General features: G+C 53.9%; 42 protein-coding genes, 13 tRNA genes and 1 rRNA gene (1 of these 56 running past the window's edge). 11 read left to right on the top strand and 45 right to left on the bottom strand.

Annotation, left to right across the window (positions count from 1 at the left end; genetic code table 11):
• Window positions 1-319, top strand: partial view of a helix-turn-helix domain-containing protein gene (locus tag J2Z70_RS33415; protein WP_245368466.1) — the end only. The gene continues 1,619 nt to the left of window position 1, outside the view; 319 of the gene's 1,938 nt are visible here — the last part of the coding sequence; the start codon falls outside the window, past its left edge; the stop codon is at window positions 317-319.
• Between the two features lie 741 nt (window positions 320-1,060).
• Here J2Z70_RS33415 and J2Z70_RS23165 read toward each other — a convergent pair.
• Window positions 1,061-2,335, bottom strand: a complete 1,275-nt coding sequence (locus J2Z70_RS23165; RefSeq protein ID WP_245368465.1) for an SGNH/GDSL hydrolase family protein — start codon at window positions 2,333-2,335, stop codon at window positions 1,061-1,063.
• Between the two features lie 623 nt (window positions 2,336-2,958).
• Window positions 2,959-5,280 carry an alpha-xylosidase gene (yicI, locus tag J2Z70_RS23160; RefSeq protein ID WP_209877110.1) on the bottom strand — a complete coding sequence of 774 codons (2,322 nt, stop codon included), beginning with the start codon at window positions 5,278-5,280 and terminating at the stop codon, window positions 2,959-2,961.
• Between the two features lie 126 nt (window positions 5,281-5,406).
• Between yicI and J2Z70_RS23155 the strand changes: the two genes are divergently transcribed.
• A complete protein-coding gene (locus J2Z70_RS23155) occupies window positions 5,407-6,324 on the top strand; it encodes an AraC family transcriptional regulator (protein WP_209877107.1) in 918 nt (305 codons plus the stop codon).
• 160 nt (window positions 6,325-6,484) lie between these two features.
• On the top strand, window positions 6,485-6,835 hold the full coding sequence (locus tag J2Z70_RS23150; RefSeq protein ID WP_209877105.1) for a nuclear transport factor 2 family protein: 351 nt from the start codon (window positions 6,485-6,487) through the stop codon (window positions 6,833-6,835).
• A 61-nt stretch (window positions 6,836-6,896) separates the two neighbouring features.
• On the opposite strand, the gene J2Z70_RS23145 is transcribed toward J2Z70_RS23150, so the two are convergent.
• From J2Z70_RS23145 to J2Z70_RS23085, 13 genes are all read right to left on the bottom strand, one after another.
• Window positions 6,897-7,829, bottom strand: coding sequence for a sensor histidine kinase (locus tag J2Z70_RS23145; RefSeq protein ID WP_209877103.1), 933 nt, complete (start codon window positions 7,827-7,829; stop codon window positions 6,897-6,899).
• Between the two features lie 26 nt (window positions 7,830-7,855).
• Window positions 7,856-8,593: an ABC transporter permease gene (locus J2Z70_RS23140; RefSeq protein ID WP_209877100.1), complete on the bottom strand. Its 738-nt coding sequence runs from the start codon at window positions 8,591-8,593 to the stop codon at window positions 7,856-7,858.
• Window positions 8,586-9,506 carry an ABC transporter ATP-binding protein gene (locus J2Z70_RS23135; RefSeq protein ID WP_209877099.1) on the bottom strand — a complete coding sequence of 307 codons (921 nt, stop codon included), beginning with the start codon at window positions 9,504-9,506 and terminating at the stop codon, window positions 8,586-8,588. Before J2Z70_RS23135 ends, J2Z70_RS23140 begins: the two co-directional genes overlap by 8 nt.
• A 99-nt stretch (window positions 9,507-9,605) precedes the next feature.
• A complete protein-coding gene (locus tag J2Z70_RS33920) occupies window positions 9,606-10,298 on the bottom strand; it encodes a response regulator transcription factor (protein WP_342593047.1) in 693 nt (230 codons plus the stop codon).
• Window position 10,299: 1 nt separating this feature from the next.
• On the bottom strand, window positions 10,300-12,402 hold the full coding sequence (locus J2Z70_RS23125) for a class I SAM-dependent methyltransferase (RefSeq protein WP_209877097.1): 2,103 nt from the start codon (window positions 12,400-12,402) through the stop codon (window positions 10,300-10,302).
• A 172-nt stretch (window positions 12,403-12,574) separates the two neighbouring features.
• Window positions 12,575-13,513 carry an alpha/beta hydrolase gene (locus tag J2Z70_RS23120; protein ID WP_209877095.1) on the bottom strand — a complete coding sequence of 313 codons (939 nt, stop codon included), beginning with the start codon at window positions 13,511-13,513 and terminating at the stop codon, window positions 12,575-12,577.
• 123 nt (window positions 13,514-13,636) lie between these two features.
• Entirely contained in the window at window positions 13,637-15,004 is a 1,368-nt protein-coding gene (locus J2Z70_RS23115) for a sensor histidine kinase (RefSeq protein ID WP_209877093.1), read from the bottom strand.
• Window positions 15,001-15,675 carry a response regulator transcription factor gene (locus J2Z70_RS23110; RefSeq protein ID WP_036731256.1) on the bottom strand — a complete coding sequence of 225 codons (675 nt, stop codon included), beginning with the start codon at window positions 15,673-15,675 and terminating at the stop codon, window positions 15,001-15,003. The genes J2Z70_RS23115 and J2Z70_RS23110 overlap by 4 nt, the downstream gene beginning before the upstream one ends.
• Before the next feature lie 105 nt (window positions 15,676-15,780).
• Window positions 15,781-16,656: a radical SAM/SPASM domain-containing protein gene (locus J2Z70_RS23105; protein ID WP_209877091.1), complete on the bottom strand. Its 876-nt coding sequence runs from the start codon at window positions 16,654-16,656 to the stop codon at window positions 15,781-15,783.
• Window positions 16,657-16,705: 49 nt separating this feature from the next.
• Window positions 16,706-17,692: a Gfo/Idh/MocA family protein gene (locus tag J2Z70_RS23100; RefSeq protein ID WP_036731252.1), complete on the bottom strand. Its 987-nt coding sequence runs from the start codon at window positions 17,690-17,692 to the stop codon at window positions 16,706-16,708.
• 758 nt (window positions 17,693-18,450) lie between these two features.
• Window positions 18,451-19,839 carry a threonine synthase gene (gene thrC, locus J2Z70_RS23095; protein ID WP_209877089.1) on the bottom strand — a complete coding sequence of 463 codons (1,389 nt, stop codon included), beginning with the start codon at window positions 19,837-19,839 and terminating at the stop codon, window positions 18,451-18,453.
• Window positions 19,840-19,938: 99 nt separating this feature from the next.
• Window positions 19,939-20,433, bottom strand: coding sequence for a CYTH domain-containing protein (locus tag J2Z70_RS23090; protein ID WP_209877087.1), 495 nt, complete (start codon window positions 20,431-20,433; stop codon window positions 19,939-19,941).
• A gap of 121 nt (window positions 20,434-20,554) precedes the next feature.
• On the bottom strand, window positions 20,555-20,899 hold the full coding sequence (locus tag J2Z70_RS23085; protein WP_036731243.1) for a winged helix-turn-helix transcriptional regulator: 345 nt from the start codon (window positions 20,897-20,899) through the stop codon (window positions 20,555-20,557).
• A gap of 120 nt (window positions 20,900-21,019) precedes the next feature.
• On the opposite strand from J2Z70_RS23085, the gene J2Z70_RS23080 reads away from it, so the two are divergent.
• Complete coding sequence (locus J2Z70_RS23080; RefSeq protein ID WP_209877085.1) at window positions 21,020-21,937, top strand: DsbA family protein; 918 nt, start codon at window positions 21,020-21,022, stop codon at window positions 21,935-21,937.
• A gap of 437 nt (window positions 21,938-22,374) precedes the next feature.
• Here the strand turns inward: J2Z70_RS23080 and J2Z70_RS23075 are convergent, their stop codons facing one another.
• Together J2Z70_RS23075 and J2Z70_RS23070 are read right to left on the bottom strand one after the other, a co-directional pair.
• On the bottom strand, window positions 22,375-24,999 hold the full coding sequence (locus tag J2Z70_RS23075; protein WP_209877083.1) for a beta-mannosidase: 2,625 nt from the start codon (window positions 24,997-24,999) through the stop codon (window positions 22,375-22,377).
• Window positions 25,000-25,248: 249 nt separating this feature from the next.
• Window positions 25,249-25,947: a TetR/AcrR family transcriptional regulator gene (locus tag J2Z70_RS23070; protein ID WP_209877081.1), complete on the bottom strand. Its 699-nt coding sequence runs from the start codon at window positions 25,945-25,947 to the stop codon at window positions 25,249-25,251.
• A 133-nt stretch (window positions 25,948-26,080) separates the two neighbouring features.
• Here J2Z70_RS23070 and J2Z70_RS23065 point away from each other — a divergent pair, with 133 nt between their 5' ends.
• From J2Z70_RS23065 to J2Z70_RS23060, 3 genes are read left to right on the top strand one after another with little or no spacing between them, the layout of a single operon-like run.
• On the top strand, window positions 26,081-27,433 hold the full coding sequence (locus J2Z70_RS23065) for an MATE family efflux transporter (protein WP_036731234.1): 1,353 nt from the start codon (window positions 26,081-26,083) through the stop codon (window positions 27,431-27,433).
• A 17-nt stretch (window positions 27,434-27,450) separates the two neighbouring features.
• Window positions 27,451-27,576 (top strand): hypothetical protein, encoded by a 126-nt coding sequence (locus J2Z70_RS33735; RefSeq protein ID WP_281068259.1) that lies wholly within the window; start codon window positions 27,451-27,453, stop codon window positions 27,574-27,576.
• On the top strand, window positions 27,554-28,294 hold the full coding sequence (locus J2Z70_RS23060; RefSeq protein WP_209877079.1) for a spermidine synthase: 741 nt from the start codon (window positions 27,554-27,556) through the stop codon (window positions 28,292-28,294). Before J2Z70_RS33735 ends, J2Z70_RS23060 begins: the two co-directional genes overlap by 23 nt.
• Here J2Z70_RS23060 and J2Z70_RS23055 read toward each other — a convergent pair.
• From J2Z70_RS23055 to J2Z70_RS23030, 6 genes are all read right to left on the bottom strand, one after another.
• The gene (locus J2Z70_RS23055; RefSeq protein ID WP_209877078.1) at window positions 28,257-30,782 is read right to left on the bottom strand and encodes a chemotaxis protein CheW; all 2,526 of its coding nucleotides are present in this window, start codon (window positions 30,780-30,782) and stop codon (window positions 28,257-28,259) included. The genes J2Z70_RS23060 and J2Z70_RS23055 overlap by 38 nt on opposite strands.
• A 34-nt stretch (window positions 30,783-30,816) precedes the next feature.
• Window positions 30,817-31,245, bottom strand: a complete 429-nt coding sequence (locus J2Z70_RS23050; protein WP_209877077.1) for a chemotaxis protein CheW — start codon at window positions 31,243-31,245, stop codon at window positions 30,817-30,819.
• A gap of 14 nt (window positions 31,246-31,259) precedes the next feature.
• Window positions 31,260-32,831 carry a methyl-accepting chemotaxis protein gene (locus tag J2Z70_RS23045; protein WP_209877076.1) on the bottom strand — a complete coding sequence of 524 codons (1,572 nt, stop codon included), beginning with the start codon at window positions 32,829-32,831 and terminating at the stop codon, window positions 31,260-31,262.
• Window positions 32,832-33,118: 287 nt separating this feature from the next.
• On the bottom strand, window positions 33,119-35,230 hold the full coding sequence (locus tag J2Z70_RS23040; RefSeq protein ID WP_209877075.1) for a LuxR C-terminal-related transcriptional regulator: 2,112 nt from the start codon (window positions 35,228-35,230) through the stop codon (window positions 33,119-33,121).
• Window positions 35,231-35,953: 723 nt separating this feature from the next.
• Entirely contained in the window at window positions 35,954-40,939 is a 4,986-nt protein-coding gene (locus tag J2Z70_RS23035) for a DUF4132 domain-containing protein (RefSeq protein WP_209877073.1), read from the bottom strand.
• A gap of 13 nt (window positions 40,940-40,952) precedes the next feature.
• A complete protein-coding gene (locus J2Z70_RS23030; RefSeq protein ID WP_209877071.1) occupies window positions 40,953-41,372 on the bottom strand; it encodes a hypothetical protein in 420 nt (139 codons plus the stop codon).
• Between the two features lie 212 nt (window positions 41,373-41,584).
• On the opposite strand from J2Z70_RS23030, the gene J2Z70_RS23025 reads away from it, so the two are divergent.
• Window positions 41,585-42,337, top strand: coding sequence for a 3'-5' exonuclease (locus J2Z70_RS23025; RefSeq protein ID WP_209877069.1), 753 nt, complete (start codon window positions 41,585-41,587; stop codon window positions 42,335-42,337).
• A gap of 240 nt (window positions 42,338-42,577) precedes the next feature.
• Window positions 42,578-43,342: a MerR family transcriptional regulator gene (locus tag J2Z70_RS23020; RefSeq protein ID WP_209877067.1), complete on the top strand. Its 765-nt coding sequence runs from the start codon at window positions 42,578-42,580 to the stop codon at window positions 43,340-43,342.
• Between the two features lie 61 nt (window positions 43,343-43,403).
• Here the strand turns inward: J2Z70_RS23020 and J2Z70_RS23015 are convergent, their stop codons facing one another.
• From J2Z70_RS23015 to rbsK, 6 genes are all read right to left on the bottom strand, one after another.
• Window positions 43,404-43,961, bottom strand: coding sequence for a PepSY domain-containing protein (locus J2Z70_RS23015; RefSeq protein ID WP_209877066.1), 558 nt, complete (start codon window positions 43,959-43,961; stop codon window positions 43,404-43,406).
• 112 nt (window positions 43,962-44,073) lie between these two features.
• Window positions 44,074-44,676, bottom strand: a complete 603-nt coding sequence (locus tag J2Z70_RS23010; protein WP_209877064.1) for a PepSY domain-containing protein — start codon at window positions 44,674-44,676, stop codon at window positions 44,074-44,076.
• Window positions 44,673-46,040 carry a sensor histidine kinase gene (locus J2Z70_RS23005; protein WP_209877062.1) on the bottom strand — a complete coding sequence of 456 codons (1,368 nt, stop codon included), beginning with the start codon at window positions 46,038-46,040 and terminating at the stop codon, window positions 44,673-44,675. Before J2Z70_RS23005 ends, J2Z70_RS23010 begins: the two co-directional genes overlap by 4 nt.
• Window positions 46,037-46,729: a response regulator transcription factor gene (locus J2Z70_RS23000; RefSeq protein ID WP_036731210.1), complete on the bottom strand. Its 693-nt coding sequence runs from the start codon at window positions 46,727-46,729 to the stop codon at window positions 46,037-46,039. Before J2Z70_RS23000 ends, J2Z70_RS23005 begins: the two co-directional genes overlap by 4 nt.
• Before the next feature lie 176 nt (window positions 46,730-46,905).
• Window positions 46,906-47,670 carry a type I 3-dehydroquinate dehydratase gene (gene aroD / locus J2Z70_RS22995; protein WP_209877060.1) on the bottom strand — a complete coding sequence of 255 codons (765 nt, stop codon included), beginning with the start codon at window positions 47,668-47,670 and terminating at the stop codon, window positions 46,906-46,908.
• 365 nt (window positions 47,671-48,035) lie between these two features.
• A complete protein-coding gene (gene rbsK, locus J2Z70_RS22990; RefSeq protein WP_209877058.1) occupies window positions 48,036-48,974 on the bottom strand; it encodes a ribokinase in 939 nt (312 codons plus the stop codon).
• 292 nt (window positions 48,975-49,266) lie between these two features.
• On the opposite strand from rbsK, the gene glgP reads away from it, so the two are divergent.
• On the top strand, window positions 49,267-50,883 hold the full coding sequence (gene glgP / locus J2Z70_RS22985) for an alpha-glucan family phosphorylase (protein ID WP_209877056.1): 1,617 nt from the start codon (window positions 49,267-49,269) through the stop codon (window positions 50,881-50,883).
• Window positions 50,884-51,231: 348 nt separating this feature from the next.
• On the top strand, window positions 51,232-52,686 hold the full coding sequence (katA, locus tag J2Z70_RS22980) for a catalase KatA (protein ID WP_209877053.1): 1,455 nt from the start codon (window positions 51,232-51,234) through the stop codon (window positions 52,684-52,686).
• Window positions 52,687-52,881: 195 nt separating this feature from the next.
• Here the strand turns inward: katA and J2Z70_RS22975 are convergent, their stop codons facing one another.
• From J2Z70_RS22975 to rrf, 16 genes are all read right to left on the bottom strand, one after another.
• On the bottom strand, window positions 52,882-53,724 hold the full coding sequence (locus tag J2Z70_RS22975) for a DNA-binding protein (RefSeq protein WP_209877052.1): 843 nt from the start codon (window positions 53,722-53,724) through the stop codon (window positions 52,882-52,884).
• Between the two features lie 175 nt (window positions 53,725-53,899).
• A complete protein-coding gene (locus J2Z70_RS22970) occupies window positions 53,900-54,853 on the bottom strand; it encodes a helix-turn-helix transcriptional regulator (RefSeq protein WP_036731198.1) in 954 nt (317 codons plus the stop codon).
• Between the two features lie 866 nt (window positions 54,854-55,719).
• Window positions 55,720-55,790 (bottom strand) — tRNA-Gly (locus J2Z70_RS22965).
• 17 nt (window positions 55,791-55,807) lie between these two features.
• A tRNA-Pro gene (locus J2Z70_RS22960) sits at window positions 55,808-55,881 on the bottom strand.
• A 132-nt stretch (window positions 55,882-56,013) separates the two neighbouring features.
• Window positions 56,014-56,090: transfer RNA gene (locus tag J2Z70_RS22955), tRNA-Arg, on the bottom strand.
• Between the two features lie 10 nt (window positions 56,091-56,100).
• Window positions 56,101-56,175 (bottom strand) — tRNA-Gly (locus tag J2Z70_RS22950).
• A 7-nt stretch (window positions 56,176-56,182) separates the two neighbouring features.
• Window positions 56,183-56,266, bottom strand: a tRNA-Leu gene (locus J2Z70_RS22945).
• A gap of 16 nt (window positions 56,267-56,282) precedes the next feature.
• Window positions 56,283-56,358 (bottom strand) — tRNA-Lys (locus J2Z70_RS22940).
• Between the two features lie 26 nt (window positions 56,359-56,384).
• Window positions 56,385-56,459: transfer RNA gene (locus tag J2Z70_RS22935), tRNA-Gln, on the bottom strand.
• A 206-nt stretch (window positions 56,460-56,665) separates the two neighbouring features.
• Window positions 56,666-56,743: transfer RNA gene (locus J2Z70_RS22930), tRNA-Asp, on the bottom strand.
• 76 nt (window positions 56,744-56,819) lie between these two features.
• Window positions 56,820-56,893: transfer RNA gene (locus J2Z70_RS22925), tRNA-Met, on the bottom strand.
• A 32-nt stretch (window positions 56,894-56,925) separates the two neighbouring features.
• A tRNA-Val gene (locus J2Z70_RS22920) sits at window positions 56,926-57,001 on the bottom strand.
• A gap of 134 nt (window positions 57,002-57,135) precedes the next feature.
• Window positions 57,136-57,210, bottom strand: a tRNA-Glu gene (locus J2Z70_RS22915).
• 137 nt (window positions 57,211-57,347) lie between these two features.
• Window positions 57,348-57,437, bottom strand: a tRNA-Ser gene (locus tag J2Z70_RS22910).
• 3 nt (window positions 57,438-57,440) lie between these two features.
• A tRNA-Asn gene (locus J2Z70_RS22905) sits at window positions 57,441-57,516 on the bottom strand.
• A 51-nt stretch (window positions 57,517-57,567) separates the two neighbouring features.
• Window positions 57,568-57,671, bottom strand: a 5S ribosomal RNA gene (gene rrf / locus J2Z70_RS22900); the annotation flags it as partial.

Here is a 57,671-nt window from a genome sequence, read left to right as displayed (position 1 = left end):
GAACCCGATGACGGAGATCGTAAAATACATTGAGCAGAATTACCCCTCCGACCTCTCCCTTCAGGAGATGGCGGGCAAATTCCAGGTCAGCCGCGAGTATGTCTCACGCCGGTTCAAGCAGGAATACGGCATCAACTTCTCCGACTACATCGTCAGCGTCCGCATCGAGAAGGCCAAGCTGCTGATGCAGAATCCGGGCCTCAAGCTGGCCCAGATCTCGGAAATGGTCGGCTTCCACGACGTCAAATACTTCAGCAAGGTCTTCAAGAAGCACAGCGGCCATTCGCCGAAAGACTACCGGGATCAGGCGGAGCATTAAGCTCCGTCTGGGTGGTATGTGAATGCTGATTACTGGGGGAGAATGTATTCGGTTTTTCGCCTACATTCGGCCGTGTTCCCTCGCGGCGGTGCATTGTGTTCGGTTTTTCGCCTACATTTGGCCGTGTTCCCTCGCGGCGGTGCATTGTGTTCGGTTTTTCGCCTACATTCGGCCGTGTTCCCTCACGACGGCGCATTGTGTTCGGTTTTTCGCCTACATTCGGCCGTGTTCCCTCGCGACGGTGCATTGTGTTCGGTTTTTCGCCTACATTTGCTCCGGTTACTTCACCCTTTTAGTCCTCCATGGCTCTTCACCCATCCACAGATGAAGAGCTGATGCTCTACTAATAGCTCATCAGCTCTAAACGTGTGAAATTCACTTTAACTAATGGCTTGCTGAGTGGTTACTTCACCCCAATTAGGGGGCAAGGGGGAAGGCTTAATTGTAATTCGTACAACTAAATCGTCCGATGTGCCGCCAAATCTCCGTTTAGATGTAGTTCGTGCAATTAAAATGCCCCTACACCTGGATTTTCGTCCATCCGGGCAAATCTAGTTGCACAAAATACAATTAGAAGAGGAAGTCCATCCGTTTCACTGTTTTTAGTTGCACAGAATACACTTATCCCTGTTTTTTCGCTACGAACGCAGCTTCATCCCTTACCTCATTTATGGAATGAACTCACTTGTTTAATTCTGATGCTCTACTAACTTACTGGAGTCCGTTTACTGTTAAATTTCGCTAACCTCTGTACCACGCCAGAAAAGCTTCCGCCACTGCCTTGCCCGCCGCACCGTTCGGATGCGGGTCGAACTCGTCGCTCATATACTCCGGCTTGATCCGGTGATCTGCAGGAGCCGGAACTGAGAGGACGGCGGCCATGTCGAATACGCGGTCCACTCCGGCCGGAGGACTCATGCGGATACATTCATTCACTTTACGCCAATGGGTCTCACGCTCGCCCTCGAAATTGAAAGGTGGCACGGTGCTGAGAATTACTATTGCCTCCGGCTGTGCTTCCTTGATCCGGGAGATAATGTGTGCGAGGTCCCCCAGCAACTTATCTGCCGAGCGCTGGCCGATATCCAGATCATTCACACCGAGCACGATCAGCACCTCATCACCTTGCTGTGCCTTATGCAACCAGGGACCGTCCGTGGCTACATCGTAGGCCCGGCCCCAGCCGGAGCCGATATTCCACACTCCATACTCTGTACCCAGCCCCTCCGCAATTCTTGCCGCCCAGTGTGTGTATTGATCCTTGGCAGTCCGTACCCCTTGCGTGATCGAGTCACCCAGAAAAACCAGCTTCTTCGTTACATCCTTCTTGTAGCCCAGGAAGCTTGGGAGGACCTGCAGCTTGTCCGATTCGCTGAAATCAGCCGCAGACTCCTGAGCTGCCAAAGTACCCGGCGCATCGTAGCCGGAGACCAGCATTCCCTCCACATTGAAGGGGAATGACTTGCCTGCGCCAGCCGTTTTCAAGGTCCAGGTGAAGGCCAACAAGTGGTTCTCCGGCAGCTCCAGAAGCGCTTCGTCGCTCCAGAACTGCTCACCCGGCTCCACTCGCCGCGACAATTCGCCGCCGAAGGTAACCGGCACCTGCGAGCCCGGCACAATGCTGCCGTCCGGCGCCGCTCCGCCATCGGCGAGATATGCCGCCTCGATGCTCCACTCGCCGCCCGGTTCACTGGCTATGGCATCCGTGCCCAGGTCCCAGGTCGAATCCACCGCATTGCTGTGCCAGAACTTCAGCATCAGGCTCCCGTTCTCCCGCAGCCGGATATAGGTGCGGTACGTATGGGTGAACAGCTCCGGCGCGTTCATAATATAGTTGGCGGCTGTAGACAGCGCGGTGGCCGAGGTGAACTCCGGCTGGCTCAGTACTCCGTTTGGCCTGTTCTCCTTGTTCTCCATAGTGCAGCCCGCCTTCCCGATACTCTCTTCCCCACTATCCACCTTCCCCCAGTCCTCCTCTCCAATATTCACTGTCCCTCTACCCTCAATATTGTTCATAGTCATCGACTCCTTTATTCTGGTGCTGTTTCTCTGGCTGATGGGCTGCGGCGGCTGGTACGGCTGACGCTATACCATTAAATTAACAGTAACTTGGCAACCCTTCCAGCATTCCTTCAGCATTCCTTCAGCACTCCATTGGCGGCACTCCTTTAGCACTTCTTCAGCACTCGTTCGAAACCACTAATGTTGCACTATTTGCAACACTGCTGCCTGTGAAACTCGCTATTTTGGTGCAATGTTGCACCAAATGCAGGAATTTCGCCGCTGATTCGCTCAGGGAAGCTGAAATGCTGCATTTTTGACAACAATTCGCCAGAGCCCTGCTCCTGCTGCGGGGATTGTTGCATTTCTGGCAGCAATTAGCCCGTTGTGGCTCATCGTGTGTGCCATTGCACTCCCCCACCGCCGCCAATCCCCAAAAAGCTCCCCGATCAAGGAGACTAATGTCCCCTGTCATCAGAGAGCTTGGTTACTTAAGGGCACAACCATAGGCTAAGCCAGCGTGCAAGTGTGTTAATTCCGTCTATAGTTATGTTAATTCAGTCGTGCGGATGTGTTAATTCGGTCTATAGTTGTGTTAATTCCGTCTTGCGTGTGTGTTAATTCCGTCTATAGTTCACTTATTTCAGCGTAATCGTGAACGTTACGGACTTCTCACCGGCGCCCACGCTCACTGTAGTCTCATCTACCTGCTCCGCACCTTCCACGGAAGCGATAGCGCCGAGATCCTTCACCGCCAGGGTGAATGCTTTGCCGCTGCCTTCGGCAGTTACCATTACAGTGCTGCCGCTGCGTACAGCTTCTACCTTCAGCTCCGGAGCGCCGTGGATATCACGCACAGTCGCTGCAGCAGACTTCCCGTCCTCCAGGGAGTACAGGCCGAACTTCACGCCATCGGCAAAATCATAATCCGGACGGCTGTCCTCGCTGCCCACAGCCAGCAGAGTGTTCGGCCGAACGAACAGCGGCAGGCTGAAGAAGTCATGCTTCTCCTTGCGCCATGATCCGCCCTGTACGGTCTCACCGCTTAACAGGTGTGTCCAGCGTCCGGCCGGCAGGTAGTACTTCACTTCGCCATTCTCCTGGAAGATCGGAGCCACCAGCAGGGAATCGCCCAGCATGTACTGGCGGTCCAGCACCTCACAGGTCGGATCTTCCGGGAACTCCATCACCATGGCCCGCATCGAGGCCCAGCCCTGCTCATGTGCCTGTCCGGCTACATCATACAGGTAAGGCATCAGGCTGCACTTGAGCTTGGTGAAGAAGCGGGTAACGTCCACGGCTTCATCGTCATACGCCCAAGGCACACGGTACGAGGTGCTGCCGTGCAGACGGCTGTGGCTGGAGAGCAGGCCGAAGGCCAGCCAGCGCTTGAAGACATGCGCCGGAGCGGTGTTCTCGAACCCGCCGATGTCATGGCTCCAGAAGCCGAAGCCGGACAGGCCGAGCGACAGGCCGCCGCGCAGGCTCTCTGCCATGGATTCATAGTCGGCATAGCAATCGCCGCCCCAGTGAACCGGGAACTGCTGGCCGCCAGCGGTAGCGGAGCGTGCGAACACGGCAGCTTCATTTTTGCCGAGCTTCTCTTCCAGCACCTCGAATACAACCTTGTTATACAACTGGGTATAATAGTTATGCATCTTGTAAGGGTCGGAGCCGTCAAAGTATACCACATCGGTCGGAATCCGCTCGCCGAAGTCGGTCTTGAAGCTGTCTACGCCCATATCCACCAGGTCACGCAGGTAACCGGCATACCATTCACAAGCCGCAGGGTTCGTGAAGTCGACCAGTCCCATACCCGCTTGCCAGAGGTCCGTCTGATAGACGTCACCGTTGGCTTTTTTGAGCAGATAACCATTCTTCCGGCCTTCTTCAAACAACGGGGAGCGCTGTCCGATATAGGAGTTGATCCACACGCAAATCTTCAGCCCCTTGTCATGCAGACGCTTCAGCATACCCACCGGGTCCGGGAACACACGGGAATCCCATTGGAAATCGGTCCATTGATATTCGCGCATCCAGAAGCAGTCGAAGTGGAACACATGCAGCGGCAGATCGCGCTCCGCCATCCCTTCCACGAAGGAGTTCACCGTAGCTTCATCGTAGTCTGTTGTGAACGAAGTCGTCAGCCACAGGCCGAAGGTCCAGGCCGGAGGCAGCGCAGGCTTGCCTGTCAGGGAGGTGTATTTCGTGATGACCTCTTTAATCGTCGGTCCTTCAATCACGAAGTATTCCAGGCTCTCTCCGGCTACGCTGAACTGGGCCTTCTTCACCTTCTCAGACGCAATCTCATACGATACCAGTTCCGGCTGATTCACGAATACGCCGTACCCCTTGCTCGTCACATAGAACGGAACGTTCTTGTACGCCTGCTCGGAGCTTGTACCGCCGTCTTTGTTCCACAGATCGACCACCTGGCCGTTTTTGACAAAAGCCGTAAAGCGCTCGCCCAGACCATACACGAATTCACCAACGCCCAGATCCAGCTCCTCACGCATGAAGGTGTTGCCGTTCTGATCCGTGATATAGGCCATCGATTTGTAACCGCTGCCGGTAATGCGCTCGTCGCCACGGTAGAAGTCCACAGACCAGTGTGTACCCTTATTGATGACCACGCGGAGTCCGCCGCTGATCAGTACCGTCTGCGCCTCTGTCTCCTCGATTTTCACATGATCGCCGGTTCCCTCAGTCAGCTCGAACGAAGGTCCGCGTGGAATCACGCCGTCGTTATGAATAATTTTGACTCCAACCACGCCCGGAAGCGGGGAATGGAATTTCACAGTCAGCAGTGTGGAGTTGAGTGTCGCCGAACGTCCCGTGATGGGAGTCGTCTGCGTGATGGCGGTCAGGCCTTCCTCGGTTTTTTCTACCACATAGTTCTGCACTGCACCATTGATTGTAATTCCGTCACGAACCAGCCATAAGCCGTCTGTAAATTTCATATGTGCACTTGCCACCCTTCGATTTGGTGTATATAGTTGCATTATACCGATAATAAAAGTTCAAAACTAATAATATATAGCTCATTTATAACACTATTTTGACGCCATCAGACAAGGAGGCCCCTAATGGACCGCACCTCGCAGCGCTTGCTCAAAGAAGACCGCGAACACGGGGATGTCATGTTCCCCCTGGCCGCCTACTGGATCGACCTTCCCGCCGGAGCGCATGTCCTGGACACCCACTGGCATGAGGAAGCCGAGTTCTTCCTGCTGCTGGAAGGCGAGATTCTGTTTCAGGTAGACACAGACTATTTCACGCTTCGCCCGGGTGAGGCCGTGTTCATTGAATCAGGGGATATCCATGCCGCATACGCGCTTACGGAGACCCCTTGCCGCTTCTGCGCCCTTGTCTTCCACCCCGACCTGCTGGCCAGCGCCCAATATGATACTATCCAGCAGAGTGTTATTCTGCCGCTTCAGGAGAAACGCCAGAGCTTTCCGCGCCACCTCACCCCTTCTGTTCCCTGGCAGGCGGAGCTGCTGGTGCATCTGAACCGGATGATGAACGCGTATGATCAACAAATGCCCGGATTCGAAGCTTTGATGAAAGGAACCCTGCTGATTATGCTCTCGCAGATTGCGCAGCCGGGGCGCTTCGTCAACCACAGCCAGTCCGAAGGCGCGGAGCCCACGAAGATTGACCGCCTGAAGCGGATAATTCTCTATATCCAGGACAACTACCAGGAGCCGATCCGCACCCGAGATCTGTCGGGACTGATTCCGATGAGCGAAGGGCAATTCTGCCGTTTTTTCAAAAGTATGACCCGCAAGACGCCCGTCGATTACATCAACTCCTACCGGGTCCGCCAGGCCGCAGCCCTGCTGAAGCAGGGAGACCGCAAAATCTCCGATATTGCCATGGATGTCGGCTTCGACAACGTCAGCTACTTCATCAAAGTGTTCCGCAAAGTCATGAACTGCTCGCCTTCGGAATTCCGCAAGGACGCCGGTCCCTTCGCCGGGCAGAGCCAGCTTTATCCGTAGGCTGAACCCCGTCCTGTACTTTTTCCTGCTTACGGATGCCCGGATACGTTTAAGTTAGGGTATGGATGACCACAGCACCTGCCGCTTCAGCGGTGGCCTAATGGCTCATTCCGGTGGACATGCCGTTCCCCACTAATCTACTTAGAGGAGGCAGATATTCATGAATCAACATGTTACCTTGCCAATTGAGGTACAGGACTTCTACAATGCAGTGAACCAATACCAGCCTGACGCTCTGATCGAATTGTTCGCACCCGGCGCTACCGTGAAGGATAACGGGAAGTCGGCCGAAGGCACAGAGGCTATAGCGGCTTGGGCAGAATCCGAGCTATTCTCTGCTAAGGTCCGCTTTACTATTATGGAAATTGAAGAAATCCAGGGCCGCATTGCGGTGACCGCTGAGATGGAGGGGGAGTTCAATAAGAACCGTGTTCCCGCCCCGCAGCAGTTCACCCATGAATTCAAGGTACAAGGCGGCAAAATCAGAGAGCTGACCATCACGCTTAAATAGACTTTGATGAAATAAAAAAAGAAATCGTTCCTTCGGAAGATTGGGCTGCCGCCCAGCCCTTTCAAAGGAGCGATTTCTTTGGTATGAGACAATCATCCGGGAAGGCAAAAGACAGCCGGAATTGTCCGCCGTCAAGCGCAGCCTCAAGGCTGCCTCCCTGCTTCTCTACCAGTTGCTTGACAATGGCGAGTCCCAGACCGAGCTGGCCGCTTGACCGCGAAGGATCGCTGGTATACGTCCGCTGGAACAACCTGGGCAGATCCTGCTCTTGGATATGCTCCGTTTCATTGGCGAACTTCAGCTTCACCTGCTGCTGTTCCATATACAAAGATATAGTCAAGCTGTTCTTGCCGTACCGGAGCACATTCTGCAGCACATTGGAGAAAATGCGGATCATGGCTTTCTCATCCAGCGGGATGGCCTTGACGTTCTCATCCAGATGAAGCTGCACCTCGATGCCCTTCTGCGTAAGGTCCGGATGAAACGCCAGAATCACTTCGCTCAGCAGGCTGTAGAGATAAACCGGCTGGCTGTCCAAAGGAGTGTCCCCCGAGTCTATACTGGACAATTCGTAGAACGCTTCTACAATATTGTTCATGACTGCCATCTTATGCATGATGATCTCCATATACTGCTGCCGCTCAGCCTCGGAAGCACGGGGATCTTTCAGCAGATAAGCATATCCCTGCAAGGAAGTGAGCGGGGTCCGCAGATCATGGGACAGATTGGCAATCTCTTCTTTCACTGCGTGCTCTCTTGACCGGTGGATCACCCGCTCCCTCTGGCGTTGATCCAGCAGCCGGTTAACAGCCACGACGAGCCGCTCCATCTCCTTCCCGGGCAGAGGCAGCTTGACGTGCAGGTTCTGCCGGGAAGACGCCTCCGCCTCTGCCAATTGCCGCCGCACTTGAATCATGCTCTGCCGCTGCAGCAGATACACAAGGAGTATCCCTGCAGCAGCCAGAGCGGCAATGATGGCTATAGCAAGATACATATGTCTTCCCTCCTTATCTGCACCTGTTAGAACTCTTCCTTCCTGAACAGATACAATCCCAATACATAAAAGAACACCGTATACACCATTCCTGTAATCCACGGCTCCCAGGCAGGATAGGATGCCACATCGTAAGCATTGAACAAGTAATAAGCAGGGCTATGACTGTGGAGCCAGGCCGCCCAGACATATCTGCCTTTCAGAGCGCCCAAAATCATGTAGGGCAGGAAATAGATCAGCAGGAACACGGTAGATATCTGTGCATTTTTGTTCATCACAGCGTTTATACAGAAGTAGGTGGTTACACCGGCAATCATAATAGGCAGCATACCAAGCAGCATCTGGCAGTATTCTGTAAGCGCATATTCATAGCTGCGCAGCAGCAGCTTCGAGCCGAGCAGGACCGAGATCCCGACCAGAACGAGCGCGAACAGCAGGAAGCCGGCCAGTGTAACCAGCAGCTTGGCGGTGTAGATCGAGCGTCTGCTGAAGCCGTAGGCTACGGTATTTTTGAGCACATACTTGTGATCTCCCATCAGGATTCCGGTAAAAATCGTAAGCAATGCGAATACCACCGGCATCATAGCCAGCACATTACGGTAGAAGAAGCGCTCATTCCCATAGGTGAAGCCCGGATCAGAATGATGAAAGACATTGAGCGTCACCGCAGCAGCGGCCATTAACACCGCACAGAGCAGACCGTAAAAATAATAGTTTTTGGTGCGGATAAAACGGTACTGCTCACTTTTCATCAGATTAAGCATGACGCTCACCTCCCAGCAGACCCAGGTAATATTCTTCCAGATCGCCGCCGGTGGCTGCAATGGAGAACACGCTGACGCCCTGGGCATGAAGCACCCGGTTGAGCTGATCGGTCTTATCCATCCCGCCGGAGAGCAGAATCCGGTGTCCCGGCAGGATCCGGTAAGGGATACCCGGGAAATGCTTCTCCAGAACGGTAGACGCTTTGCCGCTGTCATCCACCACGATCTCTACATTTCTTCTGGTCTTCTGCAGCAGTTCTTCTGCCGTTAATTGCTCCACAATCTTCCCCTGGTCCATGAAAATATAACGGGTAGCCACACTCTGCAGCTCAGACAATACGTGACTTGAGATGAGGATTGTGACCTTCTTCTCTTCATTGAGCGTCTGCAGGAGCTGGCGGATCTCCGCCTTCCCCTCCGGGTCAAGGCCATTGGTCGGTTCATCCAGAATCAGCAGCTCGGGGCGGGTCATCAGCGCAAGCGCGAGTCCCAGCCGCTGCTTCATCCCGAGGGAGAAGGCTTTGAATTTCTTGTTCGCGGCATGAAGCAGATTAACATCCTTAAGCGCCTGCTCAATGGAATCCTTACCGGCCAGACCCCTCTGCTGGCGGAAATACTCCAGGTTCTGCCTGGCTGTGAAGTCCGGGAAGAACGCCGGCTCTTCAATCATCGCCCCGACGCTCCGTCGCCCCTTCCGCAGACCGGCGTCATCCTGGCGTCCGTAGAGCGAAATCGTGCCTGCCGACGGAAACACCTGCTCTGTGATACATTTGAACAGCGTGGTTTTGCCTGCGCCATTTTTACCGATCAGTGCGGCAATATCCCCTGACTCAATCTGCAGGTTAATATCCCGGAGCGCATAAGCTTCCTGATAGGTCTTATTGAGCGCCTTAATCTCCAATATACAATGCATCATCATTATGACTCCCTTGCCGTTTGATAATTCCATTGTATAAAGAACACTTTTAATAAGCTTTAAGCAAAGTCTTAAGAAAGGTTAAAGAATTCCCCGTTACACCAGCTTGAACCCGATACCCCAAATCGTTCGGATATACTCCTCTTCCGTGACCCCAGCCATTTTGGCACGCAGATTGCTGATATGTACATTAATGGTGTTATCGTCCCCCAGGTAGGTGCCGCCCCAGATTTGCCGGTACAGCTCGCTTTTGGAGAAAATATGATCCGGCTTGGACATAAGCACCGCCAGAAGCTCAAATTCGTATTTGGTTAAAGCCATGACCTGGCCGTCCAGCATAACCTCCCGCCGCTGCTTGTCCATGACCAGCCCGCGTACCTTGAGCAGCTCTCCATCAGGACCTGCGGCAGGCGCATATTGCAGCCGGCGAAGCTGCGCGTACACTCTGGCCATCACCTCCTCCTGGTCAAAGGGCTTGGTGATGTAGTCATCCGCTCCCAGACGCAGCAGACTCACCTTGTCCTCCAGCGTGCTTTTGGCCGAGATTACAATAATGGGTATGGTAGACTGTTCACGGATCTGCGCAATCAGCGATTCGCCGCTCATGCCTGGCAGCATCAGGTCCAGCAGGATCAACTGGTAGTCTTCAAGCGACATTCTGAGGGAGGCTTCGCTGCCTGAGAATGCAGGCACGGCCGTCAGTCCTTCACCTGTCAGCATACGGCACAGCAGGCGGTTAATGTCGGCATCATCCTCTACCACAAGTACGCTGAGATTCGCATTGTTCACTTTAGCCTGCCTCCTTACCGATTACGATGAAGCAGGTGCTGTCCGGCAAAGGCACCGCCTGCCCGTTATCGTCCATCATAACCACTCTGTTCTCCAGCGCCTCCGTGTAGCCCTCCTGCAGGTAATGACGGAAGACCTCTATCTTGGCCCGGTCCCCCAGCGTCTGCTGAATGAATGCGGTGTACTGCGAAGGTGTGAAGTAGCCGAACTGTTCCTGAACCTCATGAATGTAGGCTTCCTCCCCCCAGGTGTACGTATACAGGAATTCCATCGCATCATTCACCGGCATCAGAACCTCGTGTTCGCCCAGCTGTTCATAACGGATATTCCTTCCGGCAAAATCCTTCGCGTACCGCTCCAGCCACGCCATGCCGTCCGCCTCCAGAAACTGTACCCGCCGCAGCTCATCCTCCGGCTCGCTCATAATCCCGTCGCGGATAATGATCGTCCCGCCGTCAGCCAATACCTCGAAGGCACTGGTCAGGGCTGCCGCCACCGTGCCGTGATTGAACTTCCGGCCGTCCAGCGGCACATAGGAATACAGCTCATGCAGAATGGATGAGAAAATCACCGTGTCCACCGTGCCCGGCTCCACATAATCCTTCAGGTTCAGCGCATCGCCTTGGAGCACCTCCCAGCGGCGGTCCTCCCGCTGCTTGCGCTGCCGCAGCGCTTCGATCACATTGCTTGCGATATCAATCCCCACTGGCACCACCTCCGGCATCCGCTCCTCAATCAGATCGAGCAGCACCCCGCCGCCGGGGCCGATGTCCAGCACCTTCCCTCCGGTAACGTAGTCCAGAATCACTGCCTTATAGTCAGCCGTATCATTCATCTGGCTTAAGTACGTATCCTCATTGTGGAAGCGGTCGAAGGCGTCCCGCCGCAGATCGAACAGGTCGAACAGCAGCAGGACCGCCCGTTCATACAGCGCTGACTTCTCGGCCTCCATACAGAACTCAATCAGCTTCTCCGCTGCCGCTGAGAACTCAAACTGGAAGAACAGCGTATCCGGCAGATGCTCCTTACCCCGCAGCCTGTGCGTAAGATGCGGGTTGCTGCCGGAAGGCTTCACGCCGCTGTAGATCTCCTCCCAGCTCAGCTCCGAAAGATACTTCTCAATAATCCGTTTCTTATAGACGTTGATCTTCTTGCTGCCCTTATAGTCATAATGAATACTGTTCATGACCGCCTCGAAGCTCAGATGGCTCAGATGGCTTAGCTGAAGCGGGCCGCTGCCGGCCACCAGACTCATGACCTTCAGGAACTGCTCCAGCGAGAAGGTCTGGAGCGCCGACTCCACATACCAGAAGGTGGCAGGCTGCAGCGGCTCCAGCGCAGCAGGGAGGAAGCCCTCCTGCACCAGCCCGTCCCACTCCGTCTCGTAATCCTCCCCCTGCGCAATGGACCCGGCGCGCATTCTCCGCAGACGTTCCTTCATCGGGACTTCAGGCTGCAGATTCCCTGAAGCAATTACAGCAATCAGCTCCATGACCTGCAGGCGGACCTCCTGCCACAGCTCCGGGGATGCCGCAGCAATGATGCAGTGATTCAGTGCGAACAAGAGCCGCTCCAGCTCCTCTGCGCCCAGCAGTCCCTGCTCCACCAGTGCGGACAACGGAAGATTGACGGAAGGCGGAACCTCGCCGCGGATTTGCTGTCCAATCAGCCCATGCGTCTCGATCAGCGTATGTATGACCCGTCTCTTCTCCGCAGAGCCTGCCTCGTCCTGCTTCATCCCTTCTGCATACCTCCGGTACAACTCTGCGGAGCCGATATTATGAACGAAAATATTAATACCCTCTTCCTGCCAGCTCCGCCGCTGCCGGAGAGTCCCGCCCTTAGCCGTCTCCGACCAGATCAGCGTCTCCTCAGCCAGCTCCTTGATCCAATACGACAGCGGCAGACTGTCCAGCACCCGCAGACTCCGCTCTACATAATCCAGCACCGGATTCTGCTGCGCAAGCGACTGCAGCGATTCTACCCGCTCCAGGTTCACAATCGTCTGCTCTGCCTGCACGATGTACTCCAGCCACGGATAGCCTTCTCCGGCAGGCCATCCTCCTTCACGATACACCTCTATAGCCCGTAATGATTTCAGCATTTGCATACCTCCCTATGTAATAGCAATCTATATACAATAGCCCATGTGCTTCAGGTTTGAATCAGAGTGTCCCCGGAATGGAACAAACCGCAAGCTTCTATTATAGAAGCCTGCGGCTGCGAAGAGCTCTTGTTCAATTGTATCAGATAGTTGGCCGGGAATCAGATTCCTCTCATTTCACACCTGCCATGAATTCTCTGTAATCCTTGGCAATCTCTTTGGACAGCGTATGATGCAGATAATGTCCGCCATCGAGCGGCACCAGCTTACCGTACACGGAATCCTTCACCTGTTCCTCATGCAGCTGCATCCAGCCCTCAACATCGGTATTATTTGACTGTACGAAGAGCAGCAGCGGAAGCTCTTTGGGGAAGGTCAGCGCCTGGGCTGCTGTGAAATTCTCCTTGAAATGATCGATCTCATTCACGACAGTGTCATTGTTTAAATTCTTGGTGGCGATCATTTTCATCTGCTGCTTGGTGTGTTCGTCGAATGGAAGCCCGGCATACGGGTCGCTGCCTATCTTTTGAAACAATCTCATGATGCCGGATTTGTCCAGGAACTTAAGCGTCCCCACCGGTATTTTATCGTCCAAGCCCCCTTGGTTCGGCACACTGCTGTCAATTCCTACAAAAGCCTGCACTTCATCCTTATACTTGTTCACATAATCCAGTCCGTAGATTCCGGCGATGGAATGCCCCATGAGTGTGTATCGCTTGATTCCAAGCTGCTGCAGCGCTTCATGAATCTCACTGACTATATTGTCCGAGGTCCGTTCCTTGTCGGTCCGGTCACTTAAGCCATAGCCGAACGGCTCCACCACGACTACTTTGTAGTTAGGAGACAGCTCGTCTACCAGCGGTTTGAAATCAAGCGCCGGTGCCCCGGTGCCATACCCCGTCAGCAGCACCACAGTCTCCTCACCCGATCCCTGGATGAGTACATTCATCTTCTTGCCATCGACTGGCACAAGCTGCCCGTACGGATCAATCTTCTTCAGCTCCGCTTTGCTGCTGATGATATTGACCACAAATACTACGGCAAAAAACAATACGATCACAATCAACAATGCCGCTATAGACTTAAGCAGGATTCTGAGTCCTTTTTTCATTATACAATCACCTGTCCTTATAAATCGGATGTACTGCCTTGATGAAGTGCTAAGGATAGTATATATAATGAAAATGTACTCTCCGTGACGTTAATATGAACGGAGGATGAACGGTGTAATAATCTAATCTGCCGGTGTATTCAGCGGCAGCGTTACAATGAAGCTTGTGCCTGCGCCTAGCTCACTCTCGACCCGGATATCTCCTTGATGAAGCAGGACGATCTGCTTCACGATGGCCAGCCCCATCCCGCTGCCGTTATACTTGTTGCTGTGGGAGCGGTCCGCCTTGAAGAAGCGTTCGAAGATCCGCTTCTGGTCCTCGGGAGCAACCCCGATGCCGGTGTCGGATACACGAACGGTTACACTTTTATTATCTTGCTTCGTATGGACACTGATTACTCCCCCATCCCCGGAGAACTTAATGCTGTTGCCCAGCAGGTTCGTCCATACCTGGCTCAACAGGTCATAATCCGCCGTCAGCGTGGCAGCCGTCAGCTGAAGATCGAAGTTGATGCGCCGGGCCGACCATTGCGGCTGAAGAGCAACAATCACGCGCCGGAGCTGTTCATCCAGGCTGAAGGTGGTGAACCGGAGCTGCTGGGACTGCGATTCAAGCAGACTCAGCTTCAGCAGGCTGTCGCTCATCTTGGACATCCGCTCGGCCTCCCCGATGATGATATCGAGATAGCGGTTACGCTCGCTCTCAGGGATATTCATCTGCTTCAGCGCCAGGGCATAGCCGGAGATGGAGGTCAGCGGCGACTGCACCTCATGGGATACATTAGACACGAAGTCACGGCGCATCTGCTCCAGCTGCTGCAGGTCATGCGTCATCTCCTCGAAGCTGCGCGCAAGGGCACCCAGTTCTCCCTTCTGCTTGATATTCAGCTTCACGTTGAAGTCCCCTGCTGCGATTCTGCGCGTCGCGTTGGTCAGCTTCTTGATCGGCCGGACCAGGAACATAGCCGCCACCAGGATCACAAGACTCCCGGAGACCAGCGAATACACCACGAAATTCACCAGCCATTTCAGCACAAAGTCGGCAGACGGTGGACCGACAGGCTCTACGAACAATGCTTTTTTTCCCGCATCCGTAGTTAATTGCACTCCCAGAAGGCTGATGGAGATACCTGTCGGATTAACCTGAACGATCCCACCTGCCAGCACCTGCTGCACCTGCGGTTCAGTCACAGTCTCCAGCTTCAGCCCTTCTGGCCCGCCATAAGACTGAACCCCACCGTTCGCATCATATATCCGCACATGGTAGGTCTCAAGCTGCTTCATGCTGCTTACGAACTTGTCGGCTTCAGCCAGCGGGAAGGTATCATAGATCTGTACGATATCTTGTGCGAAGCGATGCAATTGAACCTGCAGATTCACGTTCAATTCATCTTTGTAGATCCAGACCGCCAGATTGAAGGAGATGACTGTCCCCCCGATCACGGAGACCAGGAAGGTCAGGACCACACGGGTATATAAGGACTTGATCATTCAGTAACCTCAATCCGGTATCCCAGACCGCGGACAGTCTCGATCCGAAAATCCGGCGAAGCCGCAAACCGTTCACGCAGGCGCTTGATATGTACATCTATCGTCCGGTCATCCCCCGAGTAATCAATGCCCCAGATCTGGTCGATCAGCTGCTCGCGGGTATAGACCTGCCCCGGTGTTCCGGCCAGCTTATACAGCAGCTCGAACTCTTTAAGCGGCAGGGACAGCGCTTCTGTCCCGTTCATCACCTTGTAGGTCTGCCGGTCCAGCGTTACCTCTCCGATACGGATCGTATGCGACTTGCCGATTCCCGAGCGCTTCAGCAAGGCTCTGACCCGGACCGTCAGCTCCAGCGGATCAAAGGGCTTGGTCAGATAATCATCGGTTCCCAGCTCGAATCCCTTCACCTTCTCCCAGGTCTCCCCCTTCGCCGTCAGCATTAACAGCGGCAGCTCCGGGTCTGCTCTGCGAAGCTCCTTGCATAGCGCCCAGCCGTCCATCACCGGCATCATAATATCCAGGATGACCAGATCCACATGCGTTCTGGCATAGACCGCCAGCGCCTCTTGCCCGTCTGCCGCTTCAGCGGTATCGAATCCGTCATTGCGCAGAAATAGGCAGACAAGCTCGCGGATATTCGCATCGTCGTCTGCAACAAGTATAGTAGGCATCTATTCCCTCTTTTCGTATGATCCGGCCTTATAAATATTTCTGTCTTCCCATTAGCATCACCCTGCTGCTTTGCCGGCATGCACCGACACCATCCCCCACTCCGGCTAGGTGCCGAACCGCTGCCGGTAGCCGCATTTACGGCACAGCTCCTCAACAGCTTCCCGGCGCGAGAAGCCATAGAACAGATTATTCGCCCGTTCCCCCTCGACAATCTCGGAGAACGGCTGCTCATGAATATTGCCGAGGTTGATCACCCCTTCGCCATCCAGACAGCACGGCACAACGGTGCCGTCTACCAGGACCGCCGCCTGGCTGCGCAGCGCATGGCAGAAGCCCTTACCGTCATCCTCCGGCTCATGCAGCGCCGGCCATCTGAACTCGTGGTCCTGGTTCAGGTACACACGCGGGGCGATCTTCACGCCGCTGCCGGGGACGACCTTCTCCTCGATCCTGTAGCCCAGTCCAAAAGCCTCCTCCAGCAGGGCCAGCGTTTCACGGTTGCGCTCCTTCTCCAGATTCGTCCGGTTGTCCTCCGTCAGATTCCAGAGCCGGAACGAGACAATGACACCCTGGGCAGAGATTTCCCGGACGAACTGGATGATCTCTGTAAGATAACCTTCACGGTTCTCCGAGCCTGCATGGCCGTCGAAGCTGTGCAGCGAGAAGTTCATCTGCCGCAGTGCCGGCTTGCCGAGCAGCTTCGGCCCCGCTTTACGGATCAGCGTGCCGTTGGTCGTAATATTGACCTTGAAGCCCTTGGCATGCGCGGCATCCAGCAGCTCGCCCAGCTTCGGATGCAGCAGCGGCTCGCCTTTGACATGCAGATAGATATGATTGCTATGCGGTTTGATCTCATCAAGAATGGTGTTGAACGTCTCCAGCTTCATGAAATTCTTCTGCCGCTCCGTGGGCGGACAGAAGCTGCAGGCCAGGTTGCAGACGCTTGTGATCTCGATGTATACCTTTTTGAACGTCTTCAAGTTCCGCTCCCCATTTCAATATATAATGCAGCCCAGGCTGCCCGTTGCGTTAGAGATCCGAAGCATACCGCAGGCCAATCTGGGCTCTCGCCTCTTCCATCAGCTCTGCCACCGCCAGGGAATTGGCATGGCTGTTGGTCGCGCTCTCCCGCTGCCCGCTCTTCAGCAGATGAATGAATTCCTCAATCTCATAGTACATCGCCTCATACACCTGCGGTAGCGTAAGCTCCTCGACGGTTCCGTCGCGGTAGTGGATTTTGACCTGATAGGGCTGGTTAATCTTGTCAATCACCATCGTTCCATTCTCGCCCTGAATCTCAGCAGGCAGATAGGAATCGGCAATCTTGGAATGCATGACCACCGCGTCCATGTCCGGGTAACGCATGACCATACTGCCTTCCCCGTCCACCCCTGAAGCGAGCATCAGCCCAACGGCCTTGACCGAATCCGGCTTGCCGAACAACGCCACCATCGGATATAAGCAATAGATCCCCAGATCCATCAGAGAGCCGTTGGAATATTCAGGATTGAACGCATTCAGCACCGTCCCCTGCCGGTAAGCATCATATCTCGAAGAGTATTGACAATAACCTGCGAAGTAGCGCCGGACTTGACCCAGCTTATATAAGTTATCCCGGATCACGCCAAAATTCGGCATGAACGTGGATTTCATCGCTTCCATGAACAGCACATCATTGCTGCGCGCTGCTTCAATCATCGCCTTCAGCTCCCGGCTGTTGGAGGCCGCCGGCTTCTCACAGATCACATGCTTGCCATGGTTCAGACAGATCAATGAATGCTCCGCATGCATCGAGTTGGGGCTGGCGATATAGACCGCGTCCACCTCTGCGCTTGATACCATCGCCTCCAGATCCGTATAGATCGAAGCCCCGGCATACTTGGCGGCAAAAGCCTGTCCCTTCTCCTCTGTGCGGGAATACACGGCCGTGAGCAGAAACTCCTCATTCTCAAGTCCCGCCTGCACAAAGCGGTCTGTAATCCAGTTAGTCCCTACAACCCCGAAACGAATAGTCATGAATGATCCCGTCCTTTTTTAAATATATAAGCTATAACTGCTATTTTCTCATTCCATGATAGGTATGTCCACTTATATACCGTAATTTCCGACAAATTCCGCTAGATTTCGATTGTGAAAAAAAGCACCTGAGAATAGGCACAGGATTCACCTTCATTCGTCCACCCGTTACCTCCTGAGAAGCATGCTTAAACTCCCATAAAGCCATTCCACTCCAACCTAACCTTACACTAACTTCAACAGCCGAGCCTGCAATTGTACTTCGTACAATAGAATCCGGTGTAAAACCCCCGTTTTCCCATTCTGCTGTATTTCGTACAATAGAATTTGGAGTTTAGTCCTATAGCAGACCTTTCCCCATAAATCTGCTGCATCAAATACAATAGAATCAATTTTAGAGGTGTCTTGGGGACTTTCTATTGCACAAAATGCAATCACCCGACTGGGGTGAGAACCCCGTTAAAGCGGGTTTTTAATTGCACCAAAAATACAGCTAAACGGATATTCGGCGGCATATCAGGCGATTTAGTTGTACAGATTACAATTCAGCATCCCAATCGCACCTTCACCAGGGCATCGCAAACCCTCAGAAAACGATTAATTAACGTCCTGCTCACAAATTCACATCTGATGCGCTACAAGCGGACAGCGAGCGTACTATCCAGTGTCCCACAATACAAGCGACAGCAAACAGCCCCCGCTCATCCCGGCGGGGGCTGTCTTCATCCTGCGCGGGCCCCACTGGACACGCACCTATTTTACCCGTAAAAAGCTACAAGCTGGCGCACGATCTCCGCCTTATCATGATCGACCACGACCTGATGCTGCGGCTGCTCGAACAGGGCCGAGATCTGAGCCGGGAACTCCTGCTTGATGCCGGTCAAGGCAATCGCCTCGTCGAACTTGGCCGGATGCGCTGTAGCGTAAGCAATGCTAACTTCATCAGGCGCGCTGAACTTCTCGTAGGCCGCTACGCCGCACGCCGTATGCGGGTCGAGCAGATAGCCGGATTCCTGCTGGTACTTGCTGATGATCTCCAGACACTGTGCATTCTTCACGCCCAGCGCGGAGAAATCCGCCTGTACCCGGGCCAGCAGCTCGCCGTCCACCTTAATCGCGCCCTCGCTCTGCAAGGCTGCCATGTACCCGGACAGCTTATCCGCATCCTCGTCCAGCAGATAATACAGATAGCGTTCGAAGTTGCTCGCCACCTGGATATCCATCGACGGGCTGTAGGTGCCCGTGAAGCTGCCCGGCTTGTATTCACCGGTAACCACGAACCGTTCGAGGATGTTGTTCTCATTGGTCGCGATGATCAGCTTGTGGATCGGCAGACCCATTTTCTGCGCCAGGAACCCTGAGAAAATATTACCGAAGTTACCCGAAGGCACGCTGATATTGACCTTCTTCTGATCGCTTCCCGGAAGCTGCAGATAAGCATGGAAATAATAGACCGTCTGCGCCAGAATGCGCACGAAGTTGATGGAGTTAATCGCCCGCAGGTGGTACCGCCCCTTGAAGTCGAGGTCAGCGAACAGCTCCTTGATAATCTTCTGACAGTCGTCGAAGTTACCCTCTACGGAAAGGTTCAGCACATTGCTGTCATCTACGGTAGTCATCTGTAGCTCCTGCACCTTGCTGACCTTGCCGTGCGGATGAAGGATACAGATCTTGATGCCTTCCTTGCCGCGCACACCCTGAATCGCAGCCGCTCCGGTATCGCCGGAAGTGGCCCCGAGAATATGGATAATCTCGCCCCGCACCTTGGCAATGTAGGAATACAGCTCGCCCATGAACTGCAGCGCCACATCCTTGAAGGCAAACGTCGGCCCATGGAACAGCTCCAGCACGTACAGGGAATCGCTCACTTTGTGCAGCGGCGTTACTTCCGGAGCGCGGAAGCTGCCATAGCTGGTGTAGACCATCGAGCGCAGATCCTCATAAGGAATTTCGTCATTCGTATAGTAGGAGAAAATCTCAAGGAACAGCTCCTGAAAGCTCAGGCTTCTCCATTCTTCCAGCTTCTCGGGGGAGATCACCGGAATCTCGGCCGGCACCATCAACCCGCCGTCATCCGCCAGCCCCATCAGAACCGTATCAATAAAGCCTCTGGCCGCTACCTTGCCTCTTGTGCTTATATACTCCATACCCGTCTCATCCTCCTGAACCCCTCTTTATTTACTGTACATAGTACCACGTTTACGCGTTAAAGTCCGCTGATTCTATAAGATTAAGGCTCACTGGGGCTATTTGCCCTGAAGCTCTTTCCAGACGGTTTTGTTGCTGTACTTCTTCTCTGTGCTGACATCCAGGCCGAACCATTCCGGGGCTGCGAAGCGCTCCGCCTCCTCCAGCGAATCGAACTCAACCTCAAGCACGGTAAGCTCCAGCTGGGTATAGAGATCAATCTCCACCGTTGTACCGTTCCATACGCCTGTAATGCGGGTTTTGACCAGCGGGATCGCCTTCACAGCCTCAATCATCTGATTATACAAGCCTGCAGAAATGAAATATTCAATCTCCTGGCGGCTGATGCCCTTGCCATCCTTGAACGTATGCGTGTACGTAACCTCGCCTGTGTCCAGATCCGTGATCTTCCGCACCCGCAGCTCCTGCCCGTCCTCAATCGCAAGATACGTCTGGTCAATACTGTGACGGGTCAGCACCTTAAGCTGTCCTTCTTCAATCAGCCGCTCCGGGTATTCCGGCAGCAGGAATTTGCGTTCAATCTCCATAGCCATGCTGTTTCTCTCCTCTGTGTGCGAGCTTTATGCGAGCGTTAATGTTACATATTATTTATCATCATAGGGGCGGGTCATACGCAAGTCAACCAGAGGGAACGGATTCACCGGGAAAAAAAACCTATACCTTCTGTCCGCCTAAGGCATGAATGTTATTCGCTCCCCAAGCCACGATCTCTTCAATTAACGGAACCAATTCCTGCCCGGAGGGAGTAAGCGAATACTCGACGCGCGGAGGCACCTCATGATATTGCTCACGGTGGATAATCCCGTAGTCGATAAGATCCTTGAGACAGTTCGTTAGCGTTGTTCCGGTGATGCCGTTCAGCCTTCTTTTTAGTTCGTTATACCGGATCGGCCCCTCTTCGCTCAGTAAAGCGAGGATGGGCAGATTCCACTTCCCGCCGATGACATGAAAGGCAAAGGTGGCAGGGCACATCTGCGTTAAGTCAACCTCATATTTCATAGGTGATTCCTCCATTAGTATATTTTATATACCAGGTATTAAAAACAATAGTACTTGTTAATCTGATGCCAGATATTATAATCATACTACAAGTAGAAACGGAGGAGGTAACCCCTTATTATGAATACAAATCCTATGATCTGTGATCTGAAGACAGGTGTATGCGGGGTAAGCGACGAGGAGCATACACAAATTATAGATTTCAATCCGCAGCAGCAGCCCAAAGTTATTCTCTATTATGCGACTGATCCGATCTGTTCACACTGCTGGGCCATCGAGCCTACCTTGAACCGGTTTATCCAGCAGTATGGCAAGTACTTTGATCTGCAGCCTCTGATGGGCGGATTATTAGCCGGTTGGAATGGCTTCGCTGACAAGGCAAATGGAATACAGCAGCCAGCCGATGTAGCGGGTCACTGGAAGGAAGTCGGAGCGCATTACCGCATGCCCATTGACGGCACCCTATGGCTGAACAATCCGGTCATGTCCTCTTATCCGCCCTCCAGAGTATTCAAGGTGATACAGCAGAGACATCCGGGGAAGGAACTGGCCTACTTGTGGAGCGCCAGAGAAGCCGTCTTCGTCTTCAACCGGAATATCGGAGAAGAAGAGGTCCTCGCGGATATTGTGAATAGTCTGGGATTACCCGGCGATGAGATCGTTCAGGCCGCAGGACAGGAAGCGGCACAGGAGCTGCTGGAGGAGGATTTCCAGAAGGTGGCCCAGCTCGGCGTACGCGGCTTCCCGACCTTTGTCATGGTCAATGAAGAGAACCAAGGCATCAAGCTCGTCGGGTCCCGTACGCTGCAAAACTACGTGGACGCACTACAGCAGCTTATCCCTGAGCCTCTTGCTCCTGCTGATGTCCCGGCTATGCCTGAGCTGCTTGCGGAAGGACATCTTCTCTTCTCCAGAGAAATTGAAGCCATGTACGATATCAAGCCAGAGGATGTGGCGGCCTTCACCGCCGCTGCGCTTCCCGAGCATGCGTACCGCACCGGGCAGATCCTGGGTGAGATGTTCATCGAACCGGCCTGAAGGTGGCCGTATTCAACAAAGAGCGGTCCTCCGATGACGGGGGACCGCTCTTTGTTGAATTATACTGAAGCATGATGCCCATATACCGAATCATGCTGCCAATGCGGACTGAGAATCCGCTATTCCGCATGAATAGCCGCTTTGGCCCTGTCATCCGGACTCAGAGGCCCCTATTCGTGCGATTTCGCCTTGAAACGGCCAGCCCGGAAGACAATAAGGTATTCTGAGTCCGCAAGAACAGAAATCAGGTTAGTTTATGAGCAAATAAGGTCATGTCAGTCCGCAAGCCGGCTGTGGGTGAGGGGAGCTACGACTCCAGAGGTGAATTCACGCTACGGCGGGATCCCCGCTGCGGCAGAATCACAGTTGCGGCGGAATCACAGTTGCAGGCAAGTCCACGGTTACGGAAGTATCCTCATCTGCGTGAGAGTTCGTGATTAGATATAATCCGCCGTCGAGCGGACTACGAGTCCTGTCGGCGCGGCAGGGGTGAAGTCTGACCCTCCGCCGCTGCTCCCGCCCCGAATCGAGAACTCCACCGTCTTCGGCTCACCCGGCAGCAGATCGAAGTAATTATCCGAGAAGATACCCTCTTCTTCCACCGTCAGGTGCACGCCCCGCGCCAGCACATCGCTGCTTAGCGTGAAGCTCTGACCGCCGCTTCCCGGTACCTCTGTCACCGTGATGACCGGCTTGCACAGCGGAATATCCTTCGCCCGGGCGAAGTAATGCTCCTTGCGCTCCAGCACTTTCCGTGTCTCAGACTCCAATACCTGTATTGTCTCCGGCTCCAGTACTTGCCTTGTCCCCGGCCCCTGCTCCACCGCCTGCCCACTCTCCAGGAGCGAAGCCACCAGCAGCACACTGGCCGGTTCACGGCCCTCTAACACTTCGGCCAGCGGCAGTGTGAAGACCACAGCCGATGAATCCGCAGCAAGGGTTACCGGCTGTGACCATTCGCGCAGCAATAGGCCGCTGATATCATGCAGCCGCAGAACCAGCTCTGCGTCCAATGCCTCCCGCCGGTCAGATACCCCATAGACCTTGACGCTCTCCCCATCCGTGCTGTCTACAGACAGCAACACCTCTTGGAAGCTGCGGCGCACCGTATATTGCAGCGCCTTCCAGCGCCCGTAATAATCCATGCCCGCCCAGGAGGCTACCGGCCAACAGTCATTCATCTGCCAGTACAGCGTGCCCATGCAATAAGGCTTGTTACGGCGGTGACTCTCCATAGCCATGCGGATCGCCTCGGCCTGAAGCACCTGGCTCATGTATAGGAAGCCCCGGAAATCCTTCGGCTGCGGCAGATACATATCCATATACTCCTTAATCAGCTGATTGCCCGCTCCATTCTTCTGATGGGCCAGCATGACCTTTGATTCCAGCGCCAGCTCCGCTTCCTCTGCATAGCTCAGCACCGACTTCAGCTCCGGGAAGGACTGGAAGCCGTATTCGCTCATGAAGCGGCCTACCTTGAGATTATAGTTCTCGAACGGCTCCTTGGCGTGCCAGACGCCCCAGTAGTGGATATCCCCGTCACCCATAATCCGCGTGGCATGCTGATCCTGACCACCTGTGAGTTCGCGCAGCGGCGAGGACGGCCAGTAATCCATACCCGGATGGTTCGCGGCCACAGCTTCCGGCAGAATCCGGTGGAAGATTTCCTCATAGGCAGTCCATAAGCTCTGGCGAATCTCAGCATTCAGCTTCTCCTTCCAGCCCCAGCCCATGTACTCCTCATGCTGCGACCAGGCCGAGTCAATCTCATTGTTCCCGCACCAGAGCGCGATACAAGGGTGGTTACGCAATCTGCGGACATTATATACCGCTTCTGCGCGGACATTATTCAGAAACGCCTCATCGCCCGGATACATGCTGCAGGCGAACATGAAGTCCTGCCAGACCAGCAGCCCGTATTCATCACACAGCCGGTAGAACACTTCTTCTTCATAGAAGCCGCCGCCCCACACCCGCAGCATATTCATATTGGATTCCACGGCCGTGGCAATCTCATGGCGGTAACGTTCTTCCGTAACCTCCGTGATGAAGCTGTCATTCGGGATATGATTGGCACCCTTGGCGAAGACCGGCACCCCGTTCAGCTCAAAATGGAACGACGCCCCCTGCGCATCCGGCTTACGCACCAGCTTAATTTCCCGAAGCCCCGTCGTTACCTCCGATACTGCTACAGCCTCCGCTCCTTGCAGCAGCTCTGCACGGAAATGATACAGCTCCGGCTTGCCCAGGCCGTTGCACCACCACAGGCGCGGGCGGTCAATCACCAGCTCAAGCTCTAGCGTCTGCTTGCCCGGAACAAGCGTAACCGCCTTCATCCATTCCTGCCCTTCGGCACTTAACCGCAGCATCCCGCTCCACGTTTCCGGTGCGTCCGCTTCAATCACGGCTGTGAGCCGGGCCTCCTGCTCATTCACCGCATGCTGGCGAATGTACAAATCCTCAATCGCCGCAACGTTACGGCCTGTCAGCACAGCTTCCCGCCAGATCCCGCTGGTCAGGAATCGGGGACCCCAGTCCCAGCCGTAGTGATATGGCGCTTTGCGGGCAAATACGCTGATCCGCTGCTCTTGAAGACCACCTAACTCAGACTGGTCATTCGGCGCAGGCAGATTGTAGCCCAGTGCCGCCAGCTTTGGCAGATCCTCGGTCACCACCGAGCGGAAGACGATGCGGATCTCATTCTCACCCGCCCGCAGCAGCCCCTTCACATTCACGGTCCAGGACAGGAACATATTATCTGCGGACAAGGCGTGAACGCCGTTCACATACACATCGGCATACGTATCCAGCCCGGCGAACACCAGCTCCGTAACCGCCAGCGTCTGCCATGCCTCTTCTAATACAAATCCGGTTCTGTATTCCCAGTCCTTTTTATCAATCCATTGCAGCTCATGTTCATTCGTTCCATAGAAGGGCTGATCGATAACGCCATTGCGCAGCAGATCCGTATGCACCGTTCCCGGTACAACAGCCGTAAGCCATTCTTCATCTCCGCAGGCTCTGAATTCCCAGTTCGACAGGTCGATTTGTAGTTGTTTCATAGTTCCTCCTATACTGTTTTTGCGCATTCCGGCGCTTAGCTACCCTCATTATATTTTGTTATAATTACGTTAGCAATAACAATATTTGCAGAAGCTACAATACAAACAAAACAAACATCACCTAGAACCTCTCAAACACAGACCCAACAGTATAATACCCAGCTATTGCAATAAATTTTACACTAACGAAGTTCCATTTCGTTAATTTTGTTATCTCAATTATTATCAATCTCTGCCAAAAAATGTTCTTCAATGTCTCTGTCTCTGCTGCTCCTCATGCTCCTTAATCACCTGCTCCGTCCCGAGCAGAATCAGCCTCAGGCCGAATTCAAAAGCCCCATCGGTCCCCAGCAGCTCGAACAGTCCGTTCTTGAACATCCTCCGGAATAACCCAACCTCCTTCTCGCTCATGGAGTCCATCAGGCGGAGCAGTTCCTCGCCCGGAGGCTCCTGCTGTTCCTTAGCCATCATGGAGACATTACGCTCATGCTCGTAATCATCCAGCACGAAGAAGAACACGAAGTTCACAAGTGTAGTGACCACCTGCACCTTCTGCGCCTCCTCAAGCGGCGTGGATTCCACGCAGTGCAGCATCCGGTTGTTAAACCGGATAATATCCGGCTCGTGGGGCAGTGTCATCATCATGAGCTGCGTGGAGCAGGAATACCGGCTGAGCACACTCCGTACCGTTACCGCAAATGCTGTCAGCTGCTCCTTCCAGTCGCCCTCCGGGCGGTGCTCCTCCAGGATGACTCTGGAGATGTGGTTGGCCAGCCGCTGGTAGAGGTTCTGTTTGCTCTTGAAATACCAATACAGCGAGGGAGCTTGAATCCCCAGCCGGTCAGCCAGACGCCGCATACTGAATTTTTCGATTCCCCCCTCCCTGAGAAGCTCCCACGAAGCTTCCAGAATCCGGTCTTCCGAGATTTGAGGTTGTGCTTTTTTCATCGCTATCCGCCCTTTTATCTAACAGTGTAAGTTTATGCTTTACAGTCTCTTAGGTTCATGATATCATCTAACACTGTAAGGTTCAATCTAACGCCGTTAGATTGACAAAAATCAGTGAAAGAAGTGATCCCTAATGGATACCGAAAACCTTTATTATTTTGAAAAAGCACCCATCACCAAAGCCGTCGCCCATTTCGCCGTGCCCATGATGTTAGGCACATCCATGAACGTCATCTATTCGATTCTGAATGCCTATTTCCTGGGTACTCTCCACAATACGGCCATGCTGACCGCACTCGCCTTGACCCTGCCGCTGTTCGCCATCATTATGGCACTGGGCAATCTGGTGGGCATCGGCAGCGGCACATATATCTCGCGGCTGCTTGGTGAGCACAAATATGATGAAGTCAAGCAAGTGTCTTCCTTCGCCTTTTACAGCAGTCTCGTGCTTGGCCTCCTCGTGATGGCCGTGGGTCTGCCGCTGATCGGCCCCATCCTGCACAGTCTGGGGGCAACGCCGGATTCCTATGGATTCACGAAGGATTATGTCACAGTCATGCTGATTGGCGCGCCGTTTGTCGTATTGTTCTTTACGCTGGAGAATATGGTCCGCTCCGAGGGTGCAGCCATCGTCTCCATGATCGGTATGATGCTCAGCGTGGTGGTTAATATCCTGCTCGATGCACTGGTTATCTTCGTGCTCCACTGGGGTGTAATCGGCGTAGCGTCGGCAACGGTTGTGGCCAACATGGTTGCGAGTGCCTACTATGCCTTCCATATGGGCTACAAAAGCCAATTCCTCACCGTCTCCTTCAAATGGTTCAAGGCCACCAAGGATATTCTCAGCAATGTGTTCAAAATCGGCGTTCCGGTCTTCATCATGAGTGTCTTTCTGGGAGCCATGTCGCTGATCTTCAATCTGTTCCTGATCGAATACGGGGATGCGGCTGTAGCCGCTTACGGGATATCCTCAAGATTGCTGCAATTCCCCGAGTTTATTCTGATGGGCCTGTGCGAGGGAGTCGTGCCGCTCATTGCCTTCTCATTCACAGCGGATAAGCTGCGCATGAAGCATACCATCGGATTCACGGTAAAAGCGATGGCCGCCATGGCTGCCGTATTCGGCATCGTCGTCTATCTGATCTCCGACCATCTGATCGGTCTGTTCACCAGAGATCCGCAAATGATTCAAATGGGCAGCTACATTCTGCATGTCACCTTCTTGTCCTTATTCATATCAGGGCTGACCACCTTATTCATGGGGATCTTCCAGGCTACTGCGCAGGGAACGGCCGCATTCGTAATGTCGATTATTCAAGGGGTCACACTGATTCCTGTGCTCTTCTTCGCCAATCGGACGAACGGCTTCCATGGAGTGGTGTGGTCGCTGGTCATTGCCGATGCCGCTGCCTTCCTGGTCGGTGCCGCCATGCTGTACGCCCTGCGGCACAAGCTCCAGCCCGAACTGGAGAGTCTGGTTCATTAAGGGGGCTTAAGCCCCTTTTGAGAAATACAAGCAGCCGCAGGAAGCCCTTCCTGCGGCTGCTTTATGTTACTATGAAGGTTATAACGAACGAATCCCATCTGCAGAAGGAGTCTGATCCGCTTGCACGCACCATCCCATCCTAACCACGACTCTCAGGACATCGAGGTCTACGATACAACCGAGCTATATGGTGAGACCGGACGGTTCCGGGTACTGCAATTCTCGGGGGAAGCTGTTCAGGGCGCACTGGATCTGGACCATCCGCGCCGGGTGATCTTCGAGTATCCCCGGGCGATGATTCATCTGATGGAGGCGGGCAATCCGCATTTCGAGCGTGTCTTCCTGATCGGACACGGGATTGGTACGATTGCCGGTTATTTCGCAGAGAAGCATTTTACGGTGGCTGAGGTGAATGCGAAGGTGGTGGAATACAGCAGAACCCGCTTTGGCTACATGCAGGATAACATCCTGATCGGTGACGGCCGGAGCCTGCTGGAAGCCGCGCCGGAACGCGGCCATGACTATATCCTGCTTGATGCCTTCACCGCTGCCGGGACGCCGCCTCATTTCACCACGCTGGAGTTCTTCCGTCTAACCCGTGCCAAGCTGAACGGACACGGCCAGATCATCATGAATCTGATGGGCCGCAGCGGCAATGACCGCTTCATCAGTGCTATTCATACCACACTCCGTGAAGTGTATCCATATACCAGAACCTTCGCCCTCCCGGCAGAAGGGACCGCCGATCTGCGCAATATCCTCATGACCGCCAGCGCCCGGCCCATTGCCTATCAGTCCCGCCACATGGCCGGCTTCAGCGAGATCACTCCGGGGATCGGTCATGTGATCCGGGACCGGTAATGCAGCAGGCGTGCAGGTCCAGCAGGTTCTCCAAATTCAGCAAGTGAATAAACTGATGGTTGTCTTTATAGACGGCATCCAGCACCTCTGGATTCTGGAGAATGTGATCCGGCGCCTCATCCATGTGCTCCCTTGCGAGCAGTTGCACCGCTGACACCTGATCCACCCATATCCCTACCTCCTGTCCGGATACCTCGCAGATCAGAATCCGGGAGCCGTCCGTCTGTTCACCGCTGTCCATTTCGAGCTTGGGCCGTATGTCATAGACCGGGAACAGCAATCCGCGCAGATTGATCATTCCCAGGACATGAGCCGGGGCAGACACCAGCGAATGAATCTCAGGAACAGGTACAATCTCCTTCATTTGGCGGATCGGAATCCCGAAATCCAGCTTCTCCAGCTTGAAGGTGATATATTTCTCGCTCTGACTATCCTGATCGCCTGCCGTAACTGTGTTCTCTTGGAGCAGTGCATCGTGGGCCGAGCCTGTTTCCCTTGCAATCGAGCCTATATCCAGGATATGGGCCACTCGGCCGTCGCCAAGTATGGTTGAGCCTGCGATATAAGAAACGTTGCCTATGTAACTTCCCAGTGACTTGATGACAATCTCCTGGTTGCCGATCGTCTGATCTACTACCAGACAGACCCGCTTATCCGCGAAGCCGACGATGACAACGAACAGCCGGCCGTTCACCGTATGCTCGCCTTCCTCCACTTGCAGCATATGGTGCAGACGGACAAGCGGAAGCACCTGATCGCGGAACTGGCAGACCTCCCGCCCCTGAATGGTAACAATATCCTCCGCCTTCATTCTGAATATTTCAATGACATTAATCAGCGGAATGGCAAAGGTACTGCTCCCCAGCTTAACCAGCAGGGAACGGATGATGGCAAGCGTCAGCGGGACCTTGATCGTGAATATACTCCCCTGATCAGGAACCGTCTCAATATCTATAATGCCATTTAATTTCTCTATATGTGCTTTGACAATATCCATCCCCACTCCGCGGCCGGATAGATCTGTGACCGTACGGGCTGTTGAGATGCCAGAGCGGAAAATGAGCATCACCAGCTCTTTGTCCGTCATACGCTTCACTTCATCAGTGGTGACGAAGCCTTTACGCACAGCGGCTTCTTTGACCTTGCCCGTATCAATGCCCCTGCCGTCATCGGATACCGTAATGACAATCATGTTCCCTTGATGACTTGCCCGCAGAGTAATGGTCCCTTTCCGCGGCTTGCAGAGAGCTGCACGTTCTTCCGGCAGCTCCAGCCCATGGTCCACGGCGTTGCGCAGAATATGGATCAGAGGATCGCTGATCTCCTCAATGAGGCTGCGGTCCAGCTCGGTCTCATTGCCCTCAATGATGAACTCGATCTCCTTGTTCGACTTCTGCGCCAAATCCCGGATCATCCTGGGGAAGCGGCCGAACAGATGCTCCATCGGCAGCATCCGGGTCTTCATCATCCCCTCCTGAAGATCGCTGATGACCATATTCAAATGTCCTGCGATATCATTAAGCAGATGAACATCACTGTTATTCTTGAACTGCTCGCTTAATCTGGAACGGACACTGTGCAGCCTTGTATTATCTATAATCAGCTCTCCTACCAGATTCAGCAGTCCCTCCAGCCGCTCCACATCCACACGGACAGTCTGAGCCGCATACCCGCTATTTTTCCGAGCCTCTTTTCCTTCGGTGAAGGTGTCGAGGTTTGCTTTCGTGATAGGATCTGTATGTATAATTTCAATCTGTGAGATTTCCTGCAGACAGGCCATCATATCCTGCCGGGACTGCTGCGTAAGCAGAATATATACAATAGTACCGGAGAACTGCGCATCCCTCTCGAGGGCTTCCAGCTCGGGGAAGGTGGCAATAACCTCGCCCGTTTCCCGCAGCTTGGCTTCTACGAGCTTCGCTCGGACATACTTCATCGGCTCCTCAGCAGCAAGTTGAATATGAACCGCCATTGCAGCAGAGCCTTGATCTATAGCTGCCTGGATCTGCTCTTTACGGATATCATCGAAGATCATATCCGGCACAGGCCCCGCTTCTCCCTGCGGAAGCCCCTCTGCAGCAGGAGCGGGAGACTCGGCTGCTGTCTTCCGCAACTCTTTTAACCGGCGCAACAGATCTGAGGTATCCCCTTCCTCCAGCGCACCGCTCAGAATGGATTGACGAAGCTCCTTAATGAAATCTACGCAATCAAAGAGAATGTTCAATAACTCGGAGGTTACGTCCAGCTGTCTGCCCCTGAGCAGCTCTAACACACTCTCCATCTGATGCGTCAGCCGGTTAAGCTGCTTGAAGCCCATGACCGCAGATGAGCCCTTGAGCGTATGCGCGCCCCGGAAGAGCCTCTGAATAAGGTCATTCTGATACCCTTTGCTCTCCAGCATGAGCAGGGCCTCATCCAAATACCGCAGCTGCTCGTCCATTTCATCCAGAAAAACGCCCAAATACACCATATTATGAAACTCGTTCATCTCAGTTCTCCTCCCCGCCTTCATGCGTTGGCCTTCACCCGTCACTTAACAGACGCCCGATGTTCAGAATGCTGATCAGCTCCCCGGCACACATGCCGATCCCGTCCATGTACTGCACGCCCTGCACTTCATGGGATTCCAGAGGCGGCTCTACCTCATGAAAGGAAGCCACCTTTTCTACAAAATCCACCATAATCCCTATGGCCTCCTGCCGGTAATGTACCACTACGATCCTTGACCGGGTATCCGGTGGAGATTCTGCCAGGCCAAACCGCCTGCACAGACTGACCACCGGTATAATTTTGCCGCGTAAATTAATCACGCCCTTAATAAAAGACTTGCTGTTAGGCACGGCTGTGATAGGCTCCATCTTGATAATCTCGTTAATCTCCCGGATATCGATGGCCAGCTTCTCCTGGACCAGCCGGAAGATGATGTACTGCTCCGTTCGTGCAGCCAGCATGGCTTACTCCCCCTCTACAATCTGAACACCGACACCGAGCTATTCAGTTCATCCGCCAAGGAGGCGAGCATTTGCGAGGAGGAGGCCGTCTCCTCGGCTGCTGCGGCGGATTCCTGGCTTCCGGCCGCAATGGATTCAATCGAGAGCAGCACCTCGTTCGTCTGCGCCGCCTGTTCCTCACAAGCCGCAGCGATGCCTGTAATCTGCTGGGTAGTATCATTGACGCGGGTAACGATACCATCGATCAGCCGCTCTGTACGCTCGGACAAGGCCGATACGTCACTGACAGCCTGCACACTCAGAACCGTATTCTTCTGCATCACCCGGATGATCAGGGCAATCTGTTTGGTCGCTTCACTGCTCCGTTCAGCCAGCTTGCGGACCTCATCGGCGACAACGGCGAAGCCCCGTCCCTGCTCACCGGCACGCGCTGCCTCAATCGCTGCATTGAGCGCCAGCAGATTGGTCTGCTCGGCAATTTCATCAATCACCTCGATAATTTCGCCGATCTTCTGGGAATCCTGCTCAAGCAGCTCCATCTTCTCCGACAGATTACTCATACCAAGGCCGGATTCTCTTACCGCAGTGCTTCCCTCCTCAGCACCCTGACGCGTCAGCAGCGACAGCTCCGATGCCTGCTCGGCATTCTTCGCAACCTCATCGATGCCCCGGGTCAGATCCTGAACCAGCTGATTGATATTTTGCGCCGCCTGGGCCTGGGATTGGCTGCCGCTGGCGATTTCTTCGGTGGTTGCCGATATTTCCTCAGAGGAGGCCGCGACACTTTGCGCCGCTTCGACCGTCCCGCCAATCAGCTTGCGCAGGCTGGTAATCATCTCATTGGCTGCTGTGGCCAGCCGGCCGAACTCATCCCGGTTCTTGATCGCAATCTCCTCCCTGAGGTCACCGCCTGCCATGCGGACCATCGCAGCGAGCAGCTTGGATACCGGACCGACAATTCCCTGCGAGATCACGATGCCCAGCACAATGGCTGCAAGTGCCGCAAGGATGGAGATGATCAGGATCATCATTCTTCCCGTGGTATAGCTGGCAACCGTAGAGTCGATCCGTTCATCTGCACCTTCGATTACATTACTGGCGGCCAGATCGGCGGTATCCTGAGCCTTCTGCAAATCAGGCAGTGCGTCGATTAAGACGCCGTAGGCCTGCGTATTCTGATCTTTATCCAGCAGTTCATTGACTTTGGGCACGGATTGGTTATAGTTATCCACGCTCTGCTTAATGATCTCTAACGCAGCCCGTTGATCCGCATTCAGTGCGAGCTCTCCATAGACCTTCATCCGGTCAGCAATTTTGTCCTGATCCGCTTTAATAACTGCCTGAATCTCCTCCTTCACCGAATCATCGGTTTCGAGGATAAGCTTGAACAGATCACCGCGCAGCTTGTACAGCTCGGTCCGAATCTCAGCAATATTGACGAGCGCGGGGAAGTTGTAGCTCTGCATCTGTACAGAGTTACTGTTCATGCCCGCCATTTTCATAATCGATAGCCCGCTGATAAATATAAGCAACGCTACAATAACCAGAAAGCCTCCCAACAATTTGGTGCGGATGTTTAGTTTCAAATGAAGCACTCCTCAATATGTATTTTGTCGAGCCTACAAAGCTTCCCCTATTATGTATAACGTAAGGCCTCTGCGCCTATCGCCATTGGTTCCTAAGTTTCGACATAATCTTCCTGTTTTCTACAGGCCTTCTTTCCTTTATCAAGTGGAAACGGCTTTGCCGTCCTTTTAAAGGACGGTACCGTTTCAGCGAGGAATAGAAGGATAATGTATAGCGCGAAACCCATAAATTCTTATATTTGCACAAAAAAAGCAATGTACGCTTACATGCTGCGTAATCATTGCTTTTATAAAGAATCTTTTTTGCCGGTAGCTTGATATATTTGCGAGATCGCCTGTGATCTGCTATGCACACCAAGCTTCTCGTAGATTTTGGTTATGTGATTCTTGACAGTATGCGTACTGATAAACAGTTTCTCCGCAATTTGCTTGTTATTGAGGCCTGTCAGCAGACCATCCAGGATATCGTTTTCCCGGGTAGTAAAACGTACGCCTCCCTCTTGCTGCACTGCAACCGGCGGAGGAGCTATCAGTTGCTCAAAGGAACGCATAAGTGGCTCGGGCACGGGTATAGGAAGTGTTTCCTTCCATTGCCTGCCGCCCTGCTCCGTATACTTCGTGAGCATAAGCAAGACCTTCGCCAAGTACAGATGGGAACTTTCTCCTACATCCTCTTGCCCATTGTAATCCGTCAGGTAATAGTGCATATGGCGCAAAACACATACAGCAGGAATATCACCCAGGTATTTGATCAGCAGCCCTATAGGATATGGAGCAAGAAGCGCGGCCTGGCCAATCCATTCCATCTCTTCCGCAGAGTGACTTAACGGCTCCAGCAAGTCCTGTGCAAGCCTTCGGATATCCGCAGCTCTGCTATGTACTACCGGCTGCTGTATCAGCAGATTATCCTGGAGCAGCCGCATGAAGTCAGTTCCGGAGGGCGTGTTCTGAGGCTGCTGGGCAAGCAGCTTGGTCACTAGCAGCACATTGGTCATATGAAAAATCGTTTCATATTCCCGCCGCTGCCCCTCATCACTGAACTGGACCGTGAATAACCCCAGCAGCCTTTGTTCAAATACCATAGGATGCTCTACCAGCTGCCAGCTCTTCCATTCCCGCCGGATCGGCTTGTTCAGCAGGTTGAACCCTGGTATCCCGTCAGCAAAATAGATCTGTTCAGCATCTTCTGCGTAGACGGTGTACAGTTCATTCGGAGCAGAAGAGGAAGAATAGATCCTCAGTCCGGCCTCGTCAGGCGTATGTAATAACAAGCACATGAACGGACTGCCTAGCTGCTGCTGGAAAAACTCGATGAACAGCTGCAGGTAATCCTCCTTATCCTGAGTAACCAGAATCCCTTGGACAATTTCTTTGTAGGTATCATTCCTCTTCCTTTGACGTTCATACAGCGCTTCGCTCTCCATATGATACATGGAAGCAGCGAGCTGATGGGCCACCAGCATACCCATATCCGCCTGCTCCTCCGTCAGCTCCGGGCGGACCGGGTCTCCGGCATACAATAATCCATACAGCTTGTCCTTGTATTTGATGGGATAGCAGATTAGCACCTTTGGCCTTACCCCATGCGCAGCAAAAAAAGAAATCCGCAGATCGCGGTCAGCATTCCTCCAGTACCCCATTTGCTTGGAGAGCCCCACCTGTCCCAGAAATCCCTCACCGTAAAAAAAAGAAGCCCCCTGCAGGGAGTTATCCTTCGGCATACCGGTTGTCTCCAACACTGTGAATTGGTCCCCGTCTGCAGCATTACTGGCATAGCCCGCAAATTCTACTCCCAGAATACGCACCACAATGCCCAGTATTCCTTGCAGCCACTCCGGGCTTGCCGGGTCCAGCAGATAGATCAGATTCATAAGCTGCAGGTCATACGCAGAATATTCTCCGCCCTGCTCCCGTTCAAGCAGAGCCTGCACGGTATCAGCCAGTATATCCAATTGGCCGATAATCCTGGCGACGCCCTCCTGATCCAATACCGGTACCTTATCCAGAGCCTGAATCCAGTCCTCGCATTCTCCGGGGGGAACGGTTTCATGAATCCTGCCGGTAATCAGCTCTTTCGTACAACCGTCCACCCAGACACCTGTCAGAATATAATAGGGCCTTTGCTTACAGATCCCGATGGAGGTAATCAGCATTTTCAGCCCGGAGCGGGTTTCATAGACAATAGTTTTCGATACATTCCTGACCTTCTCCAGCAGGTTCGCAATTGCATGTTCAGCGGTTGCACAAGGAGAACCGAACAACAGAGATGCCATCTCGGTTAAGCCGGAGGGTTCTGTTATTCGTTTGTCCGCTTGATCGGTAATAATAATTGTCAATCCGCATAATGATGCGTATGCGTCTTGCAAAGACTGCAGATTTCGGCGGAGCTTGTTCTTCATTGCTTATTCCTCGCTTTCCCCTCCAAAATTCGCCATTGCAGGACCCATTCCCTGCTTTTCCCGCTTTCCATTCTACAAACGCAGTATTATTGACCGGGAATCCGGGCAAAAATATGCGCGAATGCGAAATCAATAATCTGCTCAACTCGCCCGCCGCTCTCTGATCTCCATTCAACTGCCTTCCCGCGATATCTAGCGTGACTCAGATTATGCGGCCGCCCAATGTGATCGGTTTTTCGATTACATTCCGCTCTCGCACCCCCCACCAGCAAAATGTAATCGGTTTTTCGATTACATTTGGTCCACGCACCCCCCGCCAGCCAAATGTAATCGGTTTTCCACTCACATTCCGCTCTCGCACCCCCCACCAGCAAAATGTAATCGGTTTTCCACTCACATTCCGCTCTCGCACCCCCCAACAACAAAATGTGATCGGTTTTTCGATTTCATTTGGTCCACGCACCCCTCGCCAGCCAAATGTAATCGGTTTTTCGATTACATTCCGCCCTCGCACCCCCCACCAGCAAAATGTGTTCGGTTTTTCGATTACATTCCGCCCACGCATCCCCGTCTAGCCATAAGAGGCAGCTTCACCTTCCTCCTCCCGCGACTAAAACACCGGCGCTGAAATTCAGCACCGGTGCCTGTGGCATTGCTCTATATACGGCTGCGGTAAGCCGTGTCCCGTCCGTGCACAATCCGTTCCCCCACCCGCGCAGCCGCTCAGCTACTTAGCTGCGCAAGAATCTGCGGGTCTTTGATCTTCGTATCATCAGCGAGCAGCACGACCTTGGAGAGTACCTCCGCTGTACGCGGGTCCTCATCCAGGAACGGCAGGAACAACCGCCCCCGGTGCTGCGAATGCACCGGAATAATGGACAGGGCGCCCGCGGCCTGCTTGTACGCCTGGCCGCTGCCCAGATGCACAGCATACTCGCCCAGCGTACCGTCAATCCGTGCATAATTGCCGTCCAGCCGGACGTTCTCAATCTTCAGCAGCCGCAGCGACTCGCTGACGATGACCCGGCGCATCTCTACAGTCGTCAGGCTCGCTTCCGGATCGACGCCGCCGACATGGGCCACGCTAACGACCAGATCCACATCCCGCATCACCTCCGAGAACAGCACTGGCGGCACCTGATCGAGCGGCACGCCCTTGTACGTCTTCCGGTCGAAGAACTGCACTGTCTCCAATGTCGGCGCTTCGGTATCGGCCGGTGAGAACCAGTCCGCCATGGCATAGAGCCGGACGATCAGGTTCTCGGCATAGAACACCTTCTGCAGCCCTTCCTCATAGCTGACCGTCCACTGCCGCCCCTTCAGCAGGGCGACTGTCTTGCTCGGCTGCACCTGATGGCCGGCGTAACGGCGGGACAGCACACCCTGGGCCAGCTCATCCTCATTCGGCAGATAAAGCTCGCGGAAGACCTGCTTGAACGGCTGGCGGAGCTGACGGTCGAACAGATCCTTCTGGTACAGGCTCCATTGTCCGCTGCGGTATAGATCCAGCGGATGGGCTATCCGCAGCACAGTCTCCCCGCTCAGGGCCGTGGATTCACCCGCAGGACTTACCAGCGCCCCCTGATCCGCATCGTAATATCCCAACGCATCGCCGCTCATCAGCACCAGCTTGCTAATCAGCGGTGCCAGCACCGGATTCCGGCTCAGCCCGGCAATCTCTGCCGGCGTGAAGCCGCTGCCGGACTCCATCGACCGCTCCAGTTCAGCCCGGGCGCGCCGGAACTGCCCGGTAAGCTCACTCTTGGCTTCCTTCAGTGCTTCGATCCACTCATGCTTCTTGAAGCGTGCGGGCACCGACTTCAGCGCCTTCCCCTTGCTGGTCACCACATAATCGCTTTGCCCTTCTTCATCGATACTAAGTGAGACGAAGGTCTCTGCGTCCAGCTCATAAGGCTCGAAGTATGCAGCATAATCATCCAGCTTGCGCGCCTCCATATCCCAGATCAGGCGGGTGACATCGGCATATCCGGCATTGCGTGCCAGGTTGCCAAGAGCAATCTGTACGGCCTGTCCTTCGCTGGCGCGGCGCTGTGCGCCGAACTTCTTGCTCTCTGCCAGGAAACGCTGGATGAACTCATAACGCACGCGGATATCCTGTTCACGGTCTTCTCCCAGCGGAATCAGACTATAGCTGAGCAGATGATCCTTGCCCCGCTTCTGCTCCACAGACTGCTTCATCTCTTCCAGGTTCAGCTTGCCGAGCGTGGCATCGGCGAACAGCTGGGAACGGCGGTGGTTCGCACCGGCAGAGATGTATTTGGCACAGTCATATAGCAGCTCGAACCGCTCTTGTCCAAGCTCCTTGTAGGCGGACTGGAACCAGTTCACATCGAAGGCGCCGTCGTTGAACTCCTGCGGCGTGATCGGCGAGTAATGCGCCACCACCGTCTCTTTTTCGGCCGAGAAGCTCTCGTTAATGTGGGCGTGGAAGTACCAGGCCCCGCTGCGAAGCCCTTCCCAGTCCAGGTATTCGGCAATAATCTCGATCCACTGCGGGGCGTACATGGCGGCTTCCAGCAGCTTTTGATCGGACAGCTTGTAGTCCTGCAGCAAGGTCTTCAGCAGCTCCGCATTATCTCCCTCACGCGGATAACATACCTTGAGCAGATGGCTGAAGGATTCCTTCTTCGTAATATTGTTGCCATAGCCATACACGTACCCGCGCACGAAGGTATCCTTGTTCAGCCCTGACAGGATACGGATACAATACTCCAGGCCCTCTATCCGCTGCAGCCCCATCGTCATGCCGGTCACCTCAGTCGGCAGGTCGCCGCGCCCCAGCTCAATGGCCAGCAGACGGTCGATGATCCTTGTGCGTAGTGCAACCATCTGTGGACTGTCTTCGATCCAATCATATCTGCGTGAACTGATCCAGCTCATATGGTTGCGTGCATCCTTACTCAGCAGCAGCTCCTTAAGCAGCGTCTCTTCGCGGATGATTTCACCGGTGAAGGCCTCAACGTAGTGCTTCAGTCCGATGATGCTGTCCCGCTCTTCGCCTCCGCTGATCCCCTCGAACCGGTAGCAGGTACGGAACATCTCCTTGAACTCCTCTGCTCCGTTCCATAGCTTCTGCACCATATCGACCCACGGATCAGCCAGCACAGACAGGAAAGGCCAGTCCGCCGCAAGCTTCTCCTCCGGGAACGCAGCCATCAGCGCATTCACCGCACCATTCACCTGGCGGAAGCCCTCCGGGCTCTTGTGGTCCGCGCGGTACGCATCCAGCAGCGTCTCTACCTGCCATCTGTACTTCAGCTTGTCCACTAGCTTCAGCACAGCCTCGATCTGCTCCAGCGGGTAGACCTCTGACGCGAACTCCTTGCGCCACCCGGACAGCAGCTTCTGCTTGCTAAGTTCCTTATCATCAATTCCTAAGGTGTCGTAACCGTCATAGTTATCCAGGGTCTCATCCAGCTCTTCCAGGCTGATATAGAAGTTCAGCTCTATCAGATCCCGGGCGCTCCAGCCGCTCTTGTCCCAATATTCAGCCCATACTTCATGCAGCGGGTACTGTTCGAGGGCGGATTTGCCGCTCTCCTCATCGTTAATTAAGTACCCCTGCAACGGTCTGAGGTTAGTGCCGATCAGCACCGTGTCCTTATAGCCGCTGTAATACTCAACCTCGTACTCTACGTCGCGGTGCTTGTGGATCGTGTTGTCCAGTCCCTTAAGGAATGTCTTGATCTGCTCCAAGGACAGCTTGAACACCTGATCCCAGGCGAATCCGTCAAGTACAGGCCCCTGAGTCAGCCAATCCTCCGTCTGCTGCGGATCGAACAAGCCGAAGCCATTAGCCTTCGTATACTCATTCTTCTGGCTCAGCCTCGCGATCAGCTCGCGCTCCTGGTCGGAAGGCTTCTCCAGCGCCTCCGCCAGCGGACGGACCGCTTCAAAGAGTGCCTGCCGTTCTTCATCCTGGAACAACACGGTCATAATCTCCAGCCCTGCCTGCCGCTGCAGGGCATTCTTGCCCTGCACCAGTCTGTGGACGGACTCCTTCAGCGCTTCATCCGGCTGATTCAGCAGCATCCGGGTCACGCTCTGCCGCAGCGTACCGGTCTTAAGCTTCAGCAGCCCTTCGGCCATCAGCAGCTCATCCTCCGCCAGGGTCAGCCCCTGCGCCAGGTCCAGCGCCAGCTCCCGGTTCTTGATACTCTTGTCGGAGAGGCTGGCGAAGATGAATTCGCGCTGCACAGTATCCTCCGTATGCTGCACGAAGTAATTCAGCAGCTCCCCACGTATGTCCGTGCTGAGCTTGTCCTTCAGCGCCAGCAATTCATTCACCCAGGCCGGGTCCATATCATAGGAGATCAGATAAAGCATCTTTTGGACCGGCAGATCACGGGTGTAGCTGACCTGCAGGAAATCCAGCACCTTAGAGGTACCGGTCAGCTCCCGGCTGTCCGGATTCAGGAAGATATCCATTAGCAGGCTGAAGTCGCGCTGCCGCTCGCTTTTATCCTCAAGCTGCGGGCTGGTTACGACCTCGATCTTCGGCCCATTATCCTTCGGCCCTCTCCACATCCGGTTATAATCATAATTATAATTCGTCAGAATCCAGTACAGCAGCTCCGGCTCTTGCTCCTTCAGATACTTCCGGGCGCTGCTCAGGCGCACCTCCCGGTTCTGGCTGCCGGAAAGTACATACTCTGCTACAATCTTCTGGTAGGACTGGCCCTGTTCCATCAGGACATCCACCTTGCCGATCAGTTCATTCTCCTCATAGACAGCCGTCCCCCACAAGCTCAGGTAGACATGGTTGGCATTCTCGCTGGTCAGCCAGTCAGCGCGCAGCGCTTCATCCGTCAGCACCTGATAGGCTCCTTCAATCAGTTGCTTCGCCACCCGCTGGTTCTGGGCTTCCAGACCCATCCCCGTCCATACGCCCAGGGCACGCACCACCGAGCTGTAGCGCACGAGATCATTGTCCAGAATCACCTTCAGCATATACAGGTTGTTCTCTATCGTCCCCTCATCCATCGTCTCCATAATGGACTGCCGCAGTCCCTCCTGCAGCCGGGCAGCCAGCAGCAGCTCGCCAATCATCTGAACAGCGGCCTGGTTACGGCTGAGGAATGCACCTTTTATCATATTGCGGCTCAGCAGCGCCCCCTGGTTGTCCCCGTACACCGCATCCTTAAGCAAATCTTCCATTCCGCTGCCGCTGCGGTCCAGCTCATAGGCGATTACATCGGGAACGGCCACATCTACACGGTAAGAGATACTGTAATCCTTTTCATAATCCCCCTTCAGGTACTCCGGTAACGAGAATTCAATTAACTCCATATAGATCAGGGCATTGATTTTGCGGAGGATCTGCATCTGGTGCGCCTGAACCTCCCGGGTCCGGAACGGCCGGCGCAGATACCCTATGGAATAAGGGTACTCCACTGCATGCTTAACTATGTAACGGGCAAGCTCAACGGTATGTGTGCTGTACAGCTGCTGCATGATCCCAATCAGCGGCTCCCAGTATCCCGTAAAATCAGCCTTAGCCGCCGCAGCGCGATCTTCCATGATAACAAGGAAGCGGTCCAGCGAATCCTCCCCTTCATGAAGGTAGCGGTTCTTGCTGAACTCCGCGAGCAGGCCTGCCAGCTCCGCTCCTTCCCCCTTCAGCCCTTTGGCTTTGTTCTCAACATCCGCGTACCACTGAGTCTCCCACTCTGCATTTCCGATTTTCATCCTGTCATCTCCCTCACCATAGTCTTCCTGCCAGCATAGTGAACCGGATCAGCGTCAGCTCATCGCCCTCTTCAAGCCTCAGCGGCTCATCCAGCGCGGAGCATTCCTCTTCCTGCACGAACACCTTGTACAATCCGTCTTCGTAAGCAAGCAGTGCCGCAGCCGTAGCCTGCTCTACCTCAGGCTTCGTCTCGCCGTACACCGTACCGAATCCGACCTTGCCGTTATCGCCCTGCTCCGCAATTTCATTTGCGGTCAGGTAAGGGATTAGATCTCCCCGCTCCTGCCGCTCCAGCATCGCCTGCACCTGCCCGGCTACAATCTCCGAGATCAACGCGCGCAGCGTCTGCGGACGGTCAGCAAGCAGCAGCTCCTTACGCTCCAGCACCGGCCTGCGTTTGCCCAGGCTTTTGACGGTTACATACAGCTTCATGGCCTTCCCTCCTTACCTCAATAGCTCTATTCGACAGATTATCTAGTTCATTACCCGATTTCCCAGAAATCAACCCGTTCCCCCGCCGAAAATTCAAATTTGTGCGGATACAGAGCATCCGGTATCTGTACAGCTCTTTTTTTGCTAAAATAGAAAGGTCGGCGCATTTCCGTGCAATCCTGGCGCCAGTCACTGAAACGGAGGCATTACCTGTGGATTATATTATTCTGGACATCGAATTCAACGGCCGCAAATTTGCCAGCGAGCATCCTATGGAGGTCATTGAGATCGGAGCGGTCCGGTTAGACGCTTCATTGCAGGTTAAGGATGAATTCTCAGCCTTAATCAGACCCATATACTTCTCCACCCTGAATTCATTCATCAAGAAAAAAACCGGCATCCCCCAAGAGGATATCGACGTCGCCAGCCGGTTCCCGAAGGTCATTACCGCCTTCAGAGCGTGGCTTGACCAGAGCGCTGACGGCGTGCTGCTCTTAACCTGGGGCGGCGAGGATATGAAGCGGATTATCCAGGATGTGCGGATGCACAAGATGGATGATGCCTACTGGATGGAGGCCACCTACTTCGATCTGCTTAAGGGCGTCCTGCGCGCCCGCGGCCTCAGTAACGACATCAGCGTCGAAGGGGCCATGGCCCTCTTCGGCCTGGAGCCTTCCGGCTCCGCCCACCGCGCGCTGGACGATGCCAAGATGACGGCGGAGATCTTCCGTGCAGTCTTCAGCGAGCTGGACTTCGGCCGTTCCCAGCACTATGTCGATACCTTCTCGAACGCCAGGGAACGCAAGACGGTTAAGATCGCCATCAAAGCAATGACCGCCCAAAAAATCGTCCCCACCTGGGAGCTGGTCGCCGAGCATTACTTCCCTGCGGAGGATGCCTTGGCGGACCCCCGGAAGCTGGCAGAGCTTAAGGCGTATTTCACCACCCAGCTTAGCAAGAAATAACCCCATATGCCCGCGCAGCAGCGGCAATCTCCCGAGGCATAGCCTGGGCGGTTGCCGCTGTTTGCTTTTCCAGCACACGGTTACCCGCCCTGCTGTCTGGTTATTATACAAATTAAGAGTTGACCTTGCCGTTACGTCAAAGTATACAGTTAGATCTGTAAGCGGCCGCTTACCCGGCGGGAACGCCTTGAACCCGTTCTCTGCTGTATACGCCAAGACAGATTGGAGGCAGATTAGACCATGGAATATACGGTGCAGAAGCTGGGGACACTCGCGGGGATCAGTGCACGGACCCTGCGTTATTACGATGAATTCGGCATTCTGAAGCCAGCCAGAATCAGTTCCTCGGGATACCGGATCTACGGCCAGACTGAGGTAGACCTGTTGCAGCAGATTCTCTTCTACCGGGAACTGGGCCTCGGCCTTGCGGCGATCAGAGATATTGTCCATTCGCCCTCCTTCGACGGCGCCCGCGCCCTGCGCGAGCACCATGACCAGTTGCTTCAGCGGAGACAGCAGCTGGACCGGCTCATCGCGAACGTCGAGCAGACCATTGCACACACAGAAGGGAGAAGTCCAATGAGTAATCAGGAGAAATTCGCAGGCTTCAAGCAGAAGCTGATTGACGATAACGAGCAGAAGTACGGCCAGGAAATCCGGGAGAAATACGGTGCGGAAGCTGTGGAGCAGTCGAACCGCAAGCTCAGCCATATGACGGAGGAGCAGTACGCTGCCCTTCAACAGCTAGAGGCCGATATGTTCGCGTCACTGGAGCAGGCGATGGAGGAAGGCGACTCGGCAAGCGAACTGGCGCAAAAGGCCGCCCATCTGCACCGCCAGTGGCTCAGCTTCTATTGGGATACGTACACCAAGGAAGCCCATGCAGGCGTAGCCCAGATGTATGTCGATGATGAGCGCTTCACCGCTTATTACGACCAGCGCCGCCCCGGCATGGCCGCGTTCCTACGGGATGCAGTGCATGTGTATACTGGAGCGAAGCAGTAGACGTAATCGTTTGGCATAGCAAAGAGGCAGCCGTTCAATCCGGCTGCCTCTCTTTTACATATCAATCATCCTCGTCGGAATCCGTATCGGTGTACACAACCTTGGCAGTATACGCATCGACACCTACTTCTGTCTTGACCTGCCCGTTCCTGACTTCAACCTCATAGACAGCTCCTCCATGGTCCCGGTCCAGATCAATCTCGGTGACCGTCCCCTTCACAGCAGCTTGAGCCACCTCAGCCGCCTTGCCTGCGGTAATCAGCTTGCCGCCTGAGGCCGGAGCTGCCTTATGAGAGTCATCATCGCCTGCATCCTTGCGCACGCTGATCACTTTTCCCGAATAGGCATCTACCCGGACATCTATCTCCTGCTTGGTCTGCTGAATTTCGATATCGTAATACGTGCCGCTGGCCTTCTTCTCCAGATCGATGCTCTCCACCTGTCCCGGAGCTGCCTTCAAGGCAATCTGCTCGGCTTTGCTTACACTAATTAACGTTTTGCTCTGACTCTTCGCGGATGCGGCTGCATCTGCCGTACTGCCCTTCAGCTCGCCTATACCATAAGCGCCTCCGAGAATAAGTGCTGCCGCCGTGATACTGCTCCATATCTTTGTCTTCAATGTTAACGCCTCCTAAGTTCATTCTTCGCTGCTTCATGTAGTAACTATAACGCTACAATCTGAGAGAACAGCGGGAGTAACATTAGAATTCGCTGAGAAAAAAACAGATACCCTAGGAATCGTCCCCATCCGGCTCTTCCCAGGTCACAGACATAATATGGCCCGAGATGGCATTCACCTGGACTACGGCCTCCCGCCTGTCTGAAGTATGTATCTCCACCAGATAATAAGCGCCTGCCGCATCAATTCCCGTATCCACATCGTCCAGCTCCCCCGGTACCTCACGCAGAGCCAGACTGACAGCCTCCTCTTGGGAGACTACGCTCTGCGCTGACGGGGTAGTTGCTGGTGACGGGGTAGCGTCAGCTCCGCCAGATGGAGCTGGAGTAGCGGCAGACGTAGGCTGCACCGCCGGTTCGTCCGTGCGCTTCAACAGCACGATGGAGAGAATCTCGCCGGTAACTCCGTCCAGCTTCAGCTCATACCGTCCTTGCTCCGTATGAAGCACCGCTATATAAGCTCCGGCTTGCAGCTTCAGACTGTCTACCTTACCGGCATATTCGCTCAGCACAGCCAGCGTAGCCTGATCTCTGGATAACAGCGGCTCCGAATCCTTCCCGAATATCCGGAAGGCAACCCAAGCCAGCAGCAGGAAGACCACCATACCTATGATTGCCTTGTACATTTTGCTCTTGTTCCTTGGATGCTGGTTCATTGTCCACCTCCCCTGCGGTCCGCAGCCATGCGGATCGTCACCGAGGTTCCCAGGCCTACCGTACTATCCATGGACAGCTCCGCTCCGATCGCCCCCGCGATCTCTGCGGCTAGCGACAGCCCCAGGCCTGCCCCTCCGTTCTCACGGGTTCTCGCCTCATCCACTCTATAGAAACGGTCGAATATCTTCGGCAGCTCCTCCGGCGGAATTCCAATACCGCGGTCGGTAATCACAATCATCCGTTCCTGCCCGGCAGCCTCAATACGCACGGTTATCTGCTCATCGCTGTATTTGCGGGCATTGTCCAGGAAGATGAACAGCAGCTGCCGGAGCTTCGCTTCATCGCTGTAGCCTTCGGGTGACCCCTTGACCTGAACCGTGACCTCTCTCCCGTACGCATTATGAAAAGCCTTCGCCGAAGAACGCACCAGCTCCTCCAGATCCATCACCTTCAGCTCCAGATCCCACTGCTCCGGGTGCTTCGCCAGCAGCAGGAGCTGCTCCGTCATTTCCTTCATCCGCACAGCTTCGGAATGGATAGCCTCAACCGATTCATCGAACAGCTCCGGGTGATCCCGCCCTCTGCGCTTCAGCAGACTGGCATAGCTCTCAATAACCGTCAGCGGTGTGCGCAGCTCATGGGAGGCATCCGACACGAATTTCTCCTGCTTCACATAATTGCTCTCTAAGAGGCCTATCATGTCGTTGAAGGTATGCCCCATCTCCACCAGCTCATCCTTCGAGTGTGCTTTCAGCGGAAGCCTGCGGAATTTCCCGCTGCGCTGAATCTCCCGCATAGTCGCCGTCATTTGGACGATGGGCCGCATAATCAGGCCCGACAACAGGCGGCCGGAGAGCAGCAGCGGAAGCAGCACCGCAAGCGTAGCGCCTGCAAGGACCAGCCGCAGGACCCGCAAGGTATCCATCGTGCCCTCCAGACTTTTGGTCATCTGGACATTCAGGACGTTCCCGTCCGTCCAGATGACGGGAACGCTCACGAACGCATACAAGCGTCCGTCCACCCGGACCCGTTCCGCCTGCTTCCCGGGATGGTAGACCGGCTTCAGCCGGCTGATCTCCTGCCCCGAGGCTGAGGTGACCGGCGCCGGTCCGCCTCCGTCCACAGTGAGCAGCCGCAGCATTCCCTCCACCGGCACATATGCCCGGAGCAGCTCCGGTGCCGTTACCCCGTCTCCCGCTTTTCTCATCGCGGCAGCAATTCTGGCCGTCTCGGCAGATGCCTGCCCGAGCTGGCTGTCTAGTGACATCCGGCTGAACACGGCGTAGATGAACAGATTCATGAGGATAAGCAGCACGGCGAACAGCACGCTGGAATACAGATGAATGGTGCTCCGCAGCTTCATGGGGCATCCTTCAGCACATAACCAACGCCCCGCACGGTATGAATCAATTCAGGCTGGTGGTCCAGCGTAATTTTTTTGCGGACATAGCGGATATAGACATCCACAATGTTCGTATCGCCGTAATAATCGTATCCCCAGACGGCAGCCATGATCTGTTCCCTGTTCAGCACCTGGCGTTTATTCTTCAGCAGGTAGACCAGCAGGTCGAACTCCCGCGGAGTCAGCTCGATGCTCCGGCCTGCCCGCTTCACCTCCCGCGTAGTTTCGTTCAGCTCCAGATCCTCTGCCATCAGCAGGTTGACGGCTTCCTCTCTCCTCCGCCCCGAGGCCAGCCGCAGCGCAGCACGGACACGCGCCAGCAGCTCCTCAATTTGAAACGGCTTCGTAATATAATCATTGGCCCCAAGGTCCAGGCCTGATACTTTATCCTCTACCGAGCTTTTGGCTGTAAGCAGCAGCACCGGCGTATCGGGATCACCCGCCCGGATTCGCCGCAGCAGCTCTATGCCGCTGAATCCGGGCAGCATCACATCCAGCAATAACAGATCCGGCTGCTGCTCCTGGTACATCTCCAGCCCCTGATGGCCGCTCCCGGCAATGGACACACGGTATCCCTCGCATTCCAGCTCAATCTGCAGCAGACGGGCAATTCTCACCTCATCCTCCACCACCAGAATCAATTCTGTCATCGGCGCTCCGCCCCTTCTACTTGGTTGCCTCCATTGTAGGGCATGGGCAGCTACAGTTTCAAACTCCGCCCGCTATTTGCTATATCTCTCTATATGCAAAAGGGTGCTTCCACCGGAATACCGGCCGGAAACACCCCTGTCTATCCCCATTCCTGCTGCGTCTGAACCGGTAGCCGCTACAAGCTGCGGTGCAGCAGCTCCAGCACACCGCGCAGTTCGGCGACTGCCACCTGCCCCGGTGCCGAAGGCTTATGCGCCGCACCGAAGGTCAGCGCCGAGCCGAAGATCTCCCCGGCCAGCCGGCTGATCACGCCCTCCCCGGCCATCGACATCGTAATGATCGGACGGTCCGCATACTGCTCCTGCATCCGGTTCGTCGCCGCCAGCAGGGTCAGCACATCGGCTGGCCCTTGCGGCATTACGGCAATCTTCGGCAGATCGCCGCCCAGCTCCTGCGCCCGGCACAGCCGGGAGACAATCTCATCCTCGGACGGCGTCCCGTCGAAGTCATGATTCGAGAGAATCACGAACACTGCCTGTCCATGCGCTGCTGCAATCAGTCTGCGGACCTCCGCTTCCTCTTGGAACAGCTCCACATCCACAATATCCACCAGCCCGCTCTCTATCGCCGCCTGGATCAGCCGGAAGTAATAGGCTGTGGAGATTTCCTTCTCGCCGCCTTCCCTGGCGCTGCGGAAGGTGAAGATCAGCGGAATCTCCGGCAGCAGGCGCTGGATGTCCTCCAGCACCTGGGTCACGGCATTAATATCTTCCACCTCCGTGAAGAAATCACTGCGCCACTCCACCACATCCGGCGCCAGTGCGATTAGCGCCTCAGCTTCTTCACGCAGCTCCGTCCGCGTCGTTCCGACCAGCGGAACACAGATTTTGGGCATCCCTTCTCCGAGGGTTATATTCTTGACGGTTACTGTACCGCTCAAACGTGTCAGCTCCTTAGCGGACCCGGAGTCTCAGAGCTTCCTCTGACGCTCCCCGCTTAATTTGTCTGTTATATAAAACGCACTTAAGGTTTGAACTCGAAGCTTGGTCGTCGCTGCGGTGAACATTTGGACTTCCGGCCGCTGTTGTCACCAGATTTCTTGATTTAATCCGCTACTCGCGGTTGAAATCCGTTGATTAGCTGATGCTTACGATGCGAGCTTTCCTTCGGAAAGCTTTCAGGCGGACGCTACCGCTCCTACAGTTCCAAATTTCCCCTCCGCTTCTTTTTGCTTTTCGTTAATTTCTTTAGTGCGTCTTATATAGTATCTGCTTCCTTTATCACACACACGGAATCTACTGGGATCTACAGGTCTTGTGGCTCTGCATTAGCAGCTGTCCGCAGGAACTGCTCCACCTCTTCCAGTCTGGGCAGAGAAGCAATTGCACCGGTCTTGCCAACCGCCAGCGCACCGACAGCATTGGCGAAGCGGACCGCTTCCTCCAGCGTCCTGCCGCAGGTCAGCTGCCAGGCCAGCGCCCCGTTGAAGGAATCTCCGGCTGCGACCGTATCTACCGCTTGCACAGGGAAACCCTGAACATGCCGGCTTCCGGCAGCGTCCACGATTAGCGCCCCTTTGGAGCCCAGCGTTACAATGACGTGCCGGACCCCTTTTGACAGCATTATCCGGGCAGCACGCTCTGCATCCTCCACACTCTCCACAGCGATACCGGCCAGAATCCCCGCCTCTGTCTCATTCGGAGTCAGGTAGGTAATATGGTGCAGCAGCTCATCGCTCAGCGGCTGGGCCGGAGCAGGATTAAGAATCACCGGAATCCCATGCCGGTACGCCAGGACTGCCGCAGCCCCGCACATCGCCAGATCCGTCTCCAGCTGCATCACCACGATCCCGGCTCCGCTGATCACTGTCTCAAGTGCTTCAATATCCTCCGGCTTCATCTCCACATTCGCGCCAGGCACTACGATGATCCGGTTCTCACCGGACCCGTCGACCACAATGGAAGCTACCCCTGTAGCCTGGGATTCACTCAGCGAGATATACTCGGTATGAACCCGCTCCTGCTCCATAATCTCCAGCAGCCCGCTGCCAAAAGCATCCTTTCCCACTCTGCCGATCATCGTCACATCCGCGCCCAGTCTGGCCGCCGCAACGGCCTGATTCGCCCCTTTTCCGCCCGGAGACAGAGCGAACCCCTGACCGAACAGGGTCTCACCCGCCTCCGGCGCGCGCTCTGCCCGCACGACCATATCCATATTCAGACTTCCAATTACGACTATACTCAATCCTTTACACCACCACTTGGTTTATTGTTTGCTTTATGGTTTAGATGAAGCTTGTACATTTTTACTCCCCTTATCTTATGGCCTTCCGGCAGGTTTATCAAATTTTATTTATCGGCTCCGCAGGCAGCCAGTTGTCACCGAAACTCCGCTGTGCTTTTTAAGGATAAATATGCTAGAATGATGGTGCAATCGCTTCCAGAGCCCGTCCTGCCTCATTGAGCAAACGTTTGCATCTTAGATACAGCCTGCAGCAACCCGTTATTATCTAAATCGCATTTAGGAGGCTTATCACGTGAGCGAGAACCACTTACCGTCAGTAGCTTATTTCAGCATGGAGTATGGACTGCATTCCGATTTCAAAATGTACGCCGGAGGCCTGGGCATTCTGGCCGGAGATTATATCAAGGGCGCGCAGGATATCGGGGCACCTATCATCCCCATCGGACTCAAATGGAAACAGGGCTACACGGACCAGAAGATTGATGCGAACGGCAACCCCTACGACTCTTACCACAACTATGTGTACGACTTCCTGGAAGATACGGGTGTCAAGGTCACGGTAAAAGTCAGAAAGACCGATGTGGTCTGCAAAGTGTGGAGAACCGACCATTTCGGTAACCGTCCGCTCTATTTGCTCGACACCGATATCCCGGAGAACAGTGATACCTGGATTACCGGCCAGCTCTACGGCTGGTTCGGGGAGGAGCGGATTGCCCAGGAGATCGTGCTGGGCATCGGCGGCGTCAAAGCCATGCGCGCTCTAGGAATTAAGATCGATGTCTATCACTTCAACGAGGGACATGCGGCGCTCGCTGCAATCGAGCTGATCCGGGAGAAGATGTCCGGCGGCAGTACCTTTGAAGAAGCCTGGAAGGCTACACGAGAAGAGGTTGTGTTCACTACACATACACCGATTAAGGAAGGCAACGAGACCCATCCGCTGGACCGGCTGGAGTACATGGGGGCCTTTAATGGCTTAACCCGGGCGCAGATGGAGCGGATCGGCGGTGATCCCTTCAACATGACCGTTGCCGGCCTGCGGCTATCGCGGATCTCGAATGCGGTCGCCCAGCTTCATGCCGATACTGCCAACAAGATGTGGAAGGAAGTCGCCGGCAGATCCGAGATCATCGGCATCACCAATGCGATTCACACCCCTACCTGGGTAGATGAGCGGATGACCCGTGCTTTTGAGGAGGGCGGCGACCTGTGGGCCGTCCACAAGGAGATCAAGCAGGAGCTGATCAGCTTCATCGAAGAACGCTCCAGGATCGCCCTGAATCCAGAGCATCTGCTGATCGGGTTCTCCCGCCGCGCCGCCCCCTACAAGCGCAGTGACTTGATTTTCTCCCGGCCGGACATTATAGAGCCGTACCTGGAGAGCGGCAAGATTCAGATTGTGTTCTCCGGCAAGGCGCATCCGCTGGACGACAACGGCAAGCGGATCGTCAGCAACCTTATAGCCATGATGCGCAAATATCCGAAGAGCGTAGTCTTCCTGGAGAACTACGATATGACCATCGGAGCCCAGCTGACCCGCGGCTCTGACATCTGGCTGAACAATCCGCGCAGACCGCTCGAAGCCAGCGGAACCTCCGGGATGAAGGCCGCCATGAACGGCGTCCTGAACTGCTCCATCCTGGACGGCTGGTGGCCGGAGGCCTGCATCGACGGCGAGAACGGCTGGCAGATCGGCGGCGGCTTCGAGACTACCGACTTTGCGGTGCTTGACCAGCATGACAGCGATGCACTGTACGAGACCCTTCTGAACCGCGTCCTCCCGGTCTTCTATGAGAATCAGGCCAAGTGGGTGCAGATGATGCACCGCAGCATCGAGACCACCCGCACCGAGTTCGCCACCAAACGCATGCTGGATGAATACTATAACCGAATGTATATCCCAAGCTAACTTACAGTAGTTTTTGCTCCTGTCACCCGCATCCAGTTGCTGCTGCTCCGTTACTATTCACGAATCCCCCTCCTGTCCGCTGCTGCGGGCGGGAGTTTTTTAGGCCCTCCTGACATTTCCCATACCGCTACTTGTAGCTTCATCCGGCCTCATTATGCCCATCTTCACGCTGCTCTTAATGGAGCTTTATTTCTCACCCGCAGACCATCGCTCATATCATGAATCTATCTTCTCCCGCATACACTTAATTATAATAATTATAAAAAAGGATTGATTTTATTTAAATTCTTGCTATTATAATATTTATACTTATTCTAAAATCAAATCCTATACGAGGTGATTGTGTTCATGACCACAAACAATAACAACAAGCTAACGACAAGCTGGGGCGCCCCCGTAGGTGACAACCAGAATTCAATGACCGCCGGTGCCCGTGGCCCCGTGCTGCTGCAGGATGTCCATCTGCTGGAGAAGCTGGCCCACTTCAACCGTGAGCGTGTGCCTGAGCGTGTCGTTCATGCCAAAGGCGCCGGTGCCCATGGTTATTTTGAAGTCACCAATGATCTCTCCCAATATACGAAGGCTGCCTTCTTGTCGGGCGTCGGCAAACGTACCCCGATGTTCATCCGTTTCTCTACCGTAGCCGGGGAGCTGGGTTCATCCGATACGGTGCGCGATCCGCGCGGCTTTGCTGTGAAATTCTACACTGAGGAAGGCAACTACGACCTGGTCGGCAATAACACGCCTGTCTTTTTCATCCGTGATGCCATCAAGTTCCCGGACTTTATCCATACCCAGAAGCGCCATCCGCAGACCCATCTGAAGAACCCTAATGCCGTCTGGGACTTCTGGTCTCTCTCCCCCGAGTCTCTGCACCAGGTGACGATTCTGATGTCCGACCGCGGCATCCCGGCTACTCTCCGCCATATGCATGGCTTCGGCAGCCATACGTTCAAGTGGGTGAATGCTGAAGGCGCAGCCGTCTGGGTGAAATATCACTTCAAGACAGAGCAGGGCGTCAAGAACCTCGATGTTAAGCTGGCTGCACAGCTAGCCGGGGAGAACCCGGATTATCATACAGAGGATTTGTTCAACGCCATTGATACTGGAGACTTCCCGGCCTGGAGGCTGCATGTGCAGATTATGCCTGTGGAGGATGCCGACACCTACCGCTTCGATCCATTTGATGTAACCAAGGTGTGGTCGCAGAAGGATTATCCGCTGATTGAGGTAGGCCGCATGGTGCTGGACCGCAATCCTGAGAATTACTTCGCCGAAGTGGAGCAGGCTACCTTTTCTCCCGGCTCATTCGTTCCAGGCATAGAAGCTTCTCCAGATAAAATGCTTCAGGGCCGCCTGTTCGCATACGGGGATGCCCACCGCTACCGGGTAGGAGCGAACCATAACCACCTGCCGATTAACCGGCCTATCGCAGAGGTCAACAATAATCAGCGCGACGGCGCGATGAATGCTACGAATAACGGGGGAGGCTCCGTCTACTACGAGCCCAACAGCGCCGGCGGGGCAACCGAGTCAGCGCCGCATAAAGCGGCTGCTTTTGAAGTCTCCGGCCAGGCGGACAGCGTGTCTTATGACCATGACGATCACTACACTCAGCCGGGTGACCTGTACCGTCTGCTCAGTGAAGAGGAGCGTGCCCGGCTCGTGAGCAATATTGTCGGCGCGATGACTCCAGTGGAGTCCGAGGAGATCAAGCTCCGCCAGATTGGCCACTTCTACCGAGCCGATTCGGAGTTTGGCCGGCGAATTGCAGAAGGACTGGGTTTGGCTGTAACAGAGTAACCTCTATCCACAGCAAAGAAGGGATAAGCATCGTCGCTTACCCCTTTTTTGCATGATATGCAGCTTATATTTCCAGATTCATGAGACAGAGAGATTTTAGACTAGTGGCCTGCTCCGTGATTGTTAATAGAGATATTGCCAGAGGATGCGGATAAGTGGCCGCCTGCGCTTGCCGTTGTTACCACTACGCTTGCACTAATCAGCAATACGGCTGTTAATAACGAGATCGCCTTTTTCATCTTTTAAAAACTCCCTCTCTAAGATATTTTTCATTACATTTTGATAAGATTCTTGTTGTTCTGCGGTCGCATGGCTTCGGATATGTTCATAAAACGACACAATCTTCCTAAAGCCTGTCCCGTCATAAAGTTTACTACTTATTACCAAAATATAGAGAGTCAGATTAATTGCATCATGAATTTTCTCCCTTTTATACAAATAAATTGCACTAAGATGCATGTAGTCTATGTAGTATCTGATATCTTCCTGCTTCTCTCTGCAGCTTAGTTCCTTCAATGGCTCATTGAATTCATCCAGTACCCAGTCGATAGAAAAGTTGTACTTAATGGCCGATTCCAGCACAGTAATCAAGCAGGCAAGCAGCTCCTCCTGGTCCCCTGTACGAATGAATTCAATATAATCAGGGAGAACTTCAACCTTTCCTTCCAGCAGATCAATGACGAAGGTGTTGGCTATCGCAATGTTCCTGTAGTATTCCACTTCTACGGCAGCTTCCTGATCCACATCCGTGATCCAGCTCAAATCCGAATACAAGCCTATACACTTTCTTGATTCAGCGAGGTTACCGAGCTTTTGATAGGCAATCCCCTTCATGCACGCACTGTAGCCGAGATAATACGCTATATTTTTTTTCAAATAATACTTCTTTGCACCCTGTCGATGGGAGCCGTAGGTTAGAACTGCAAGTTCAAAGAGCTTGTCTGAAATCTCGAGAATTGCCGTCCAGTTCTCCCATGAGAACGAGACTTTAAGCATGTCTGTCAAAGAGTCTTCATTCATCCCATCCAGTTCCAGCAATTTCTATCTTGCCTCCTATCATTCCATTATATTCCAATAATAACCTGCTTCACCGCTCCGGTCAATTCATTCCCGACATATATATCTCTAAAAAAGCCTTTATTCTCCAGTTGAGCTATTCAATCTAACCTTTTCGACAATTTTATTCCATATTATGTAATATTGTAGTCTGCGGCTACTGCTGATACACATCCAGCCACTGCTCCAGCTGCTCTTTCAAGCGCTCCCTGGCCGACTCCGGCTCCAGAATCTCAGCATTCGGGCCATATTGCAGAATCCACTTGATGAACTCCTTCTCATTATTAACCGTGACTTCGAACAGCAGCGTTCCATCGCATTCTTCGCTCATCCGCGGCTGTACGAACAGCTCCTCTTCCTTAATGTAACGCGCCACCTCCGGATCGAACCGTACCTTGAACGTGACATTCCGGGTCCCCCGGTTGATCGACCAGGTATTTTTCAGATATTTTTTAATATTGAAATTTCCCTTATCAAAAGTGGAAGCCGTCATCTCGACCTGCTCAAACCGGCTGATCCGGAACGTACGAATTGCGCCCTTCAGATGGCAATAGCCTATCAGATAAAAGCGCTGATCCCGCGGGATCAGATAATAAGGATCAATCTTCCGCGCTGTAGTGGCGTTGCGTGACTGCGAGTGGTATACCGTCCGGATGCTGCGCTGCTCCAGAATGGCTCCAATAAGCGGCTGCAGGAAGTTCCGGCTCTCCTTGCGGTAGGCCGGGGTACCCATTTGAATAATATCCGCGATATTCTCCAGCAGGCCATTCTGCCGCGATTTCTCCTTCAGATGAGTCCCCATCACCTTGTCATAAGCAGAATGAAAACCCGGCGGGATTCTATCCGGATTCAGCACAGAAGGCAGCAAAGAGAACGCCAGCGACTCCTGCTCCGAGAAATCCAGCGGATATAAAAAGAATTTGCCCATGAACCGGTAGCCCGTGCCTCTTCCCTCATTCGTAACCGGTGCAAAGTGGCTGATCACCTCAAGATCCCTGTAGATCGTTCTAATATTCACCTCGCACCTAAAAGCCAAGTCTGCTGCGGTAATCCCCGGGTTCGACTGAATGGCGTTAATGATTCTGAAAATCCGTATTACTTTGTCTGTCATAACAAATGCTCCTCAGCTTCCAAGTAAGTGTTGCCTATGATCCAATAGTCCAATAGTTATACTATATCAGTTCTATAGAAACATAACGCCCTCCCATACTATTGCAACATTCCAGCCCTTACAACAAATCACCCTAGCGGCTGAATGATACTGCTGCCTCTATACCACTCGTATACGAAGCTCACTTTTCTCCATCTCTCTGCCTTCTGGCGGCCATTTGACAACTACAGCCCTAAGCGCTTCGGCTCACAGGTACTCTGAGTTCTATGTGTTCGGTTATTCGATTACATTCGGCCTACGTGGCGCCCCCATTCCAATTGTATTCGGTTTTTTGATTACATTTGGTCATTCACCTTCCCTCCATCACATTGTGTTCGGTTTTTCGCATACATCCGCCCCGTTTAGCTCCTCCGCAGCAAATGTATTCGGTTTTTCGCACACGTTCTGATTTGTTTCTTACTTTAATGGCGATAATGGCGATGCTTCCACCTCCTATCTCTTACCAATTCTAAGCATTTTCTCTCACCGACCGCTTGAATTGAGCCGCATTGTTGCATATCTTGCAGGATTTCTCTAAAAATGTTACGGGCTACGCTATATTGTTGCATCAATTGCAGGAATTCCGGTGATTAGAGCAACTTAGTGCTGGCTTTGTTGCATTTCTTGCAGGATTTCAGCATCGGTCGCTTCTATTGGGCAGTATTGCTGCATTTCTTGCAGGAATTCTAAACAATGTTACGAGCTGTGGAGCATGGGACACGCGCACTTATATCACCCAATGTGTTCTGTTTTTCGCATACATTTCCAAATAGCAAAAAAAGTCCGCCTTCCCCATAGGGATGACGGACTCACGTGATACAGATATAAGCGGGTGATGGGAATCGAACCCACGCTATCAGCTTGGAAGGCTGAAGTTCTACCATTGAACTACACCCGCATAGGTGAAATGAAATATCGGGATGACACGATTTGAACATGCGACCCCCTGGTCCCAAACCAGGTGCTCTACCAAGCTGAGCTACATCCCGTTAATAAAAATGGCGCGCCCTGAGAGATACGGATGCTACGCATCCGATTGCGAAGTTGTGCTATCGAAGCATATGCTCCAACGAACTCGTTCGAATCTGACGGACACTTAGATAATTCAATGAAGCAATATATGGCGCGCCCTGAGAGATTCGAACTCCCGGCCTTTTGATTCGTAGTCAAACGCTCTATCCAGCTGAGCTAAGGGCGCAAAATCTATATGGAGCGGACGACGGGAATCGAACCCGCGACCCTCGCCTTGGCAAGGCGATGCTCTACCGCTGAGCCACGTCCGCAAAAACATGGTGCGCGTGAAGGGACTTGAACCCCCACGTCGTGAAACGCCAGATCCTAAGTCTGGTGCGTCTGCCATTCCGCCACACGCGCACACGTTACAAGAAAATGGTGAGCCATGAAGGACTCGAACCTTCGACACCCTGATTAAAAGTCAGGTGCTCTACCAACTGAGCTAATGGCTCTCATAAGAGAAACAATCCAAAAAAGATGGCTGGGGATATAGGAATCGAACCTATGAATGACGGAGTCAAAGTCCGTTGCCTTACCGCTTGGCTAATCCCCAATATTATAATTAGCAAAATACTACGGAATCGGATGGATACTCTATACTTCGAGATATAGGATGCTCAATCCCTCATGTCTTAATACCAATTAAAATGGCGGAACAGGGCGGGATACTCTTCACTCCGTTACGAGATTGCGAAGTATTCCTTACGAAGCTTAGGCTTCAACGAACCCAGGGAATTCTCATCCCTTAAGCCATTAAAATGGCGGAACCGACGGGATTCGAACCCGCGATCTCCTGCGTGACAGGCAGGCATGTTAGGCCAACTACACCACGGTTCCAGAATAAAAGGTTTTGGGGCCCCCGGAAAGTATTCGGAATATGCTACAGAGCATATCCTCACTTTGTGGGGAACAATTGCGGGGGCAGGATTTGAACCTGCGGCCTTCGGGTTATGAGCCCGACGAGCTACCGGGCTGCTCCACCCCGCGTCATTGAACAAAATCTATTCGGTTAAGATAGATGGTGGAGGCTGAGGGGTTCGAACCCCCGACCCTCTGCTTGTAAGGCAGATGCTCTCCCAGCTGAGCTAAGCCTCCATGTATCAGTTCCAAAAAAATGGTGACTCGTATGGGATACTCTTCACTCCGTTACGAGATTGCGAAGTATTCCTTACGATGCCTATGCTTCAACGAACCCAGGGAATTCTCATCCCATCATTCAGAGAAGAAATTGGTGACTCGTATGGGATTCGAACCCATGTTACCTCCGTGAAAGGGAGGTGTCTTAACCCCTTGACCAACGAGCCATGCTGTGTAAAAAGTATTGCTACGGAGAGAGAGGGATACTCTTCACTTCGTTACGAGATTGCGAAGCCGTGCTAACGAAGCCTATGCTCCAACGAACCACTGAGGGTTCTCATCCCTATTCAAAGAAGTATTGCTACGGAGAGAGAGGGATTCGAACCCTCGAGACGCTTGTGGCGCCTACACGATTTCCAATCGTGCTCCTTCGGCCAAACTCGGACACCTCTCCATATGGCTCCCCGAACAGGACTCGAACCTGTGACAACTCGATTAACAGTCGAGTGCTCTACCAACTGAGCTATCAGGGAATATGTAACCAATCAGGGCAAAAAAAATACCACAATGTGTGTGGATGGTCCGCTTGGCGGCGTCCTACTCTCCCAGGACCCTTCGGTCCAAGTACCATCGGCGCTGGAGGGCTTAACGGTCGTGTTCGGGATGGGTACGTGTGGAACCCCTCCGC

It is taken from the genome of Paenibacillus silagei (genome assembly GCF_017874735.1).
Taxonomy (GTDB): Bacteria; Bacillota; Bacilli; order Paenibacillales; family Paenibacillaceae; genus Paenibacillus_AQ; species Paenibacillus_AQ silagei.
Note: the sequence above shows the minus strand (reverse complement) of the source record. Positions and strands in the feature narration are given on the sequence as shown.

Excerpts from the sequence above, each read along its gene's own strand:
- J2Z70_RS23165 (WP_245368465.1), bottom strand. The coding sequence starts at position 2,335 with ATGAACAATATTGAGGGTAGAGGGACAGTGAATATTGGAGAGGAGGAC.
- yicI (WP_209877110.1), bottom strand. The coding sequence starts at position 5,280 with ATGAAATTTACAGACGGCTTATGGCTGGTTCGTGACGGAATTACAATC.
- J2Z70_RS23155 (WP_209877107.1), top strand. The coding sequence starts at position 5,407 with ATGGACCGCACCTCGCAGCGCTTGCTCAAAGAAGACCGCGAACACGGG.
- J2Z70_RS23150 (WP_209877105.1), top strand. The coding sequence starts at position 6,485 with ATGAATCAACATGTTACCTTGCCAATTGAGGTACAGGACTTCTACAAT.
- J2Z70_RS23145 (WP_209877103.1), bottom strand. The coding sequence starts at position 7,829 with ATGTATCTTGCTATAGCCATCATTGCCGCTCTGGCTGCTGCAGGGATA.
- J2Z70_RS23140 (WP_209877100.1), bottom strand. The coding sequence starts at position 8,593 with ATGCTTAATCTGATGAAAAGTGAGCAGTACCGTTTTATCCGCACCAAA.
- J2Z70_RS23135 (WP_209877099.1), bottom strand. The coding sequence starts at position 9,506 with ATGCATTGTATATTGGAGATTAAGGCGCTCAATAAGACCTATCAGGAA.
- J2Z70_RS23125 (WP_209877097.1), bottom strand. The coding sequence starts at position 12,402 with ATGCTGAAATCATTACGGGCTATAGAGGTGTATCGTGAAGGAGGATGG.
- J2Z70_RS23120 (WP_209877095.1), bottom strand. The coding sequence starts at position 13,513 with ATGAAAAAAGGACTCAGAATCCTGCTTAAGTCTATAGCGGCATTGTTG.
- J2Z70_RS23115 (WP_209877093.1), bottom strand. The coding sequence starts at position 15,004 with ATGATCAAGTCCTTATATACCCGTGTGGTCCTGACCTTCCTGGTCTCC.
- J2Z70_RS23110 (WP_036731256.1), bottom strand. The coding sequence starts at position 15,675 with ATGCCTACTATACTTGTTGCAGACGACGATGCGAATATCCGCGAGCTT.
- J2Z70_RS23100 (WP_036731252.1), bottom strand. The coding sequence starts at position 17,692 with ATGACTATTCGTTTCGGGGTTGTAGGGACTAACTGGATTACAGACCGC.
- thrC (WP_209877089.1), bottom strand. The coding sequence starts at position 19,839 with ATGGAGTATATAAGCACAAGAGGCAAGGTAGCGGCCAGAGGCTTTATT.
- J2Z70_RS23090 (WP_209877087.1), bottom strand. The coding sequence starts at position 20,433 with ATGGCTATGGAGATTGAACGCAAATTCCTGCTGCCGGAATACCCGGAG.
- J2Z70_RS23085 (WP_036731243.1), bottom strand. The coding sequence starts at position 20,899 with ATGAAATATGAGGTTGACTTAACGCAGATGTGCCCTGCCACCTTTGCC.
- J2Z70_RS23080 (WP_209877085.1), top strand. The coding sequence starts at position 21,020 with ATGAATACAAATCCTATGATCTGTGATCTGAAGACAGGTGTATGCGGG.
- J2Z70_RS23075 (WP_209877083.1), bottom strand. The coding sequence starts at position 24,999 with ATGAAACAACTACAAATCGACCTGTCGAACTGGGAATTCAGAGCCTGC.
- J2Z70_RS23070 (WP_209877081.1), bottom strand. The coding sequence starts at position 25,947 with ATGAAAAAAGCACAACCTCAAATCTCGGAAGACCGGATTCTGGAAGCT.
- J2Z70_RS23065 (WP_036731234.1), top strand. The coding sequence starts at position 26,081 with ATGGATACCGAAAACCTTTATTATTTTGAAAAAGCACCCATCACCAAA.
- J2Z70_RS23055 (WP_209877078.1), bottom strand. The coding sequence starts at position 30,782 with ATGAACGAGTTTCATAATATGGTGTATTTGGGCGTTTTTCTGGATGAA.
- J2Z70_RS23050 (WP_209877077.1), bottom strand. The coding sequence starts at position 31,245 with ATGCTGGCTGCACGAACGGAGCAGTACATCATCTTCCGGCTGGTCCAG.
- J2Z70_RS23040 (WP_209877075.1), bottom strand. The coding sequence starts at position 35,230 with ATGAAGAACAAGCTCCGCCGAAATCTGCAGTCTTTGCAAGACGCATAC.
- J2Z70_RS23035 (WP_209877073.1), bottom strand. The coding sequence starts at position 40,939 with ATGAAAATCGGAAATGCAGAGTGGGAGACTCAGTGGTACGCGGATGTT.
- J2Z70_RS23030 (WP_209877071.1), bottom strand. The coding sequence starts at position 41,372 with ATGAAGCTGTATGTAACCGTCAAAAGCCTGGGCAAACGCAGGCCGGTG.
- J2Z70_RS23020 (WP_209877067.1), top strand. The coding sequence starts at position 42,578 with ATGGAATATACGGTGCAGAAGCTGGGGACACTCGCGGGGATCAGTGCA.
- J2Z70_RS23010 (WP_209877064.1), bottom strand. The coding sequence starts at position 44,676 with ATGAACCAGCATCCAAGGAACAAGAGCAAAATGTACAAGGCAATCATA.
- J2Z70_RS23005 (WP_209877062.1), bottom strand. The coding sequence starts at position 46,040 with ATGAAGCTGCGGAGCACCATTCATCTGTATTCCAGCGTGCTGTTCGCC.
- J2Z70_RS23000 (WP_036731210.1), bottom strand. The coding sequence starts at position 46,729 with ATGACAGAATTGATTCTGGTGGTGGAGGATGAGGTGAGAATTGCCCGT.
- katA (WP_209877053.1), top strand. The coding sequence starts at position 51,232 with ATGACCACAAACAATAACAACAAGCTAACGACAAGCTGGGGCGCCCCC.
- J2Z70_RS22970 (WP_036731198.1), bottom strand. The coding sequence starts at position 54,853 with ATGACAGACAAAGTAATACGGATTTTCAGAATCATTAACGCCATTCAG.